The 57,671-nt window shown below is 73.1% G+C and carries 45 protein-coding genes and 2 tRNA genes; 22 read left to right on the forward strand and 25 right to left on the reverse strand.

What is annotated here, in order from left to right; all coding sequences use genetic code 11:
- Positions 1–147: 147 nt before the first annotated feature.
- The 3 genes from MUU72_RS27310 to MUU72_RS27320 form a co-directional block, all read right to left on the reverse strand.
- A complete protein-coding gene (locus MUU72_RS27310; protein WP_248016077.1) occupies positions 148–480 on the reverse strand; it encodes a DUF4233 domain-containing protein in 333 nt (110 codons plus the stop codon).
- A 2-nt stretch (positions 481–482) separates the two neighbouring features.
- The gene (gene folC / locus MUU72_RS27315) at positions 483–2,009 is read right to left on the reverse strand and encodes a bifunctional tetrahydrofolate synthase/dihydrofolate synthase (protein ID WP_248016078.1); all 1,527 of its coding nucleotides are present in this window, start codon (positions 2,007–2,009) and stop codon (positions 483–485) included.
- A 78-nt stretch (positions 2,010–2,087) separates the two neighbouring features.
- Positions 2,088–3,536, reverse strand: a complete 1,449-nt coding sequence (locus MUU72_RS27320; RefSeq protein WP_248016079.1) for a peptidoglycan D,D-transpeptidase FtsI family protein — start codon at positions 3,534–3,536, stop codon at positions 2,088–2,090.
- 264 nt (positions 3,537–3,800) lie between these two features.
- Between MUU72_RS27320 and MUU72_RS27325 the strand changes: the two genes are divergently transcribed.
- A complete protein-coding gene (locus tag MUU72_RS27325) occupies positions 3,801–5,000 on the forward strand; it encodes a hypothetical protein (protein WP_248016123.1) in 1,200 nt (399 codons plus the stop codon).
- Here the strand turns inward: MUU72_RS27325 and MUU72_RS27330 are convergent.
- Positions 4,966–7,614, reverse strand: a complete 2,649-nt coding sequence (locus MUU72_RS27330; protein WP_248016080.1) for a valine--tRNA ligase — start codon at positions 7,612–7,614, stop codon at positions 4,966–4,968. The genes MUU72_RS27325 and MUU72_RS27330 overlap by 35 nt on opposite strands.
- A 170-nt stretch (positions 7,615–7,784) precedes the next feature.
- Between MUU72_RS27330 and MUU72_RS27335 the strand changes: the two genes are divergently transcribed.
- Positions 7,785–8,762: a hypothetical protein gene (locus tag MUU72_RS27335; RefSeq protein ID WP_248016081.1), complete on the forward strand. Its 978-nt coding sequence runs from the start codon at positions 7,785–7,787 to the stop codon at positions 8,760–8,762.
- A gap of 114 nt (positions 8,763–8,876) precedes the next feature.
- Here MUU72_RS27335 and clpX read toward each other — a convergent pair whose 3' ends face one another.
- The 5 genes from clpX to MUU72_RS27360 form a co-directional block, all read right to left on the reverse strand.
- Complete coding sequence (clpX, locus tag MUU72_RS27340; protein WP_018538878.1) at positions 8,877–10,160, reverse strand: ATP-dependent Clp protease ATP-binding subunit ClpX; 1,284 nt, start codon at positions 10,158–10,160, stop codon at positions 8,877–8,879.
- A gap of 183 nt (positions 10,161–10,343) precedes the next feature.
- Positions 10,344–11,018, reverse strand: a complete 675-nt coding sequence (locus MUU72_RS27345) for an ATP-dependent Clp protease proteolytic subunit (RefSeq protein ID WP_282504743.1) — start codon at positions 11,016–11,018, stop codon at positions 10,344–10,346.
- Between the two features lie 65 nt (positions 11,019–11,083).
- The gene (locus MUU72_RS27350) at positions 11,084–11,686 is read right to left on the reverse strand and encodes an ATP-dependent Clp protease proteolytic subunit (protein ID WP_248016125.1); all 603 of its coding nucleotides are present in this window, start codon (positions 11,684–11,686) and stop codon (positions 11,084–11,086) included.
- Between the two features lie 286 nt (positions 11,687–11,972).
- Positions 11,973–13,358 carry a trigger factor gene (gene tig / locus MUU72_RS27355; protein ID WP_248016082.1) on the reverse strand — a complete coding sequence of 462 codons (1,386 nt, stop codon included), beginning with the start codon at positions 13,356–13,358 and terminating at the stop codon, positions 11,973–11,975.
- Between the two features lie 271 nt (positions 13,359–13,629).
- Positions 13,630–13,706 (reverse strand) — tRNA-Pro (locus MUU72_RS27360).
- A gap of 133 nt (positions 13,707–13,839) precedes the next feature.
- Between MUU72_RS27360 and MUU72_RS27365 the strand changes: the two genes are divergently transcribed.
- Positions 13,840–13,910 (forward strand) — tRNA-Gly (locus MUU72_RS27365).
- A gap of 267 nt (positions 13,911–14,177) precedes the next feature.
- Here the strand turns inward: MUU72_RS27365 and MUU72_RS27370 are convergent.
- The gene (locus tag MUU72_RS27370) at positions 14,178–14,372 is read right to left on the reverse strand and encodes a hypothetical protein (protein WP_066974875.1); all 195 of its coding nucleotides are present in this window, start codon (positions 14,370–14,372) and stop codon (positions 14,178–14,180) included.
- A 382-nt stretch (positions 14,373–14,754) separates the two neighbouring features.
- Here MUU72_RS27370 and MUU72_RS27375 point away from each other — a divergent pair, with 382 nt between their 5' ends.
- Positions 14,755–15,972 (forward strand): cation:proton antiporter, encoded by a 1,218-nt coding sequence (locus tag MUU72_RS27375; RefSeq protein ID WP_248016126.1) that lies wholly within the window; start codon positions 14,755–14,757, stop codon positions 15,970–15,972.
- Here the strand turns inward: MUU72_RS27375 and MUU72_RS27380 are convergent.
- Positions 15,929–17,035 carry a PP2C family protein-serine/threonine phosphatase gene (locus tag MUU72_RS27380; protein WP_248016083.1) on the reverse strand — a complete coding sequence of 369 codons (1,107 nt, stop codon included), beginning with the start codon at positions 17,033–17,035 and terminating at the stop codon, positions 15,929–15,931. The two genes, MUU72_RS27375 and MUU72_RS27380, sit on opposite strands and share 44 nt — an antisense overlap.
- A 165-nt stretch (positions 17,036–17,200) precedes the next feature.
- On the opposite strand from MUU72_RS27380, the gene MUU72_RS27385 reads away from it, so the two are divergent.
- A complete protein-coding gene (locus tag MUU72_RS27385; protein ID WP_248016084.1) occupies positions 17,201–18,430 on the forward strand; it encodes a GNAT family N-acetyltransferase in 1,230 nt (409 codons plus the stop codon).
- A 16-nt stretch (positions 18,431–18,446) separates the two neighbouring features.
- Here MUU72_RS27385 and MUU72_RS27390 read toward each other — a convergent pair whose 3' ends face one another.
- Together MUU72_RS27390 and MUU72_RS27395 are read right to left on the reverse strand one after the other, a co-directional pair.
- The gene (locus tag MUU72_RS27390) at positions 18,447–19,268 is read right to left on the reverse strand and encodes an Fpg/Nei family DNA glycosylase (protein WP_248016085.1); all 822 of its coding nucleotides are present in this window, start codon (positions 19,266–19,268) and stop codon (positions 18,447–18,449) included.
- Between the two features lie 106 nt (positions 19,269–19,374).
- Positions 19,375–19,863 (reverse strand): ribose-5-phosphate isomerase, encoded by a 489-nt coding sequence (locus MUU72_RS27395; RefSeq protein ID WP_248016086.1) that lies wholly within the window; start codon positions 19,861–19,863, stop codon positions 19,375–19,377.
- 187 nt (positions 19,864–20,050) lie between these two features.
- On the opposite strand from MUU72_RS27395, the gene MUU72_RS27400 reads away from it, so the two are divergent.
- Positions 20,051–21,514 (forward strand): amino acid permease, encoded by a 1,464-nt coding sequence (locus MUU72_RS27400; protein WP_248016087.1) that lies wholly within the window; start codon positions 20,051–20,053, stop codon positions 21,512–21,514.
- Positions 21,515–21,597: 83 nt separating this feature from the next.
- On the opposite strand, the gene MUU72_RS27405 is transcribed toward MUU72_RS27400, so the two are convergent.
- Positions 21,598–22,194, reverse strand: coding sequence for a biotin transporter BioY (locus MUU72_RS27405; protein ID WP_248016088.1), 597 nt, complete (start codon positions 22,192–22,194; stop codon positions 21,598–21,600).
- Between the two features lie 359 nt (positions 22,195–22,553).
- Between MUU72_RS27405 and MUU72_RS27410 the strand changes: the two genes are divergently transcribed.
- From MUU72_RS27410 to MUU72_RS27420, 3 genes are all read left to right on the forward strand, one after another.
- Positions 22,554–23,936: an amino acid permease gene (locus MUU72_RS27410; RefSeq protein WP_248016089.1), complete on the forward strand. Its 1,383-nt coding sequence runs from the start codon at positions 22,554–22,556 to the stop codon at positions 23,934–23,936.
- Between the two features lie 249 nt (positions 23,937–24,185).
- The gene (locus MUU72_RS27415; protein WP_248016090.1) at positions 24,186–25,607 is read left to right on the forward strand and encodes an amino acid permease; all 1,422 of its coding nucleotides are present in this window, start codon (positions 24,186–24,188) and stop codon (positions 25,605–25,607) included.
- A 181-nt stretch (positions 25,608–25,788) separates the two neighbouring features.
- Positions 25,789–26,430 carry a superoxide dismutase gene (locus MUU72_RS27420; protein ID WP_248016091.1) on the forward strand — a complete coding sequence of 214 codons (642 nt, stop codon included), beginning with the start codon at positions 25,789–25,791 and terminating at the stop codon, positions 26,428–26,430.
- A gap of 124 nt (positions 26,431–26,554) precedes the next feature.
- Here the strand turns inward: MUU72_RS27420 and MUU72_RS27425 are convergent, their stop codons facing one another.
- Positions 26,555–27,250: a mycothiol-dependent nitroreductase Rv2466c family protein gene (locus tag MUU72_RS27425; protein ID WP_248016092.1), complete on the reverse strand. Its 696-nt coding sequence runs from the start codon at positions 27,248–27,250 to the stop codon at positions 26,555–26,557.
- Positions 27,251–27,365: 115 nt separating this feature from the next.
- Here MUU72_RS27425 and pepN (MUU72_RS27430) point away from each other — a divergent pair, with 115 nt between their 5' ends.
- From pepN (MUU72_RS27430) to MUU72_RS27440, 3 genes are all read left to right on the forward strand, one after another.
- Positions 27,366–29,954 (forward strand): aminopeptidase N, encoded by a 2,589-nt coding sequence (gene pepN, locus MUU72_RS27430; RefSeq protein ID WP_248016093.1) that lies wholly within the window; start codon positions 27,366–27,368, stop codon positions 29,952–29,954.
- A gap of 124 nt (positions 29,955–30,078) precedes the next feature.
- Positions 30,079–31,104 carry an endonuclease domain-containing protein gene (locus MUU72_RS27435; RefSeq protein ID WP_248016094.1) on the forward strand — a complete coding sequence of 342 codons (1,026 nt, stop codon included), beginning with the start codon at positions 30,079–30,081 and terminating at the stop codon, positions 31,102–31,104.
- Positions 31,105–31,307: 203 nt separating this feature from the next.
- A complete protein-coding gene (locus MUU72_RS27440; RefSeq protein ID WP_248016095.1) occupies positions 31,308–32,339 on the forward strand; it encodes an aspartate-semialdehyde dehydrogenase in 1,032 nt (343 codons plus the stop codon).
- A gap of 263 nt (positions 32,340–32,602) precedes the next feature.
- On the opposite strand, the gene MUU72_RS27445 is transcribed toward MUU72_RS27440, so the two are convergent.
- Positions 32,603–33,124, reverse strand: a complete 522-nt coding sequence (locus MUU72_RS27445; RefSeq protein WP_248016096.1) for a DUF1203 domain-containing protein — start codon at positions 33,122–33,124, stop codon at positions 32,603–32,605.
- Between the two features lie 121 nt (positions 33,125–33,245).
- On the opposite strand from MUU72_RS27445, the gene pepN (MUU72_RS27450) reads away from it, so the two are divergent.
- A complete protein-coding gene (gene pepN / locus MUU72_RS27450) occupies positions 33,246–35,831 on the forward strand; it encodes an aminopeptidase N (protein WP_248016097.1) in 2,586 nt (861 codons plus the stop codon).
- Between the two features lie 219 nt (positions 35,832–36,050).
- Here the strand turns inward: pepN (MUU72_RS27450) and alc are convergent, their stop codons facing one another.
- The 7 genes from alc to MUU72_RS27485 all read right to left on the reverse strand — a co-directional run bounded on the left by alc (position 36,051) and on the right by MUU72_RS27485 (position 43,387).
- On the reverse strand, positions 36,051–37,196 hold the full coding sequence (gene alc, locus MUU72_RS27455; protein WP_248016098.1) for an allantoicase: 1,146 nt from the start codon (positions 37,194–37,196) through the stop codon (positions 36,051–36,053).
- A 97-nt stretch (positions 37,197–37,293) separates the two neighbouring features.
- A complete protein-coding gene (locus MUU72_RS27460) occupies positions 37,294–38,268 on the reverse strand; it encodes a LysR family transcriptional regulator (RefSeq protein ID WP_248016099.1) in 975 nt (324 codons plus the stop codon).
- Positions 38,269–38,303: 35 nt separating this feature from the next.
- Positions 38,304–39,242: a DMT family transporter gene (locus MUU72_RS27465; protein WP_248016100.1), complete on the reverse strand. Its 939-nt coding sequence runs from the start codon at positions 39,240–39,242 to the stop codon at positions 38,304–38,306.
- A gap of 119 nt (positions 39,243–39,361) precedes the next feature.
- Positions 39,362–40,336, reverse strand: coding sequence for an acyl-ACP desaturase (locus MUU72_RS27470; protein WP_248016101.1), 975 nt, complete (start codon positions 40,334–40,336; stop codon positions 39,362–39,364).
- Positions 40,337–40,584: 248 nt separating this feature from the next.
- A complete protein-coding gene (locus MUU72_RS27475) occupies positions 40,585–40,833 on the reverse strand; it encodes a hypothetical protein (protein WP_248016102.1) in 249 nt (82 codons plus the stop codon).
- A 121-nt stretch (positions 40,834–40,954) separates the two neighbouring features.
- Complete coding sequence (gene malQ, locus MUU72_RS27480; protein WP_248016103.1) at positions 40,955–43,120, reverse strand: 4-alpha-glucanotransferase; 2,166 nt, start codon at positions 43,118–43,120, stop codon at positions 40,955–40,957.
- A gap of 6 nt (positions 43,121–43,126) precedes the next feature.
- Positions 43,127–43,387 (reverse strand): hypothetical protein, encoded by a 261-nt coding sequence (locus tag MUU72_RS27485; RefSeq protein ID WP_248016104.1) that lies wholly within the window; start codon positions 43,385–43,387, stop codon positions 43,127–43,129.
- Positions 43,388–43,954: 567 nt separating this feature from the next.
- On the opposite strand from MUU72_RS27485, the gene MUU72_RS27490 reads away from it, so the two are divergent.
- Positions 43,955–47,122, forward strand: coding sequence for a beta-N-acetylglucosaminidase domain-containing protein (locus MUU72_RS27490; protein ID WP_248016105.1), 3,168 nt, complete (start codon positions 43,955–43,957; stop codon positions 47,120–47,122).
- On the opposite strand, the gene MUU72_RS27495 is transcribed toward MUU72_RS27490, so the two are convergent.
- Complete coding sequence (locus MUU72_RS27495; protein ID WP_018088296.1) at positions 47,025–47,561, reverse strand: HNH endonuclease; 537 nt, start codon at positions 47,559–47,561, stop codon at positions 47,025–47,027. The two genes, MUU72_RS27490 and MUU72_RS27495, sit on opposite strands and share 98 nt — an antisense overlap.
- Positions 47,562–47,852: 291 nt before the next feature.
- Between MUU72_RS27495 and MUU72_RS27500 the strand changes: the two genes are divergently transcribed.
- The 8 genes from MUU72_RS27500 to MUU72_RS27535 all read left to right on the forward strand — a co-directional run bounded on the left by MUU72_RS27500 (position 47,853) and on the right by MUU72_RS27535 (position 57,158).
- Entirely contained in the window at positions 47,853–48,935 is a 1,083-nt protein-coding gene (locus MUU72_RS27500) for a mechanosensitive ion channel family protein (RefSeq protein ID WP_248016106.1), read from the forward strand.
- Positions 48,936–49,072: 137 nt separating this feature from the next.
- A complete protein-coding gene (locus MUU72_RS27505; RefSeq protein WP_248016107.1) occupies positions 49,073–49,411 on the forward strand; it encodes a hypothetical protein in 339 nt (112 codons plus the stop codon).
- Positions 49,412–49,829: 418 nt separating this feature from the next.
- Positions 49,830–50,966 (forward strand): ROK family protein, encoded by a 1,137-nt coding sequence (locus MUU72_RS27510; protein WP_248016108.1) that lies wholly within the window; start codon positions 49,830–49,832, stop codon positions 50,964–50,966.
- Positions 50,967–51,268: 302 nt separating this feature from the next.
- A complete protein-coding gene (locus tag MUU72_RS27515; RefSeq protein WP_248016109.1) occupies positions 51,269–52,684 on the forward strand; it encodes an ABC transporter substrate-binding protein in 1,416 nt (471 codons plus the stop codon).
- 11 nt (positions 52,685–52,695) lie between these two features.
- A complete protein-coding gene (locus tag MUU72_RS27520) occupies positions 52,696–53,652 on the forward strand; it encodes a carbohydrate ABC transporter permease (protein ID WP_248016110.1) in 957 nt (318 codons plus the stop codon).
- 35 nt (positions 53,653–53,687) lie between these two features.
- Complete coding sequence (locus tag MUU72_RS27525) at positions 53,688–54,593, forward strand: carbohydrate ABC transporter permease (RefSeq protein WP_248016111.1); 906 nt, start codon at positions 53,688–53,690, stop codon at positions 54,591–54,593.
- Between the two features lie 7 nt (positions 54,594–54,600).
- The gene (locus tag MUU72_RS27530; RefSeq protein WP_248016112.1) at positions 54,601–56,175 is read left to right on the forward strand and encodes a family 4 glycosyl hydrolase; all 1,575 of its coding nucleotides are present in this window, start codon (positions 54,601–54,603) and stop codon (positions 56,173–56,175) included.
- Positions 56,166–57,158 carry an N-acetylglucosamine kinase gene (locus MUU72_RS27535; RefSeq protein ID WP_248016113.1) on the forward strand — a complete coding sequence of 331 codons (993 nt, stop codon included), beginning with the start codon at positions 56,166–56,168 and terminating at the stop codon, positions 57,156–57,158. The genes MUU72_RS27530 and MUU72_RS27535 overlap by 10 nt, the downstream gene beginning before the upstream one ends.
- A gap of 47 nt (positions 57,159–57,205) precedes the next feature.
- On the opposite strand, the gene MUU72_RS27540 is transcribed toward MUU72_RS27535, so the two are convergent.
- The gene (locus MUU72_RS27540) at positions 57,206–57,541 is read right to left on the reverse strand and encodes a hypothetical protein (protein WP_248016114.1); all 336 of its coding nucleotides are present in this window, start codon (positions 57,539–57,541) and stop codon (positions 57,206–57,208) included.
- Between the last annotated feature and the right edge of the window lie 130 nt (positions 57,542–57,671).

Consider the following 57,671-nt stretch of genomic DNA (forward strand, 5'->3'; position numbering starts at 1 on the left):
GGACGTAAAGCGAAGCAGTCCGGCACACCACCCCCGCAGGCCCGTCACCGCACCCCACAGCCCCGCGCAGCGGAAACGCAACGCGCCGCAGGCGCAACAGGAACGCACCCCGCGGCGGGAAAGCCGACAACGTGGGCGGCGCCGCCGTCAGGCGCCCGCGGCCACTCGGGCCCGCGCTTCGTCGACCTTGCGCCCGTAGTGGACCGACGCCCACCACAGGGCCGCGAACACCGCGCCGAGGAAGTACATCGTGGGGACGACCAGGCCGCTGGCGATCAGGGCGAGCTGGAGGGCCCAGCCCAGCTGGACGCCGCCGGGGCGGGTCAGCATGCCGCACAGGAGCAGGCTCAGCAGCATGGCGATGCCGCTGACGAGCCAGATGGTGGTGCGCGGGATGTCGGTGAGCTGCATGGCGACCAGGCCGGCGAAGCCGATCACGAAGAACTCGCCTATCAGGGTGGAGGCACACAGCGTCCGCATGGTCAGTTCCTTCCCAGGAGGAGGCGGGCCTCGCCGACCGTGATCACCGAGCCGGTCACCAGCACCCCGGCGCCGGCGTACTCGCCCTCTTCCTCGGCGAGGGTGATCGCCGCCTCCAGCGCGTCGTCCAGCCGCGGCTCGACCTGCACCCGCTCGGCGCCGAAGATCTCCACGGCGACGGCGGCCAGCTCGTCCGGATCCATCGCGCGGGCGCTGGAGTTCCGCGTCACCACGACCTCGGCGAAGATCGGCTCGAACGCCTCCAGGACCCCGCGGACGTCCTTGCCCTCGCTGGCGCCGACCACACCGATCAGGCGGCTGAAACCGAACGCCTCGGTGACCGTCTCGGCCGCCGCCCGGGCGCCGCCGGGGTTGTGCGCGGCGTCCAGCACCACCGTCGGGCTGCGCCGGACCACCTCCATCCGGCCGGGCGAGGTGACCGAGGCGAACGCGGTGCGAACGGTGTCCAGGTCGAGGGTGCGGGCGTGGCCGGCGCCGATGCCGAAGAACGCCTCCACGGCGGCGAGCGCGACCGCGGCGTTGTGCGCCTGGTGGGCGCCGTGCAGCGGGAGGAAGATCTCCGGGTACTCGCCGCCCAGGCCGCGCAGCGTCAGCATCTGGCCGCCGACCGCCACCTCGCGGGCGAGCACGCCGAACTCCATGCCCTCGCGGGCGACCGTGGCGTCCACCTCCACGGCGCGCTTGAGCATCACCGAGGCCGCCTCCACCGGCTGCTGGGCCAGCACGACCGTGGCGTCCTTCTTGATGATCCCGGACTTCTCGCCGGCGATCTGCTCGGGCGTCTCGCCGAGCCGGTCGGTGTGGTCGAGGGAGATCGGGGTGATCACGGCGACGTCGCCGTCGATGACGTTGGTGGCGTCCCAGGTGCCGCCCATGCCGACCTCGACGACCGCGACGTCCACCGGGGCGTCGGCGAACGCGGCGAACGCCATCGCGGTGAGGACCTCGAAGAAGGAGAGGCGGTGCTCCTGCTGGGCGTCGACCATCTCCACGTACGGGGCGATGTCGCGGTACGTCTCGATGAAGCGCTCGGCGGAGATGGGGCCGCCGTCCAGGCTGATCCGCTCGGTGACGGACTGGACGTGCGGGCTGGTGTAGCGGCCGGTGCGCAGCTCGAAGGCGCCGAGCAGCGCCTCGATCATGCGGGCCGTGCTGGTCTTGCCGTTCGTCCCCGTGATGTGGATCGAGGGGTAGGCCCGCTGCGGGGAGCCCAGGATGTCCAGGACCGCCTCGATGCGCTCGGTGGACGGGTCGAGCTTGGTCTCGCCCCAGCGGCCGCCCAGCTCCTCCTCGACGGCGCGCAGCGCGCGGTCGACCTCCGGGTCGGCGGGCCGGGCCGGGACCTGGTCCCCCTGCGGCGGGCCGGCCTGGGTGCGCAGGGTCCGGCTGCCGGCCTCGATCACCGCGAGGTCGGGGTCGCGGTGCGTCTCGGCCTCGACCAGCTCCTCGAAGGCGTCGTCCGGGCCGGGGGTCGGATCAGGGTCGTCGTTCTGGGGGCGCTCGCTCACGACGACAAGTCTACGAGCCGCCACCGACAACGGGCCCGCGCCGCCCCCGCGCCGCGACCGGCGCCGCCCCGGCCCCGGTCAGGCCAGCGCGGCCCGCATCATCGCCTTGGCGATCGGGGCGGCCAGCCCGTTGCCGGAGACCTCGTTGCGGGCCGCGTGCCCGTCCTCGACCATCACCGCCACCGCGACCCGGTGCCCCTTGCCGTCGTCGGCGTACGAGACGAACCACGCGTACGGGGTGCCGCTGTTGTCCACCCCGTGCTGCGCGGTGCCGGTCTTGCCGCCGACCGTCACCCCGTCGATCTTCGCGTTGGAGCCGGTGCCCTTGTCGACGACGGTCTGCATCGCCGACTTCAGCTGCTCGGCGGTCCGGGCCGACATCGCCTTGCGGTAGGTCTTCGGGCTGTTCTGCTGGACGGTGTTGCCGCCGCCGTCGGTGAGCTTGTCGACCAGCTGCGGGGTCTTCAGGTCGCCCCCGTCGGCGATCGCCGAGGCGACCATCGCCATCTGGAGCGGGGTGGCCTGGTCGTTGAACTGGCCGATACCGGACAGCGCGGTCTGCGCCCGGTCCATGTCCGAGGGGTAGACGCTCTTCGCGGCACGCACCGGGACGTCCAGCTCGGCGTCGTTGAAGCCGAACTTCTCGGCCTGCGCGGCCACCTTGTCCTTGCCCAGGTCGACCGCCATCTTCGCGAAGACGGTGTTGCAGGAGTACTGGAGCGCGGTGCGGATGGTGGCGTTCTCGCAGGGTGCCGAGGCGCTCTCGTTGGTGAGCCGGGTGCGGGTGTCCGGCAGGGTGTACGGGTCGGGGCTGTCGGTGGGCTGGTCCACCGAGGAGTACAGGCCGTTCTCCAGCGCGGCGGCGGCGACCACCAGCTTGAAGGTGGAGCCGGGCGGCAGCGGCTGGCGCAACGCCCGGTTGAGGTTGGGCTGCCCGCTGTCCTGGGTGAGCGCCTGCCACGCCTTCTGGTCGGCGGTGGACGACCCGGCGAACTTCCCCGGGTCGTACGACGGGGTGCTGACCATGCCCAGGATCCGGCCGGTCGCCGGGTCCAGCGCGAGGGCCGCGCCGGTCTTGCCGCCGAGCGCCTCGTAGCCGGCCTTCTGCACCTTGGGGTCGATGGTGGTGGCCACGTCGCCGCCCTTGGGGCGCTCGTGCAGCAGGGCGTCGGCGGGCGTCTGGAGCCGGCTGTCGGTGCCGCCCATCAGGTCCCCGTAGAGGCTCTCCAGCTGGGTGCTGCCGAAGATCTGCGAGGAGAAGCCGGTGACCGGGGCGTAGAGCGGCCCGTCCTGGTAGGTCCGCTTGTACTTGAGCGAGGCGGAGGTGGGCGCGGAGCCGGTGACCGGCTCGCCGTCCACCAGGATGTTCCCCAGCGGCGCGGAGTACTTGGCGATGTTCACCCGCGGGTTGTGCGGATCGTCCTGGTAGTCGCTGGCCTTGGCCCCCTGGATCCAGGTGGCCCAGCCCATCAGCGCCAGGACCAGCGCCAGGCAGAAGACCGAGACCCGTCGCAGGGGTTTGTTCATGGCGCGGCTCCTCGGGTGCTCAGGACGGGACCGGACAGATGTTTCCGCCGGAACTCCGGCATTCCGGTCCACCGTGCCTGGTGTTCATGAGAGCGTCATGAGAACCGCACCGCGGTGCGGTGTGAGCCATCCGTCCACCGGACCGGACAACCTTTCCGGCCCCTGGTGCCCTCTTCGACGGCGGGGTGTGGACGCCCCCGGACGGAAGACCCCACGAGTCGGGAAAGCAGGAGCTGATCAGGCGTGCCGGCAATCAGTCAGCGGATGCACTTGGTGCTGCTCACCGCCTGGACCGTGCTGTGGTTCGCGGTCGTCGAACCGCACGGCGGGTTCTCGTGGCACTACCTGCGCACCGGCGGCGAGCTGATCTACCAGGGCAGCTCGGGCGACGGCACCGGCGGCCTCAACCTCTACGCGCACCACCCCGAGCTCCAGATGGGGCCGGTCAGCTTCCTGACCGCCGGGCTGTTCAACCCCTTCCCCGAGGCCACCGGCCAGTTCCTCGCCGCGGCGCTGATGTCCGCGCTGGGCCTGGTCATCCTGGTGCTGGCCGGCCGCAGCGCGGCCCACCACTTCCTGGGCACCGGCACCAACCACCAGCGGCTGCGGCAGCGGGTGCTGATCGCCGGGCTCGCGTTCATCCCCATGTGGATCGAGGTCGCGGTCCGCTTCGGGCACCTCGACGACGTGCTGGCGCTGTTCTTCACCGCCCTCGCGGTCCGCGCCGTCACCCGCGGCAACGCCGCCCTGACCGGCGCCTTCCTGGCCCTGGCGATGGACTCCAAACCGACCGCGCTGGCCTTCGTCCCGCTGCTGCTGGCCCTCCCCCGGCACCAGTGGCTCAGGGCCGGCCTGTGGTGCGCGGGGCTGGTCGCCGCCGCCTGGCTGCCGTTCTTCCTCGGCGACGCGCAGACCTTCGCCGCGGCCAAGTTCGCCATCCCCAACCACCCCGCGTCCGCACTGCGCTGGCTGGGCATCGACGACCCCGAGACCCCCGGCTGGGACCGGCCCGCGCAGTTCGCCCTCGGCCTGCTGCTGGGCGGGATAGCCGTCTGGCGGGGCCGCTGGGCCGCGGTGGTGCTGCTCGGCGCCAACGCCCGGATCGTCCTGGACCCCAGCGTCTACACCTACTACACCGCGTCCGTGCTGCTCGGCACGCTCCTGTGGGACGTCATCGGCCAGCGCCGCCTGGTGCCCTGGTGGAGCTGGCTGGCGCTGCTGGTCCTCTACGGCAGCGTCTTCGCCGTCCCGGACGACTCCGCGCGCGGCCTGATCCGGCTGGCGTTCGTGGCGGTCTCCACCGCGTACGTGCTGCTGTGGCCGGTCCGCGAGCGCGGCGACCGCGGCGGCCGGCGCGGACGCCGCAGGCCCCCCGCCCGTACGGACGAGGGGCCTGCGGTGGAGGCCGGCGCCCGGCCGGAGCCGCCGGCTACGCCGTGGGCAGGGCCGCCAGCTGCGCGCTGATCCGCTCGATGTCGGCCTCGGCGGCCGCCTTGCGGGTCCGGATCTTCTCCTTGACCTGCTCGGGGGCCTTCGCGAGGAACGCCTCGTTGCCGAGCTTGGCGGTGGTCTGCGCCAGCTCCTTCTCGGCCGCCGCCAGATCCTTCGTCAGCCGCTTCCGCTCCGCCGCCACGTCGATCGCGCCGGACAGGTCCAGGGCGACGGTGGCGCCCGCGACCGGCAGCGACGCGGTGGCGGTGAAGCCCTCACCGGCCGGCGTCAGGCGCAGCAGCGACCGCATCGCGGCCTCGTGCGGCGCCAGGGCCGTACCGGCCAGGTCCAGCCGCGCCGGGACCTTCTGGCCGGGCTGGAGGCCCTGGTCGGAGCGGAACCGGCGGACCTCGGTGACGACCTGCTGGACGGTCTCGATCTCCCGCTCGGCCGCCGCGTCCCGGAAGCCGCCCGGGGCGTCCGCGCCGGGGACCTGCACGGCCGTCGGCCACGCGGCGACGACGACGGACTCGCCGCCGGTCAGCGCCGTCCACAGCGCCTCGGTGACGAACGGGACGACCGGGTGCAGCAGCCGCAGCGTGACGTCGAGGACCTCGCCCAGCACCCGCCGCGAGGCGTCCGCGGCCGGGCCGCCGGCGGCGAAGGTGGTCTTGGACAGCTCCACGTACCAGTCGAAGACCTCGTCCCAGGCGAAGTGGAAGAGGGTGTCCGACAGCTTGGCGAACTGGTAGTCCTCGTAGTACGCGTCGACCTCGGCGACGACCGCGTTCAGCCGGGAGAGGATCCAGCGGTCGGCCGCCGACAGCTGGTCGGCCGCCGGGAGGCCGCCCTCCACCGTCGCGCCGTTCATCAGCGCGAAGCGGGTGGCGTTCCAGATCTTGTTGGCGAAGTTGCGGGAGCCCTGGACCCAGTCCTCGCCGATCGGGACGTCCACGCCCGGGTTGGCGCCGCGGGCCAGGGTGAAGCGGACCGCGTCGGAGCCGTAGGTGTCCATCCAGTCCAGCGGGTTGACCGCGTTGCCGAAGGACTTCGACATCTTCTTGCCGAACTGGTCGCGGACCATGCCGTGCAGCGCGATGGTGTGGAACGGCGGGGTGCCGTCCATCGCGTACAGGCCGAACATCATCATCCGGGCGACCCAGAAGAAGAGGATGTCGTAGCCGGTGACCAGGACGGAGTTCGGGTAGAACTTCGCCACGCTCGGGGTCTGCTCGGGCCAGCCCAGCGTGGAGAACGGCCACAGGCCGGACGAGAACCACGTGTCGAGGACGTCGGTGTCCTGGTGCCAGCCCTCGCCGGTGGGCGCCTCGTCGTCGGGACCGACGCAGACGACCTCGCCGTTCGGGCCGTACCAGACCGGGATGCGGTGGCCCCACCACAGCTGGCGCGAGATGCACCAGTCGTGGAGGTTGTCGACCCAGCCGAAGTAGCGGGACTCCATCTCCTTGGGGTGGATGGCGACCTTGCCGTCGCGGACCGCGTCACCGGCGGCCTTCGCCAGCGGGCCGACCTTGACCCACCACTGCATCGACAGCCGCGGCTCGATGGTGGTCTTGCAGCGCGAGCAGTGCCCCACGGAGTGGGTGTACGGGCGCTTCTCGGCGACGATCCGGCCGTCGGCGCGCAGCGCGCCGACGATCGCCGACCGGGCCTCGAAGCGGTCCAGGCCCTGGAACGGGCCGTGCGCCGTGATGACCCCGCGCTCGTCGAGGACGGCCAGGCTGGGCAGGTCGTGCCGGCGGCCGATCTCGAAGTCGTTGGGGTCGTGGGCGGGCGTGACCTTCACCGCGCCGGTGCCGAACTCCGGGTCGACGTGCTCGTCGGCGACGACCGGGATCCGGCGGCCGGTCAGCGGCAGCTCGATCTCGGTGCCGACCAGGTGCGCGTACCGCTCGTCCTCGGGGTGGACCGCGACGGCGGTGTCGCCGAGCATCGTCTCCGCGCGGGTGGTGGCGACGACGATGGACGCCTCGCCCTCGCCGTAGCGGATCGAGACCAGCTCGCCGTCGTCGTCCTGGTACTCCACCTCGATGTCGGAGATGGCGGTCAGGCAGCGCGGGCACCAGTTGATGATGCGCTCGGCGCGGTAGATCAGCTCGTCGTCGTAGAGCCGCTTGAAGATCGTCTGGACGGCCTTGGAGAGGCCCTCGTCCATCGTGAACCGCTCACGGGACCAGGCGACGCCGTCGCCCAGCCGCCGCATCTGCCCGGAGATCTGGCCGCCGGACTCGTTCTTCCACTGCCAGACCCGCTCGACGAACTTCTCGCGGCCGAGATCGTGCCGGGAGACGCCCTCCTTGGCGAGCTCGCGCTCGACCACGTTCTGGGTGGCGATGCCGGCGTGGTCCATGCCGGGCTGCCACAGCGTCTCGTAGCCCTGCATCCGCTTGCGGCGGGTCAGGGCGTCGATCAGCGTGTGCTCGAAGGCGTGGCCCAGGTGGAGGCTGCCGGTGACGTTCGGCGGGGGGATGACGACGGTGTACGGCGGCTTGTCGCTCTTCTCGTCCGCCTCGAAGTAGCCCCGCTCTACCCAGCGCTCGTACAGCGGCCCCTCTACATCGGCCGGCGTGTACTGAGTCGGCAGTTCGGGGGCGCTGTGCTTGGGCTGCTGAGTGTTCTCGGTCACGACCGACAGTGTACGGGCGCGGATGTAGCGGCTTCGAATCGGTTTCGCCCCCGGGGCTCCGGCCGCCGGCGGCGTCGTACAGGATGGCGGCAGCGCATCAACTTCACGCCCGGCGCCCGGGTGCCGCCCGGCACGTGGGCGCCACCAGCAGTCACGAGGGGAACCGCTCCATGAGCTTCAACCAGCCGCCGCCGGGCCCGTACGGGCAGCAGCCCCCGCAGCCGGGCCCCTACGGCCAGCCGCAGCCGCCCGCGCCCCAGCCCGGCTACGGCTATCCGCCGCAGGGCGGCCAGGTCCCTCCCCCGCAGGGCTACGGCTACCCCCAGCAGGGCGGCCAGGCCCCTCCGCCGCAGGGCTACGGCTACCCCCAGCAGGCCCCGCAGCAGCAGCCCTACGGCCAGCCGGCGCAGTCCCCCTACGGCCAGCAGGCCCCGTACGGCGGCCAGCAGACGCCCTACGGGACGATCCCGCAGGAGCCGGAGGGCGGCGGCAACGGCAAGAAGATCGGCCTGATCATCGGCGCCGTCGTGGTGGTCGCGGCCATCGGCGTCGGCGCGTACTTCGCCTTCGGCTCGGGCGGCCAGGTCAAGCCGTACACCATGGTGATGCCGGACAAGCTGCTGAACGGGCAGTTCAGCAAGGACACGACCGGCTCCCCCATGGGGGGCACCTCGGACTTCAGCAACGACAAGGACGCCAAGAAGTTCGGCATCACCAACGGCAAGGGCGTCGGCGGCAAGTACAAGGACCAGTCCGGACTGGGCATGTCCGTGAGCGGCGTGTACGGGCAGGTGGCCGATCCCCAGGGGACCGTGACCCAGGCGTTCGCCCAGCTCAACGAGGGCCTCAAGAACGGCGCCAACAGCCCGAAGGTGGAGGACGTCACCCCGCCCACGGAGTACTCGCCCAGCGATTTCGACGGCACCGTCATGAAGTGCGAGACGAAGAAGCTGACCTACTCGGCGAGCGGTATGAGCGTGCCCGTCACCGCGTCCGTGTGCATGTGGGGCGACAACAGCGCCCTCGGGGTGGTCACCATGATGGCCGCGCCCAACCCCAACGGCGGCGGCTCGGCCACCACCCCCAGCGCCGAGCAGCTCGCGGAGAAGACCGCCAAGATCCGCAACGAGGTCCGCAAGGAGAAGTAGCCCCGGCCGCGTACGCGAACGCCCGGCAGCAACGGTGCTGCCGGGCGGTTCTGTCCGGGCGGTTCTGTCCGGGCGCTTCCGCCGAGCCGTTCGGCCGGGCGGCCGGGGCCGCGGTCAGGCGCTCTTCTCGTGCGGTTCGCCGGAGTCGCCGCGGGTGCGCGGGACCAGCGTCGGGTTGACGTTGGAGTGGACCACGTCGGCGGTGATGACGACGCGCGCGACGTCCTTGCGGGACGGGATCTCGTACATCACCGCCTGGAGGACCTCCTCCATGATGGCGCGCAGGCCGCGGGCGCCGGTGCCGCGGAGGATCGCCTGGTCGGCGATGGCCTCCAGGGCCGGGCGGTCGAAGTCCAGCTCCACGCCGTCCAGTTCGAAGAGCCGCTGGTACTGCTTGACCAGGGCGTTGCGCGGCTCGACGAGGATCTGGAGCAGCGCCTCGCGGTCGAGGTTGTGGACCGAGGTGAGGACGGGGAGGCGGCCGATGAACTCCGGGATCATCCCGAACTTCACCAGGTCCTCCGGCATCACGTCCTGGAGCTGGTCCTTGGACTCGATCTCGCGCTTGGAGCGGATGGTGGCGCCGAAGCCGATGCCCTTGGCGCCCGACCGGGCCTCGATGATCTTCTCCAGGCCGGCGAAGGCACCGCCGACGATGAAGAGGACGTTGGTGGTGTCGATCTGGATGAACTCCTGGTGGGGGTGCTTGCGGCCCCCCTGGGGCGGCACCGAGGCGGTGGTGCCCTCCAGGATCTTCAGCAGCGCCTGCTGGACGCCCTCGCCCGAGACGTCCCGGGTGATCGACGGATTTTCGCTCTTCCGGGCGACCTTGTCGATCTCGTCGATGTAGATGATGCCGGTCTCGGCCTTCTTGATGTCGAAGTCCGCGGCCTGGATCAGCTTCAGCAGGATGTTCTCGACGTCCTCGCCGACGTAGCCGGCCTCGGTCAGCGCGGTGGCGTCCGCGAAGGCGAAGGGGACGTTGAGCATCCGGGCGAGGGTCTGGGCGAGCAGCGTCTTGCCGGAGCCGGTGGGGCCGAGCAGCAGGATGTTGGACTTGGCCAGCTCGATGCCCTCGTCGCCGCGGCCCGGGCCGTTCTCGCCCGCCTGGACGCGCTTGTAGTGGTTGTAGACGGCCACCGAGAGCGCCTTCTTGGCGGGCTCCTGGCCGACGACGTAGCCGTTGAGGAACTCGTAGATCTCCCGGGGCTTGGGGAGTTCCTCCCAGCGCACCTCGGAGGTTTCGGCCAGCTCTTCCTCGATGATCTCGTTGCAGAGGTCGATGCACTCGTCGCAGATGTACACACCAGGTCCCGCGATGAGCTTCTTCACCTGCTTCTGGCTCTTTCCGCAGAACGAGCACTTGAGCAGGTCGCCGCCGTCACCGATGCGTGCCACGAGGTGAATCCCCTTCGCCTGGGATCCGCATTGCTCCGCGGACCCGGGTGCTTGCCTATCGACGGTACCTTGCCGGGCCCCCCGTACGGGCCCCCCTTGGACCGACTCGGTTCACTCGGTCCAAGGGGGCAACACTCCGGCGCATTTCGCGAAGATCGCGAGAAGTTCGCGAGAAGAACGCGATCAGACGGAGACGGAGGACTTCCGGGTGGACACGATCTGGTCGACCAGACCGTACGCCAGGGACTCCTCGGCGGTCAGGATCTTGTCCCGCTCGATGTCCTCGCGGATCTTCTCGATCGGCGTGGACGAGTGCTTGGCCAGCATCTCCTCCAGCTGCTGGCGCATCCGCTGGATCTCGCGGGCGGCGATCTCCAGGTCGGAGACCTGGCCGCGGCCGGTCTCGCTGAACGGCTGGTGGATCAGGACCCGGGCGTTGGGCAGCGCCATGCGCTTGCCCGGGGTGCCGGCCGCCAGCAGCACGGCCGCGGCGGAGGCCGCCTGGCCCATGCAGACCGTCTGGATGTCGGGCTTGACGAACTGCATCGTGTCGTAGATCGCCGTCAGGGCCGTGAAGGAGCCACCGGGGCTGTTGATGTAGACCGAGATGTCGCGGTCCGGGTCCATCGACTCCAGGCACAGCAGCTGCGCCATGACGTCGTTGGCCGACGCGTCGTCGATCTGCACCCCGAGGAAGATCACCCGCTCCTCGAAGAGCTTCGCGTACGGGTCGTACTCGCGCACGCCCTGCGAGGTGCGCTCGACGAAGCGCGGAACGATGTAGCGGGACTCGGCGGGCATGCCGGAGAACTCGGCCTTCGTGCGCTCGTAGAGACCGCTTCCGGGGAAGTTGTTCATCTGGAGGTTCACCGTCCTGGTGGCGGAAAGGGGCTGGGGGTCGGCTGCGGGGCGTGTCCGGGAGCTCAGGCCCCGGTGCCGCCCCCGCCCGGAACGCCGGCGGCGGAGGGCATGACGTCGTCGATGAGACCGTATGCCTTGGCTTCCTCGGCGCTGAACCAGCGGTCGCGGTCGGCGTCCCTGGTCCACTGCTCCAGCGTCTGGCCGGTGTGCAGGGCGGAGAGCTCACCCAGGCGCTTCTTCGTCCGGAGCAGCTGCTCGGCGTGGATCTTGATGTCCGAGGCCGAGCCGGCCAGGCCCGCCGAGGGCTGGTGGATGAGGATCTCCGCGTTGGGCAGCGCGAAGCGCTTGCCCGGGGTGCCGGCGCTCAGCAGGAACTGGCCCATCGAGGCGGCGAGGCCCATGGCGATGGTCACCACGTCGTTCTTGATGTACTGCATGGTGTCGTAGATCGCCATGCCGGCCGTGACCGAGCCGCCCGGGGAGTTGATGTAGAGGTAGATGTCCTTGTCCGGCTCGGCGGCCAGGAGCAGCAGCTGCGCCGTGATCTTGTTGGCGATGTCGTCGTCGACCGGCTGGCCGAGGAAGATGATCCGCTCGCCGAGCAGCCGGTTGTAGACCTGGTCGCCGAGGCCACCGGAGGTCGGCTCAGCGGCGGCGGAAGGCATCGGGATCGTCACGTGTCCACCTGCTCGTTGTCGGACGGCTCGGGGCCGTCTTCAGCGTCGTCTTCTGGGGCCGGGGACCGGTGCCGCGTCGTGCGCCCGGCGTACTTTCCGGAACTCCCCTGCCCTCGTATCTACGGACCCTAACGCGCTGGTCGGCGGGCGCCATCCCGGAGCGAGAACTGTTCGCTGTGAGCGCAGGCTCACGGACCGGGACGAGACACGGGCCCGAACACGCGGACGTGCGCGTTCGGGCCCGTGATCAGTCGGCCTGCGGAGCCTGCGGGGCTCAGCCCTCGGACTTCTCCGCCTGCTCGGCGCCCTCGGTCTCGGCGGCGGCGGCCTCGGCGGCCTCCGTCTCCTCCTCGTCGTCCAGGTCGACGACCTCGCCGTTGGTGTCCTTCACGGTCGCGGCCTCGACGACCACCGCGAGGGCCTTGCCGCGGGCGACCTCGCCCACCAGCATCGGCACCTGGCCGCCCTCGACGACGGCCTGGGCGAACTGGTCGGGGGACATGCCGGAGGACTGGGCACGCCGCATGAGGTGCTCGGTGAGCTCCTCCTGGCTGACGTTCAGCTTCTCCTTGTTGACCAGCTCGTCCAGGACGAACTGGGTCTTGATGCCCTTCTCCGCCTGCTCCTTGGTCTCGGCGTCGAACTCTTCCTCGGTCTTGCCCTGGATCTCCAGGTACTTCGCGAGGTCGAGGCCCATCTGGCCGAGCTGGTGGTGCTCGAGGTTGTGCTTGCGGGTGCGGATCTCGTCCTCGAGGAGCTTCTCGGGGATCGGGACCTCGATGAGGCCGAGCAGCGCCTCCAGGACCTTCTCCTGGGCCTGGGTGGCCTGGTCGAACTTCTTCATCCGCTCCAGGCGCTTGCGGCTGTCCGCCTTGAGCTCGTCGAGGGTGTCGAACTCGCTGGCCATCTGGGCGAACTCGTCGTCCAGCTCGGGGAGTTCGCGGACCTTGACCTCGGTGACGTCCACCTTGACCTCGGCCTCCTTGCCCTGGGCGGAGCCGCCCTTGAGCTCGGAGGTGAAGGTGGCGCTGCCGCCGGCCTCCAGGCCCTTGACGGCGTCGTCGATGCCGTCGAGCAGCTCACCGGAGCCGATGGTGTAGCTGACACCCTTGGCGATGCCGTCCGCCAGCACCTCGCCGTCGACCTTGGCCTCCAGGTCCACGGTGACCACGTCGCCGTCCTGGGCGGCGCGCTCGACCGGGCTGGTGGAGGCGAAGCGCTCACGCAGCTGCTCGACGGACTTCTCGACGTCCTCGTCGGACACCTCGACGGCGTCGACCTCGACCTCGATGCCGGAGTAGTCCGGGATCTCCAGGGCGGGGCGGACGTCGACCTCGGCGGTGAACGCGAGCAGCTCGTTGTCCTTGAGCTCGGTGATGTCGACCTCGGGCTGGCCGAGGACGTTCAGCTCAGCCTCGTTGACCGCCTCGGTGTAGAACTTCGGGAGCGCGTCGTTGACGGCCTCCTCCAGCACGGCGCCGCGGCCGAACCGCTGGTCGATGACGCGCGCCGGGATCTTGCCGCGGCGGAAGCCCTTCACCGTGACCTGCTGGTTGATCTTCTTGTACGCCGCGTCGAGGCTGTCCTTGAGCTCCTCGAAGGGCACCTCGACAGTGAGCCGAACCCGGGTCGGGTTCAGGGTCTCCACGGCGCTCTTCACGGTTCGGTCTCCTTGGGCTGACTTTGGGGTTTTGCCTTAAGATCCGCCGGCTCCGTCATGTCCCGGACCGGCCGATCGCGCCCGGTGCGAAGACATACGGGCACGCAGCTTGCATAGTAACCGCAAGGAGGAGGGCACCGACAACGCGACCTTGAAGGGCCCCTTATACCGGCTTCCGCCGACATATACCGGCTTCCGCCGACGTATACCGGCTTCCGCCGGCGTATGCCCGCTTTCTGCCGTACGGCGTCCCGCGGGTCGGGCTTCTGACTGGTCGGGGTGGCCGGATTCGAACCGACGACCTTCCGCTCCCAAAGCGGACGCGCTACCAAGCTGCGCCACACCCCGTCGGTGCGACACGTAGGGTACATGGCCGCGGACGGTACGGCTGCCTGTTATCGGGAGTGCGATGCGGTGTGCGGCGGACCGCCTCCACCCGCTACGATGCTCTGCGTGCCGGGTCCCACCGACCGTGGCGCTCGCGGGCGTAGCTCAATGGTAGAGCCCCAGTCTTCCAAACTGGCTACGCGGGTTCGATTCCCGTCGCCCGCTCGTGAAAGGGGAAAGCCCCGGACCGCCGGTCCGGGGCTTTCGCCGTTCCGGAGCGGTCCGGCGGTGCGCCAACTCCCGCGCCGCGCCGGGCGATTCCGGATACCGAGGGCGCGCGGTGCACCGCGCGGAAGGATGAGGCGGAGGCGCCGGAGCCGTGGCGTGGGGGCGTGGCGGCACCGGGCGGGAGCGGTGGAGCGGGGCGCCTGAACCGCGCCGGCGCGGACCGGGGGTGGACGGACCCCCTCAGTCCGGCCCGCGGACCCGGACCTAGAAGGTGATGTGGTTGATGGTCTGGGCGATGGAGTTCAGGAAGCGGTTGATCGCCGGGGCCATGCCCGTCGAGGCGAGGAAGAAGCCGAAGAGTATGGCGACCAGCGCCGGGCCGGCCTTGATCGCCTTCTGTCTGATCAGAACGATCAGGATGATGCCCAACATCAGGACAACGGACAGCGACAGAGCCACAACTGATCACACCCTCGGTCGGAACGCCTCACCGGCCCTGGGGCATGCCGCGCACACCCCCGGCACCCATCGTGCCATCAACTCCCTGCCCACCGCAGGCGGGTGACGAATCATCGGCCAACGCTTTGCTCGTTTGCAGACGCACGCATCGCACCCCTTCCGGACGGCCCGGCGGACCCGCGGGGCACCGGGGGCCGGTCCGCAAAACCTCCCGCACCGCCCCACAACGGTCACCGGATAATGATTCGGCAATCTAAGTATTGACCATTTCTTGACGCTGTCTTGACCGGGGCCGGCCGGGGCGGAAGCCCGGTCCCCCCGCGGCGGCGCACCGACGACCTGGAGGAACGGGCCCATCGGACACGCAGACACCCTGATCGCCCTGGGCGGGGCCTTCCTCGCCGCCGCCGTCCTGGCCCGCCTCGGCGGGCGGATCGGCCTCCCCACCATCCCGCTGTTCATCCTGGCCGGAATCCTGCTCGGCCCGCACACCCCCGGCCTCGTGCTGGTCGCCGACCCGCACGACCTGGAGATGCTCTCCCTGCTCGGCCTGGTCCTGCTCCTCTTCTCCCTGGGGCTGGAGTTCCCCGTGGACGACCTGAAGGCGGGCGGCCGCCGGATGGCGCTGGCCGGCGGGGCGTACCTGACCCTGAACGTCGGCGCCGGGCTCGGCTTCGGCTTCGCGCTCGGCTGGGGGACCTCCGAGGCGCTGGTGCTCGCCGGGGTGCTGGGCATCTCCTCGTCCGCGATCGTCACCAAGGTGCTGGTCGACACCGGGCGGCTGGGCAATCCCGAGACCAAGCCGATCCTCGGCATCATCGTCGTCGAGGACGTCTTCCTGGCGCTGTACCTGGCCGCGCTCCAGCCGGTGCTCTCCGGCGCGGACTCGCTCGCCGCGGCGGCACCGGCGGCCGGGAAGGCGTTCGGCTTCCTGCTGCTGCTCGCCGCGGCGGCCCGCTGGGGCACCCGGATCACCGGCCGGCTGATCGCCACCCGGGACAGCGAACTGCTGGTGATCTCCTTCCTGGGCGCGGCCGTTCTGGTCGCCGGTATCTCCGAGTGGTTCGGGGTGGCGGACGCCATCGGGGCCTTCATGGTGGGGCTGATGCTGGGCGGGACGAGTTCCGGAGGGCGGATCCGGAAGCTGGTGCACCCGCTGCGGGACGCGTTCGGGGCGCTCTTCTTCTTCGCGTTCGGACTCTCCATCGACCCCGGGGACCTGCCGGGCGTGGTGGGGCCGGTGCTGCTCGCGGTCGCGCTGACGCTGGTGATGAACGTCCTGGCGGGGCTGGTCGCGGCGCGGATCCACGGCTTCGGGCCGGAACCGGCCGCCAACATCGCCACCGCGCTGCTGGCCCGCGGCGAGTTCGCGCTGATCCTGGCGACCATGGCGGCGGGCGCCGGACTGGACGAGCGGCTGCCGCCGTTCATCGCCGGCTACGTGCTGATCCTGGCGGTGCTGGGGCCGCTGGCGGCCGGCCGCGCCGGGCTGCCGGCCCGCCTCCTGCCGGGCGGCGGGGCGCGGCCGGGCGGCGGGGGGCCGGCGCCCGCGGCGGTCAGCCCTCCCGCGAGATCAGCAGCAGCGCCCGGTCGTCGTTGACGTCCTTGGCGACGGCCTCGATCAGATGCCAGGCGGCGCCGGCGAAGCCGTTGTGCACATGGCGCTCGGCCTCGCCGGTCAGCCGGTCGATGCCCTCGGCGATATCGCGGTCGGCGGCCTCCACCAGGCCGTCGGTGAACAGCATCAACACGTCGCCGGGGCGCAGGGTGCCCTTGACCGGGTCGAACTGCGCGCCGTCGTAGACCCCGAGCAGCGGCCCCTCCCCCGCCTTCTCCTCCCAGCGGCCGGTGCCGGCGCTCAGCTGGAGGGCCGGCAGGTGGCCGGCGGAGAACAGCTCGTAGTCGCCGGACTCCAGGTCCAGGACGAGGTGGACGGAGGTGGCGAAGCCCTCGTCCCAGTCCTGGCGCAGCAGGTAGCCGTTGGCGGCGGGCAGGAAGCCGTGCGGCGGCAGCGAGCCGAGCAGGCCGCCGAAGGCGCCGGAGAGGAGCAGGGCGCGGGAGCCGGCGTCCATGCCCTTGCCGGAGACGTCGGTCAGCACGACCTCCAGGACGTTGCCGCCCTGGGTGCGGGAGGCCACCACGAAGTCGCCGGAGAAGGACTGGCCGCCGGCCGGGCGGAGCGCCATCTCGTGGTGCCAGCCCGCCGGGAGTTTGGGCAGCTTGCTCTGCACCCGGATGCGTTCGCGCAGGTCGAAGAGCATGGTGCCGCCGCGCCGCCAGGGCACGCCGACCCGGCTGCGGAACTGCGCGACCAGCAGCCCGGAGAGGCCGACCGCGGCGACCACCAGGACCGTGCCCGGGGTGATCCGGTCCCGGCCCTCGTCGTACGGGCCGAACAGCGCGGCCTCGACGATCAGGGCGGCGGCGGAGGCCGCGTACAGGACCAGGAGGTTGGCCGGGCGCAGCAGCAGGCCGCCGGCGATGACCGGGAGGACCAGCGCGGTCGGCGCGATCCACTCGGGGTGCCAGAGGGTGCCGCCGGCGATGGCGGGGACGGCGGCGAGCAGCGCGGCCAGCGCGAGCCAGTCGGAGCCGTCGCCGCGGAAGGAGTCGACCCCGGCCTTGCGCATGCCGATGCGGACCCGGTGCAGACGTTTGTGCATCCGGGCCCTGAAGGTCTCCGCTCCCGCGCCGCGTGTCATTGCTCTGGGACCTTATCCACCCGTTCGGCGGCGCGTCGATTCATTGCACGTCAACCCGTGGATTTCCGGGAATTGGCGTTCGAAATGCGGTCGCGCGGCCGGAGCGGGTGCTGCTAGGGATGACGTATGACAGCAGAGGTGCGGCAGGTGCGGGAGACCGATCTGACGGCGTGGTTCCACACCGTGGACGTGGCGTTCGGCGGGCTGCCGGACGCCGCGGACCGGGCCGCGTGGTGGCGGGCGGTCACCGAGCCGGAGCGGGCGCTCGCGGCCGTGGCCGGCGGTGCGCTCGTCGGGACGGCCGGCTCGTTCTCGTTCTCACTGACGGTGCCGGGCGGCGCCGCGGTGCCGGCCGCCGGGGTGACGCTGGTCGGTGTGGTGCCCACCCACCGCCGGCGCGGGGTGCTCCGGTCGCTGATGCGGCACCAGCTGGACGGCGTACGGGAGCGCGGGGAGCCGCTGGCGGTGCTGACCGCGAGCGAGCCGGCGATCTACGGGCGGTTCGGGTACGGCCCGGCCACCTGGGAGCTGCGGATGGCGGTGGACACGGTGCGGCTGGCCGCCCCGGAGCTGCCGGGCGCGGACGGGGTGCGGCTGCGGCTGGCGGACCCGGTGGCCGCGCTCCCGGAGTGCGAGCGGGTCTACGCCGCCCTGGTGCCGGGCCGGCCGGGGATGCTGGCGCGGCGGCCCGGCTGGGAGCGGCGGGGGGTGCTCGACCCGGAGGGCGAACGGGACGGCGCCGGGCGCCTTCAGTGCGTGCTGGCCGAGGTGGACGGCGAGGTGCGGGGGTACGCCCGGTATGCCGTCAAGGGTGACTGGGACCACACCGGGCCGTGCGGCACGGTCCGGCTGCGGCACCTGGACGCGCTGGACCCGGTGGTCCACGCGGCGCTGTGGCGCTATCTGTTCGGGATCGACCTGACCTCGTCGGTGGTGGTGCGCGACCGGCCGGTGGACGATCCGCTGCCGCACCTGGTGGCCGACCAGCGGCGCTGCGGCCTCGGGATCCGGGAGGCGCTGTTCGTCCGCCCGGTGGAGGTGGGGGCGGCGCTGGCGGCCCGGACGTACCGGGCGCCGGTGGACGTGGTGCTGGAGGTCGCCGACGACTTCTGCCCGTGGAACGCCGGGCGCTGGCGGCTGTCCGGGGACGCGCACGGGGCGCGCTGCGAGCGGACCACCGATCCGGCGGAACTGGCGCTGTCGGTGCGGGAGCTGGGCTCGGCCTATCTGGGCGGATGCGCGCTGACCGCGCTGGCCGGTGCCGGGCGGGTGCGGGAGCTGCGGCCGGGGGCGCTGGCGGCGGCGTCGATGGCGTTCGGGTCCGACGTGGCGCCCTGGCTGCCGCACGGCTTCTGACCGGGCGGGGCGGCGGTCAGGGCCGGGCGGCGGCGGGCTGGCAGGTGGGGCACCAGAAGAGGTTGCGGGCCGCGAGGCCGGCGGTGCGCACCTCGGTGCCGCAGAGGTGGCAGGGGTCGCCGGTGCGCCGGTAGACGTAGACCTCACCGCCGTGGTCGTCGACCCGGGGCGGGCGGCCCATGGCCTCGGGGGTGTGCTCGGGGCGGACGGTGTCGATCCGGTTGTTCCGCACCCCCTCCCGCATCAGGGCGACCAGGTCGGCCCAGATCGCGTCCCACTGCTCCCGGCGCAGGTCGCGGCCGGGGAGGTAGGGGTCGATGCCGTGCCGGAAGAGGACCTCGGCGCGGTAGACGTTGCCGACGCCGGCGATCACCTTCTGGTCGAGCAGCAGCGCGGCGACGGTGGTGCGGCTGCGGGAGATCCGCCGCCAGGCGCGGTCGCCGTCCTCGCCGGGGCGCAGCGGGTCGGGACCGAGCCGGTCGTGTATCGCCTGCTTCTCGGCGCCGGTGATCAGCGCGCAGGTGGTGGGGCCGCGCAGGTCGGCGTGGTGGCCGCCGCCGGTCAGCCGCAGCCGGACGGTGTCGGTGGGCGGCGGGGGCGGGGCGGTGCCGAAGCCGAGCTTGCCGAAGAGGCCGAGGTGGATGTGGACCCAGTGGTCCGGTCCGAAGCCGAGGAAGAGGTGCTTGCCGTGGGCCTCGGCGGTCTCCAGGGTCCGGCCGTCGATGAGGGCGGCGCCGTCGGCGAATTTCCCCTGCGGGCTGGTGGCGCGGAGTGCGGTGCCCTCGAAGCGGGCGCGGTGGTCCAGCGCGAGGCGGTGGATGGTGTGCCCTTCGGGCATCGGGTGCTGGCCTCCGGCGGGTGCGTCCTCTGGTGCGGCCCGGGGGCCGGCTCGTGTCACCCGTTCCGCCCCGGCGGAACGCGCCCCCACGAACCGGCCGGCGGCGTCAGTCCTGCTGGGGGTGGTGGGCCGGGATGGGGGGCAGCTCACCGGTGGTCTCGTACGCGGAGAGCATCTCGATGCGGCGGGTGTGCCGCTCCTCGCCGGAGTACGGGGTGGTGAGGAAGACCTCGACGAAGCGGGTGGCCTCCTGCTCCGTGTGCATCCGGCCGCCGACCGAGATGACGTTGGCGTTGTTGTGCTCGCGGCCGAGCCTGGCGGTCTCCTCGCTCCACGCCAGCGCGGCGCGGACGCCCTTGACCTTGTTGGCGGCGATCTGCTCGCCGTTGCCGGAGCCGCCGATCACGATGCCGAGGCTGTCCGGGTCCGCGGCGGTCCGCTCCGCGGCGCGCAGGCAGAACGGGGGGTAGTCGTCCTGGGCGTCGTAGAGGTGCGGGCCGCAGTCGACGGGCTCGTGGCCGTTGGCCTTGAGCCAGTCGACGAGGTGGTTCTTGAGGTCGAAGCCGGCATGGTCGGAGCCGATGTACACGCGCATGGCCATGAGTGTGGCATGCCGCCGGGCGGGCCGGGCGCACCGGGGCTCGGAGCCGCCCGGCCGCCGCGGCCTGCGCCTTCGGCAACCCACCGGTACGGCAACGATCCGGGTCCGGCTCTTCCAAACGGGCCGTTGACAAGGTTGTAATGCCTGGGTTCGACACCGAGAACCACGAAGGACGGTGCACATGGGCGCGCACCCGCCTACCTCCCACGCGGTCCCCGCCGCCGGTGAACCCGGCAGCGGCTCCGCAGACCGGTCGACGGACGGGCTTCAGGCCGGTCTGAAGAACCGCCATCTGTCCATGATCGCGATCGGCGGGGTCATCGGCGCCGGCCTGTTCGTCGGGTCCGGGGCCGGCATCAAGGCTGCGGGCCCGGGGATCCTGCTCTCCTACGCGCTGACCGGGCTGCTGGTCGTGCTGGTGATGCGGATGCTGGGCGAGATGGCCGCGGCTTCGCCCGCCTCCGGGTCGTTCTCCGCGTACGCGGACCGGGCGCTGGGGCGGTGGGCCGGTTTCACCATCGGCTGGCTGTACTGGTTCTTCTGGTCGGTCGTGCTGGCGGTCGAGGCGACCGCGGCGGCGGCGATCCTGACCGGCTGGATACCGGACGTGCCGCAGTGGGCCTGGGCGCTGCTGGTGATGATCGTGCTGACCGGGACGAACCTGGTGTCGGTGGGGTCGTTCGGCGAGTTCGAGTTCTGGTTCGCCGGGATCAAGGTCGTGGCGATCGTGATCTTCATCGTGGTGGGCGCGCTGGCGATCTTCGGGCTGCCGCCGGGGCACCACGCGGTGGGCACCGCCAACCTCCTCGGGCACGGCGGGTTCCTGCCGAAGGGGCCGGGGGCGATCCTCTCCGGGATGCTGCTGGTGGTCTTCTCGTTCATGGGCAGCGAGATCGTCACGCTGGCGGCGAGCGAGTCGCCGAACCCGGTGGCGGCCGTCCGCAAGGCCGTCAACAGCGTGATCTGGCGGATCGCGCTGTTCTACATCGGGTCGATCGCGGTGATCGTGACGCTGCTGCCGTGGGACGACCCGGAGGTGGCCAAGAGCCCGTACGTGGCGGTGCTGAAGTCGCTGAACATCCCGGGCGTGGACGTGGTGATGGACGTGGTCGTGCTGACCGCGGTGCTGTCCTGTCTGAACTCCGGGCTCTACACCGCGTCCCGGATGGCGTTCTCACTCGGTGAGCGCGGCGACGCGCCGAAGTCGTTCGCGACCGTCAACAAGGGCGGCGTCCCGGCGGTGGCGATCTGGGCGTCGGTGGCCTTCGGCTTCATCGCGACGATCTTCAGCTACACCTCGAAGGACACCATCTTCCAGTTCCTGCTGAACTCCTCGGGCGCGGTGGCGCTCTTCGTGTGGCTGGTGATCTGCTTCTCGCAGCTGCGGATGCGCCGGACCATCGAGCGGGAGATGCCGGAGCGGCTGACGGTGCGGATGTGGCTGTACCCGTGGCTGACGTACGCCACCATCGCGCTGATCGTCTTCGTGGTGGGCTACATGTTCTACGACAAGGACGGCCGGGAGCAGATGGTGCTGTCGGTGGTGGCCGCCGTGGTGGTGCTGGCGGCCGGGCTGGTGCTCCAGCGGCGGCGGCCCCGGGAGGCGGCGGCGGGCCGGGCGGCGCAGGCGGCGGACACGCCGTAGCGCCGGCCCGTTCCACACGACGCGGCGGGGCCCGCACCCCTGGTGGGTGCGGGCCCCGCCGCCGTTGCGGCCGCGGCCGCGGGTCAGTCGCGGCCGGCGAGCTTCCAGGCGGCCGGCAGCGCGCCCATCGCCAGGGCGGTCTTCAGGGCGTCGCCGATCAGGAACGGCACCATGCCCACCGCGACCGCCTGGCCCAGGGACATGCCGGTGGCGAACGCCAGGTAGGGCACGCCGATCGCGTAGATCAGGGCGTTGCCGGCGGCCATGGTGGCGGCGGTGCGCAGCACCCCGCGGTCGCCGCCGCGGCGGGCCAGGGCGCCCACGGCGGTGGCGGCGACCAGCATGCCCAGGACGTAGCCGAAGGTGGCGCCGCCGGCACCGGAGGCACCGCCCGCGAACCACGGCAGGCCGGCGATGCCCGCCAGGGCGTAGAGGGCCAGCGACAGCAGCCCGCGGCGGGCGCCGAGCGAGGCGCCGACCAGGAGGGCGGCGAAGGTCTGGCCGGTGACCGGGACCGGGGAGCCGGGGACCGGGACGGCGATCTGGGCCGCTATCCCGGTGAGGACGGCGCCGCCGGCGACCAGCGCGGCGTCGCGGACGCGGGCGCGGGTGGCGGTGGCGGCGGGCAGCAGGTCGGCGAGGACGGCTCCGGGCCGGAGGGCGGGGGCGGCTGTACTCATCAAGGACTCCGCGGGTGTGAGGGGACCGGTCCGACAGGGGCCGGTCCGGCGGGACGAGATGACGTTAGTTCAGGCGGACGGCGGCGCACATGGTGTGGCGGTGACAAAGCCGTACCGGCCCGCTCGGTGACTTCCGGACAACGGTCAGCATGCCCGAAGATCGCCCCGCAGCGGGGCGTCTTCGCAGGTCACGTGATGCTCGTCACGGCCGGGGCGGTGGCCGGGGGCCGGTTTTGCGGTAGCGCGGACCGGGCGGTGACACTGGGACGGCTCCGCGGCCACCTGTGGAGTTCCCCCAAAGCGGGCGGGGTCCTTCCGCGGGCCCGGCCCTTTGCGCACCTTGCGAAAGTGACGAACCGATGCACGACGCACCGCCCCCGGTCGGGAAAGAGCCGCTGTCCGCGGGGCTCAAGCAGCGCCATCTGACGATGCTGGGCCTGGGCGGGGTGATCGGCGCGGGGCTCTTCGTGGGCTCCGGGGCGGGGATCGCGGTGGCCGGGCCGGGGATCGTGCTGTCGTACCTGATCGCCGGGGCGCTGGCGATGCTGATCATGCGGATGCTCGGGGAGATGTCGGCGGCGATGCCGGCGTCGGGGGCGTTCTCGGTGCACGCGGAGCGGGCGCTGGGGCGCTGGGCCGGCTTCAGCGTGGGCTGGCTGTACTGGTTCCTGCTGGTGGTGGTGCTGGCGGTGGAGGCCACCGGGGCGGCGCAGATCGCGCACGGCTGGGTGCCGGCGGTGCCGCAGTGGGGCTGGGTGCTGGTCTTCATGGTGTTCTTCACCGCCGCCAACCTGGCCGCGGTGAAGAACTTCGGGGAGTTCGAGTTCTGGTTCGCCGCCCTGAAGGTGACCGCGATCGTGCTGTTCCTGGTGCTGGCCCTGCTGGCGGTCTTCGGCGTGCTGCCGGACACCGCGCCGGTCGGGCTGGCCAACCTCACCGGGCAGGGCGGGTTCCTGCCGCACGGCTGGGGCGGGGTGGTCTCCGGTGTGCTGGCGGTGGTGTTCGCGTTCGGCGGGCTGGAGGTGGTCACCATCGCGGCCGCCGAGTCCGACGATCCGGCGCGCGCGGTGGGCCGGGCGGTGCGCAGCGCGGTGTGGCGGATCCTCTTCTTCTACGTGGGTTCGATGCTGGTCATCGTCACCGTGCTGCCGTGGTCGTCGATGCGGCCGGGCAAGAGCCCGTACGTGATGGTGCTGGACCACATCGGGGTGCCGGGCGCCGGGCAGATCATGAACATCGTGGTGTTCGTGGCGCTGCTGTCGGCGCTGAACGCCAATCTCTACGGCTCCTCGCGGATGGTGTTCTCGCTGGCCGAGCGCGGGGAGGCGCCGCGCGGGCTGCTGACGGTGTCCCGGGGCGGGGTGCCGGTGCGGGCGGTGCTGGCGTCGGTGGCGTTCGGCTTCGCCTCGGTGCTGCTCAATCTGGAGTGGCCGGATTCGGTGTTCCTGTACTTGCTCAACGCGGTCGGAGCGGTGCTGCTGTTCGTCTGGGGGCTGATCGCCGTCTCCCAGCTGCGGCTGCGGCCGCGGATCGAGCGCGAGGCGCCGGAGCGGCTGGCGCTGCGGATGTGGGCGTTCCCGTATCTGACGTGGGTGGCGCTGGCGGCGATGGGCGCGGTGATCGTGCTGATGCTGACCGATGACACCGCCCGCCCGCAGCTGCTGTGGTCGGCCGGGGCGACCGCCGCGGTGCTGGTCGTGGCGGGGATACGGGAACTGACGGCGCGTCGGGCGCGGCGCTGAGGCGCGCGGGGACGTCTGCGGCGGTTCCGAGACGTACGTCACAGGACATCGCATTCGACGACGTATCAGACACTCTCGGTCACGATCGCGTCTGAATACCGAACAATCGCTGCACGACTGTTGCCCTGAGCGGACAGGGACGCTCAGACTGAGCCAGCTTTGCCGAGGACCCCGGAGTTGAGCCGTCCGCGGCCCCGGGAGAACGCAGTATCGCCCCGCCCGCATCTCACCTACTGGGACAGGTACGACATGAATCGGACACCTCCGTCCGCCGCGTCCGCCGGTGCGCGGCCCGCCGCGGCCCCGGGCGCCGGCCAGGACGGCGGCGCACTGTCGCACGGCCTGAAGCAGCGCCACCTCTCGATGATCGCCCTCGGCGGGGTGATCGGCGCCGGGCTGTTCGTCGGCTCGCGCGAGGGCATCGCGGCGGCCGGCCCCTCCATCGTGCTGGCCTACGCCGTCTCCGGCGCGCTGGTCATGCTGATCATGCGGATGCTCGGGGAGATGTCCGCGGCCCACCCGGCCTCCGGCTCCTTCTCGGTGCACGCCGAGCGGTCCATCGGCTCATGGGCCGGCTTCACCGCGGGCTGGATGTTCACCGCGCTGCTGTGCGTGGCGGTGGCGGCCGAGGCGCTGGGCGCCGCGGACGTGCTGCACCAGTGGTTCCCCGCCACCGAGCCGTGGATGTGGGTCCTGCTCATCATGATCGTGTTCACCGCGACCAACCTGACCGCGGTCGGCAACTTCGGTGAGTTCGAGTTCTGGTTCGCCGCCCTGAAGGTCGCCGCGATCGCGATCTTCCTGATCCTGGGCGTGCTGGCCATCCTCGGCCTGCTGCCCGGCACCTCGGCGCCCGGCACCGCGCACCTGACCGGCGACGGCGGCTTTCTGCCCAAGGGCGTCGACGGACTGATGGTCGGCCTGCTGGCGTCGGTGTTCGCGTACGGCGGCCTGGAGACGGTGACCATCGCGGCCGCCGAGTCCCAGGACCCGGTCCGCGGCGTGGCCCGCGCGGTGCGCACCGCGATGTGGCGGATCGCCCTGTTCTACGTCGGCTCGATGGCGATCATCGTCACCGTCATCCCCTGGAGCGCGCCCTCCATCGCCAAGAGCGGCCCGTACGTGGCGGTGCTGGACTACCTCAAGATCCCGGCGGCCGGCCAGATCATGAACGTGGTCATCCTGATCGCCCTGCTCTCCGCGGTGAACGCCAACATCTACGGCTCCTCCCGGATGGCCTACTCGCTGATCACCCGCGGCCAGGGCCCGGCGTTCCTGGGCAAGGTGAGCGGCGGGGTGCCGCGCCGCGCGGTGCTGCTGTGCGCCGCCTTCGGCTTCCTCGCGGTGCTGTTCAGCTTCTGGTGGCCGACCACGGTCTTCCAGTGGCTGCTGAACATGGTCGGCGCCGCCGTCCTGGTGGTCTGGGGCTTCATCGCCGCCGCCCAGCTGCGCACCCGGCGGCAGCTGGAGCGCGAGGCGCCGGAGCGGCTCGTGGTCAAGATGTGGGCCTTCCCGTTCCTGACCTGGGTGGCGCTGGCCGGGATCGTCGCGGTGCTGGTGCTGATGCTGCGCGACGACAGCCAGCGGATCCAGCTGCTCTTCACCGGCGGCTTCGGCCTGGTGCTGACGGTCATCGGGCTCGTCCGGCAGCGGGCGCTGGGCCGGCGGTAGGCGCGCGGCAGCCCCCGTACCCCGAAGGCGGGGCGGGACCTCCTTCCGAGGTCCCGCCCCGCCTTCGGTCTTTGGGACCAGGACCGCCGCCGCACCGCCCCCGTGATCACTCCTGCTGATAGCGTGCTCTTGCACATCGATTGCAACTACGGCGACTACGCAGCTTGGAGGCGGGGTCGGTATGGCGACCTACACACTTCCGGAACTCCCCTACGACTACTCGGCGCTGGCGCCGGTCATCAGCCCCGAGATCATCGAGCTGCACCACGACAAGCACCACGCGGCCTATGTGAAGGGCGCCAACGACACCCTGGAGCAGCTCGCCGAGGCGCGCGACAAGGACCAGTGGGGCAGCATCAACGGCCTGGAGAAGAACCTCGCGTTCCACCTCTCCGGCCACATCCTGCACAGCATCTACTGGCACAACATGACCGGCGACGGCGGCGGCGAGCCGCTGGAGAAGGACGGGGTGGGCGAGCTGGCCGACGCCCTCGCCGAGAACTTCGGCTCGTTCGCCAAGTTCAAGGCACAGCTGTCCAAGGCCGCCGCCACCACGCAGGGCTCCGGCTGGGGCGTCCTGGCCTACGAGCCGGTGACCGGCCGCCTCATCGTCGAGCAGGTCTACGACCACCAGGGCAACGTCGGCCAGGGCTCGGTGCCGATCCTGGTCTTCGACGCGTGGGAGCACGCCTTCTACCTCCAGTACAAGAACCAGAAGGTGGACTTCATCGAGGCGATGTGGCGGGTCGTCAACTGGCAGGACGTGGCCAAGCGGTACGCGGCCGCGAAGGAGCGGGCCCACAACCTGCTGCTGGCGCCGTGAGGCGGTAGCCCCCGGGACGTCCTGCCTCGTGATCGTCTTCTCACCTTTCACCGGGCAGGCGGAAAGAAGCGGAGCCCCCGCGAGGACGTGACTCGCGGGGGCTCCGTCCGTACTCCGGCGGGTGTCAGTCGAAGAGCGGAGGCTGGGTCCGCGTCCGCTTGATCTCGTAGAAGCCGGGGATGGAGGCGACGGCCAGGGTGCCGTCCCACAGCCGGGCGGCCTGCTCGCCCTTGGGAGCGGGCGTGACGACCGGCCCGAAGAAGGCGATCTTCCCGCCCGTCGCCCCACCCCCGCCCCCGGAAGAGCTCGCTTCGCTCGCACTGCCGTAATCCGGTCCGGGCACCGCGATCACCGGCGTGCCGACCTCCTGGCCGACCAGGTCGATGCCCGCCTTGTGGGAGGCGCGCAGCTCGGCGTCGTAGGTGTCCTTGTCGGCGTACTCGATCAGCTCGGCGGGCAGACCGGCGTCGGCCAGGGCGCCGGCGATGGACTCGCGGGTGATGCCCTCGCCGCGGTGGTGGAAGCGGGTGCCGAGCGCGGTGTAGAGCCTGCCGACGACCTCGTCGCCGTACTGCTCCCGGGCGGCGATCACCACGCGGACCGGGCCCCACGCCTTGCCGCCGGGGCGCATGTTGGCGGCGTACTCCTCGGGGAGTTCGTCGAGCCTGTTCTCGTTCAGCACCGCCAGGCTCATCACGTGCCAGCGCACCTGCACCGGGCGGACCTTCTCCACCTCCAGCATCCAGCGGGAGGTCAGCCACGCCCAGGGGCACAGCGGGTCGAACCAGAAGTCGGCCGGGATCTTCGCGGTCTCGGACACGGGATCTCCTCGTGAGTGCGTCGGCTGCGGTGGTTCCGTGCAGGCTTCAACCCGCGGGGCGCGTGCCATGATTCCCCGTGTTCGATATCCGAGACGAGGGTGAGGGAGGCACACCGTGCCAGGCGAGAATCTGTCCCGGGAAGAGGCACGTGAGCGGGGCCGGCTGCTGACGGTCGACGGCTACGACGTGGCGCTCGACGTCCGCTCAGCGGTCGCCCGGGGCCCCGAGGCGGAGACCTTCCGGTCCCGCACGACGATCCGCTTCCGCTGCGCCGAGCCGGGCGCGGCCAGCTTCGCGGACCTCCTGGCGCCCTCGGTCACCTCGGTCACCCTCAACGGCCGCACGCTGGATGCGGCCGCGGTCTTCGACGGCACCCGGATCGCCCTGGACGACCTGGCCGCCGAGAACACCCTGGTCGTGGACGCGCGGTGCGCCTACAGCCGGACCGGGGAGGGCCTGCACCGCTTCGTCGACCCCGAGGACGGCGAGGTCTACCTCTACACCCAGTACGAGCCCGCCGACTCCCGCCGGGTCTTCGCGAACTTCGAACAGCCCGACCTCAAGGCGCCGTTCACCTTCGAGGTCACCGCGCCCGAGGGCTGGCTGGTGCTCAGCAACGGCGTCCAGGAGGGCCCCGCCGAGGCCGGCACCCGCCGCTTCGCGACCACCGAGCCGATCTCCACGTACATCACCGCCGTGGTCGCCGGGCCGTACCACTACGTCACCGACACCTACCGCCGCACCTTCGAGGACGGCACCGAGCTGACCGTCCCGCTCGGCGCGCTGTGCCGCAAGGGCCTGGCCCGGCACTTCGACGCGGACGACATCTTCACCGTCACCAAGCAGGGCCTGGACTTCTTCCACGACCACTTCGACTTCCCGTACCCGTTCGGCAAGTACGACCAGGCGTTCGTGCCGGAGTACAACCTCGGCGCGATGGAGAACCCGGGCTGCGTCACCTTCCGCGAGGAGTTCGTCTTCCGCGGCAAGGTCACCGAGGCGTCGTACGAGCGGCGGGCCAACGTCATCCTGCACGAGATGGCGCACATGTGGTTCGGCGACCTGGTCACCATGCACTGGTGGGACGACCTGTGGCTGAAGGAGTCCTACGCGGACTTCATGGGCAGCTTCGCGCAGGTGGGCGCGACCCGCTTCACCGACGGCTGGATCACCTTCGCCAACCGCCGCAAGTCCTGGGCGTACCGGGCCGACCAGCTGCCCTCCACCCACCCGGTCACCGCGGACATCCGCGACCTGGAGGACGCCAAGCTCAACTTCGACGGCATCACCTACGCCAAGGGCGCCAGCGTCCTCAAGCAGCTGGTGGCCTACGTCGGCCAGGACGCCTTCCTGGAGGGCGCCCGGCGCTACTTCAAGCGGCACGCCTACGGCAACACCCGGCTGGCCGACCTGCTGGCGGTCCTGGAGGAGACCTCGGGCCGGGACCTGGCGGCCTGGTCGCGGTCCTGGCTGGAGACGGCCGGCGTCAACTCCCTGACGCCGCAGGTGACCTACGACGCGCAGGGCCGGATCACCGAGCTGAGCATCCTCCAGGAGGCGTCGCCCGACCACCCGGAACTGCGGCCGCACCGGGTCGCGGTGGGCCTCTACCGCCGCCTCGACGCCGACTCCGCACTGGTGCGCTACGCCCGCGCCGAGGTGGACGTCACCGGCCCGCGGACCGCGGTGCCGGAGCTGGCCGGCGCCGAGCGGCCGGAGCTGGTGCTGGTGAACGACGAGGACCTGACGTACTGCAAGACCCGCTTCGACGAGGGGTCGCTGGCCACCCTGCGGGCCCGGCTCGGCGATCTGCGCGACCCGCTGGCCCGGGCACTGTGCTGGGCGGCGCTGTGGGGGCTGACCCGGGACGGGCTGATGCCGGCCCGGGACTTCCTGGAGCTGGTGCGGCGGTTCGCCGGCGCGGAGACCGTGATCGGCGTGCTCCAGTCGGTGCTGGGGCAGGCGGAGGCCGCGCTGGAGCACTACGTGGCGCCGGAGTACCACGAGCGGGCGGCCCGGGAGCTGTCGGAGGCCGCGGTGCGGGAGCTGCGGGTGGCCGAGCCGGGCAGCGGGCACCAGCTCAGCTGGGCCCGCCACTTCGCCGCGGTGGCCACCACCCCGGCCGACCTCCAGCTGCTCCAGGGGCTGCTGGACGGCACCGCGAAGATCGACGGGCTGGTGGTCGACCAGGAGCTCCGCTGGGCGTTCCTGCTGCCGCTGGCGGCCCACGGGGCGGCCGGCGAGGAGCGGCTCGCCGCCGAACTGGCCCGGGACAACACCGCGTCCGGCAAGCGCCACCAGGTCCGCTGCCTGGCCGCCCGCCCCTCGGCCGAGGTCAAGGCGGCCGCCTGGGCGGACGTGGTGGAGTCCGACGCGCTCTCCAACGCCCTGGTGGAGGCGACGCTCTCCGGTTTCGCCCGGCCGGCCCAGCGGGAGCTGCTGGCCCCGTACGCGCCGCGCTACTTCGCGGTGATCGAGCGGATCTGGCGGGAGCGGTCCATCGAGATCGGGATGTCGGTGGTGCGCGGGCTGTTCCCGTCCTGGCAGGTGGACCGGGCCGCGCTGGACGCCGCGGACGACTGGCTGGCCGGGCACGGGCAGGCGGCGCCCGCGCTGCGCCGGCTGGTGCTGGAGGAGCGGGACGACCTGGCGCGGGCGCTGCGCGCACAGGCTTGTGACGCGGCGGCCGGGCCCCGGCCGTAACCCCTCCCCCGACCTGCCCCCCTCGGCCGTCGAACGCCCGTCCTTGAGGGCAGGATTGTCCCGCTTGTGCCACAGGCGGGTAACAGCGGTTAGGGGGCGGAGCGGGGCCGGGAATCGACCCGGCATGAACCACGACACCCCGCTCTCCCCCCTCCCGCTGCACCACCTCGCCGACGGCAGCTGCCCGGTCCTCACGACGCAGGAGCTCCGGGCGCACGGGGTGCCGCCGGCCGAGGTCGCCGACCGCTGCCGCCCCGGCGGGCCCTGGCAGCAGCTGCTGCCCGGCGTCCACCTGCTGCACCAGGGGCCGCCCACCAGCCAGGAGCGGCTGCACGCCGCGCTGCGGTACGCCCGCCACCGCGGCCCGTCGGTGCCGGTCCAGCCGCGCGCCCCGGAGGCCGTCCGGGATCCGATGATCACCGGACTGGCGGCACTGGCCCTGCACGGTTTCGCGGCCGCTCCCCCGCTGCTGTCCCTGGAGCGCATCGAGGTGCTGGTGGCGCGGTCCCGGCGGCTGCGCTCGGCCGGTTTCGCGCGGATCGTCCGGGGCGCGGACCTGCCGGCCCCGCAGCAGGTCACCGGGGTGCCCACCGCGCCGGTGCCGCGGGCGCTGGCGGACGCGGTGGCCGGGCTCGCGGACGGGGCGGTGGTGCGCCGGCTGCTGACCGAGGCGGTGCGCGGCGGGCACTGCGAGGCCGCCGCGGTGGTGCGGGAGCTGACCCGGGCCCGGCTGCTGGCCCGGCCGCACGTGGTGGACGCGGTGGACGCCCTGCTGGCCGAGGGCCGCGCGCTGGCCGAGCAGCGGCTCTACGACGCGGTGCGCGCCCACGGGCTGCCGGACCCGGTGTGGAACGTGGACCTGCGGCTGCCGGGCGGCCCGTACCTGGGCGGGGTGGACGCGTACTGGCCGGAGTACGCGGTGGCCGTGGAGATCGACACCCGCCCGGCCCGCCCGGCCGCCGGGGAGCCCGCGGAGCCCGCCGAAGACGAGCACCGGGACGCCCTGGAGCGGCTCGGCATCACCGTCGTGCGCTGCCGGCCGCGCACCCTGCGGGAGGCCCCCGAGCAGCAGGCGACGGTGATCCGCACGGCGCTGATGGCGGCCGCCGGCCGGGAGCCGGCGGCGTACGTGGCGGTCCTCCCGCGCTGACCGGGCCGCCCGGCGCGCGCCCCCGCACGGACCGTCACGCCCGCGCACGCTCCGTTGCCGTCCGCCCGTCGCGATCTCCACCCACTGGAACGGATTGGACAAGGCGACGGGTCTCACACACATGATGGGAGCGCCACTGAGCAGGTGTTCCCATCAGACACCCGGAGCCCGGCCGGCGGGCCGGGGCGGAAAGAAGGAGTCCCATGAGGATCGGAATCGTCGGAGCCACCGGTCAGGTCGGCGGTGTGATGCGGCGGATTCTCGCCGAGCGCAACTTCCCCGTCGAGCAGCTGCGGCTGTTCGCCTCGGCCCGGTCCGCGGGACGGACGCTGCCCTGGCAGGACACCGAGATCACCGTCGAGGACGCGGCCACCGCCGACTACTCCGGCCTGGACATCGTGCTCTTCTCGGCCGGCGGCGCGACCTCGAAGGCGCTGGCGGAGAAGGTCGCCGACGCCGGCCCGGTCGTGATCGACAACTCCTCGGCCTGGCGCCGCGACCCGCAGGTCCCGCTGGTGGTCTCCGAGGTCAACCCGCAGGCGGTCACCGACCGGCCCAAGGGCATCATCGCCAACCCGAACTGCACCACCATGGCCGCCATGCCGGTGCTGCGCCCGCTGCACGAGGAGGCCGGACTGGTCTCCCTCGTCGTCGCCACCTACCAGGCGGTCTCCGGCAGCGGCCTGTCCGGCGTCGCCGAGCTGGACGGGCAGGCCCGCAAGGCCATCGAGCAGGACGCCACCAAGCTGACCCACGACGGCGCGGCCGTGGAGTTCCCGGCCCCCGACACCTACGTCCGCCCGATCGCCTTCAACGTCCTGCCGCTGGCCGGCTCGATCGTCGACGACGGGCTGAACGAGACCGACGAGGAGCAGAAGCTCCGCCACGAGAGCCGGAAGATCCTGGGCATCCCGGAGCTGAAGGTGTCCGGCACCTGCGTCCGCGTCCCGGTCTTCACCGGCCACTCCCTCCAGATCAACGCGCGCTTCGCCCGCCCGCTCGCCCCCGAGCGCGCCCAGGAGCTGCTGGCCGCCGCGCCCGGCGTGGCGCTCTCCGACGTCCCCACCCCGCTCCAGGCCGCCGGCCAGGACGCGTCCTTCGTGGGCCGGATCCGCCGCGACGAGACCGCCGAGAACGGCCTGGCGCTGTTCGTCTCCAACGACAACCTCCGCAAGGGCGCCGCGCTCAACGCCGTCCAGATCGCCGAGCTGGTCGCCGCCGAACTCCGCGGCTGATCTTCTGCGCACACCGGCCGGGGCCCGCACGGAACACACCGTGCGGGCCCCGGCCGGGTGCGGGGCGCTCGGAAGCGCCAGGTGCCGCCGCAGGGCGGCGTCGACTTCTTTCATGCGCTGCCGGGGGACGGAGCCGAGGAAGCGGAGCAGGCGTTCCGGGGCGAGCGAGCGCACCTCGTTGGCGCCGTCGTGGGAGACGATGACGGCCGGGCGCGCCCTGTGGGCCCCGCTGCCGCGCGCCGGCTCGTGGTCGGCCGGGCCGCTCAGGGCCGCCGCACCTCGAACTGGAAGCAGCCGTACTCCACGGCGCGGACGTGGACGAGGGCCACCTCCGGGTCGGCGAACGCCTCGGTGAGGGCCGCGTCGAAGCCGGCCGCGGAGTCCTGCGGGATCTCGAAGAGGCGGCCGCCGGCGATCCGGCCCCGGCGGTCGTAGCGGCGCAGGGTCCGCAGCGCGCCGGGCCGGGCGAAGGGGTAGCCGGTGGCCGACGGGTCGGGACCCGGGCACTCCCGGGCGTGCACGAACACCGGCCCCGCCTCGTCGTAGGCCCCCGGCGCGGCGCCGGTGGCGGCCGCCCAGCGGCGCAGCGGCGCGTACGACACCAGGGCCACCTCCTCCCCCGCCCCGGCGGCCCGCAGGCAGCAGCGCAGCGGACTGCCCACGCAGTCCACCGGCGCCCCGTGCTCCCGGGCGGTGAACGGTTCCAGGGGCCGCCCGGAGTCGTCGGTGCGGCGCAGTTCGGCGAGGACGGCGGCCGGGATGGCCAGCGGTGTGTAGGTCGTCATGCGGCCAGCCTCCGCGTTCCGGGGCCGCCCCGCTGGCGGGAAGCGGACGTCGTCCTGGCCGGGGCGGTGCCGTGGAAGGATGGCCGGACGATGCGATGACGATCGGTAAGGAGAGGGACGCGTGCCTGGTACGAATCTGACCCGGGAAGAGGCGCGGGAGCGGGCGCGGCTGCTGACTGTGGACGCGTACGAGATCGAGCTGGACCTGAGCGGGGCGCAGGAGGGGGGCACGTTCCGGTCGGTGACGACGGTGCGGTTCGACGTCGCCGGCGAGGAGGGCGGGGACGGCGCCTCCTCGTTCATCGACCTGGTGGCGCCGGCCGTGCACGAGGTGGTGCTCAACGGCACCGCGCTGGACGCGGCGGCGGTCTTCCAGGACTCGCGGATCGCGCTGCCGGGGCTGCGCGCCGGCCGCAACGAGCTGCGGGTGGTGGCGGACTGCGCGTACACCAACAGCGGTGAGGGGCTGCACCGGTTCGTCGACCCGGTGGACCAGCAGGCGTACCTCTACACGCAGTTCGAGGTGCCGGACGCCCGGCGGGTGTTCGCCAGCTTCGAGCAGCCGGACCTCAAGGCCACCTTCGCCTTCACGGTGACGGCCCCCGAGGGCTGGACGGTGATCTCGAACTCGCCGACGCCCGAACCGGCGGACAACGTCTGGCGGTTCGCGCCGACACCGCGGATCTCCACCTACATCACCGCCCTGATCGCCGGCCCGTACCACAGCGTGCACAGCACGTGGGAGGGCGCCGACGGCCGGTCGGTGCCGCTGGGGATCTACTGCCGGCCGTCGCTGGCCGAGCACCTGGACGCCGACGAGATCTTCGCGGTGACCCGGCAGGGCTTCGACTGGTTCCAGGAGAAGTTCGACTACCCCTACCCGTTCGCCAAGTACGACCAGCTCTTCGTGCCGGAGTTCAACGCCGGCGCGATGGAGAACGCCGGCGCGGTCACCATCCGCGACCAGTACGTCTTCCGGTCGAAGGTGACCGACGCGGCGTACGAGGTGCGTGCCGAGACGATCCTGCACGAGCTGGCCCACATGTGGTTCGGCGACCTGGTCACCATGGAGTGGTGGAACGACCTGTGGCTGAACGAGTCGTTCGCCACCTACACCTCCATCGCCTGCCAGGCGTACGCGCCGGGCAGCAAGTGGCCGCACTCGTGGACCACGTTCGCAAACTCCATGAAGACCTGGGCCTACCGGCAGGACCAGCTGCCCTCCACCCACCCGATCATGGCCGAGATCCGCGACCTGGACGACGTCCTGGTCAACTTCGACGGGATCACCTACGCCAAGGGCGCCAGCGTCCTCAAGCAGCTGGTCGCCTACGTCGGGATGGACGAGTTCTTCCAGGGCGTGCAGGCGTACTTCAAGGCGCACGCGTTCGGCAACACCCGCCTGGCCGACCTGCTCGGGGCGCTGGAGAAGACCAGCGGCCGGGACCTGGCGACCTGGTCGAAGAAGTGGCTGGAGACCGCCGGGATCAACATCCTGCGGCCGGAGATCACGGTCGCCGGCGACGGCACCGTCACGTCCTTCGCGGTCCTCCAGGGGGCCCCGGCGCTGCCGACCGGCGCGACCGGCGAGCCGGTGCTGCGCCCGCACCGGATCGGCATCGGCTACTACGACCTGGTGGACGGCAAGCTCGTCCGCACCGGCGGCGTCGAGCTGGACGTGGACGGCGAGCGCACCGAGGTGCCCTTCCCGGCCGGCTTCCGCCGCCCGGACGTCATCCTGCTCAACGACGGCGACCTGTCCTACGCCAAGGTGCGGCTGGACGAGCAGTCGCTGAAGGTCGTCACCGAGCACCTCGGCGACTTCGCCGAGTCGCTGCCGCGCGCCCTGTCGTGGGCGTCCTCCTGGGACATGACCCGGGACGCCGAACTCCCCACCCGGGACTACCTCTCGCTGGTGCTCTCCGGCATCGGCAAGGAGAGCGACATCGGCGTGGTGCAGTCCCTGCACCGCCAGGTGAAGCTGGCCCTGGACCTCTACGCGGCGCCCGGGCGGCGCGCGGCGGCCCTGGCCACCTGGACCGACGCGGCGCTGGACCACCTGCGGGCGGCCGCGCCGGGCAGCGACCACCAGCTGGCCTGGGCCCGCGCGCTGGCCGCCGCGGCCCGCACCGACGCGCACCTGGACCTGCTCCAGGGGCTGCTGGACGGCACCGCGGAGATCCCGGGCCTGGTGGTGGACACCGAGCTGCGCTGGTCGCTGCTGGAGCGGCTGGCGGCCACCGGCCGGGCCGGTGAGGCGGAGATCGCCGCGGAGCTGGAGCGGGACCGGACCTCGGCGGGCGAGCGGCACGCGGCGACCGCCCGCGCCGCGCGGCCCACCCCGGAGGCCAAGGCCGCGGCCTGGGCCTCGGTCGTGGAGTCCGACACCCTGCCCAACGCGGTGCAGGAGGCGGTCATCGCCGGCTTCGTCCAGCCCGACCAGCGGGAGCTGCTGGCGCCGTACGCGGCGAAGTACTTCGAGGTGGTCAAGGACGTCTGGGAGTCCCGCAGCCACGAGATGGCGCAGCAGATCGTGATCGGCCTCTACCCGGCCCTCCAGATCTCCCGGGAGACCCTGGACGCCACCGACGCCTGGCTGGCCTCGGCCGCGCCGAGCCCGGCGCTGCGCCGCCTGGTGACGGAGTCCCGGGCGGGCGTCGAGCGGGCGCTGCGCGCGCAGGCGGCGGACGAGGCCGCCGGGGCCTGACCGGACGCGGTACGGCAGCGGGCGTGGCCCCGGACCAATGGGGTGCCCCGGGACCTGTGGAGGTCCCGGGGCACGCCCGTTCCCGCTGGGGTGGAAGCGCCCGGCGGACGGGCGTCAGGTGCGTGGCCGTCCGCCGGGCGGGCCGGTGTCCCCGCCGCGCGGTGCGGGGGGATGGCCGCCGGGCCCCGTCCCCCTCCTACGGGGCCCGGCGGGCGGTGCTCAGCCGCTCAGTTCGTCGAAGCGGCGGACCAGTTCGGCCCGGCCGGCCTCGGTGAGGTCGCCGTGGACCCGCATGCGGGCCAGACCGCCGTCGGGGTAGACGTCGAGGCGGACGTGGGTGGCGGTGACCCGGCGGGGCAGCACGAAGCGGTGCGGGGTGTCGGGCTGGAGCCGGGTCTTGGGCAGGATCTCGAACCACGAGCCCTCGTCGTCCGGGGTGCCGTCGCAGCCCGACAGCCGGGCCCAGCCGGCCGAGTTGCCCTTGAGGTAGGCGGTGTCGATCTCCACCGCACGGATCTCGCCCTGCGCGGCGAGCTTGAACCGCACCCAGTCGTTGGTGCCGCGGACCCGGCGGCGGCGGTTCTCCCAGCCGTCGTCCATCTTGCGGGACAGGTCGGGCTGGATGATCTGGGTGGGCGAGGAGTAGAAGCGGTCGGAGGCGTCCTCGACGGTGCCGCCGTGCATGACCGAGGCCAGGTCGAGGGTGCCCAGCACGTCCAGCCACTCCGGGTCCGGTACCACCTCGCCGTAGACCCGGAGGCGGGCTATGCCGCCGTCGGGGTGCTGCTTGAGGCGGAGGTGGGTGAAGCGGCGCTCGGCGGTGACCTCGAAGCCGTTGGCGGCGTGGCCGCGGACGGGGGTGCGCGGGACGATCTCCTCCCACTTCACGTCGTCGGCGAGCAGGTCCTCGGGGCTGGGGCTGCCGGGCAGCGCGGTGGCCTCGACGGTGACCTGCTGGGGGTAGTTGCCGCGGAAGTGGGCGGTGTCGACGATGACGCCGCGGATCACGCCGGGGGCGGCGAGGCGGATCAGCGCCCAGTCGTGCTCGTCCTCGGTCGGGAAGGGGTGGTCGCCGTCGGCACCGCGCCGGCGCCGGGTCTCCCAGCCGTCCATGATCTTGCCCTTGTGGCCGAAGTGCTCGGGGTCGAAGACCGCCGGCTCCGGCTTCAGCAGATTCTCCCGCTCGGCGAAGAACTCGTCGTTGGCGGCGATCACGCCGGCGCCGAAGCGGCGGTCGGCGAGGTCCACGAGCGAGGTGAAGGCGAAGTCCCCGCCGCGGTAGTCGGCGTAGGGGTCGCCGCCTCCGTAGGGGTTGGCGTCGTTGGCGTGCGGATCGGTGGAATCGGCGGCCGGGGTGGCGGACATGCGGTTCCCTTCTGCGCTGGGCGGGCGGTGCCGGTGACCGCTCCACGGTCGCAGCGGGGGACCACACAGGTCCATCGAAAGTTTGTGGAGAATATCTTCAGCCGGACTGAAAGGTTGCCGGTCCGCCGTCGCCGCCGGTCCGGCCGCCGGCCGCCTGGGCCGCGGCGGCCTGGCGCAGCGCGGCCAGCACCCGGGCCAGGCCCGGCGCCCCTTCGGAGCCGCGCCGGGCGGCGGCGATCACGTGGCGGCGCGGCTGGTCGGCGTGGAGCACCCGCAGCGCGACCCCGCTGCCGTGGCCGGGCGCCCGCAGGCCGCCCGCGGTCGCCATCCGGGGCACCAGCGCCACCCCCATCCCGGCCGCCACCATCGCCCAGATCGCGCTCCAGTCGGCGGCCGCGTGCGCCTGCTCCGGGACGAAGCCGGCGTTCTCGCAGGCGGTGGTGGTGATCTGCGACCAGGGACCGCTGCTGCCGAAGATCCACGGCTCGCCGGCCAGGTCGGCCAGCCGCAGCCCCGGCTCGGCGGCCAGCGGGTGGCCGGCCGGCAGCGCCACGTCCAGCGGGTCGGCGAGCAGCGAGACCCGGCTGAACTTGGGGTCGCGCGCGGTCGGCGCGTGCGCGGCCAGCGACAGCGCCAGATCGACGCTGCCCTCGGCCAGCAGCTCGTACGCGGCCTCCGCCTCGGCCTCCCGGACGGCCACCGCCAGGCCCGGGTGGGTGCGGCGCAGCTCCTGCACGGCGGGCACCACGAGCGCCGGGATGGCGGTGGAGAAGGCCCCGACCCGCACCTGGCCGGCCTCGCCCTGGAGGTAGCCCAGCAGGTCGGCGTCGGCCCGTTCCAGCTGCGCGAAGACCGCCTCGGCGTGCCGCAGCACCAGCTGGGCGGCGCCGGTCAGCCGGACCCGCCGGCCGTGCGCCTCCAGCAGCGTGACCCCCAGGGACCTGGCGAGCCCGGTCAGCTGCTGCGAGACCGCCGAGGGCGTCATGTGCAGCGCCTCGGCGGTCGCGGTGACCGTGCCCAGTTCCTGGAGGGTGCGCAGGATCCGCAGCTTCTTGATGTCCCAGTCGGCCATGCGGGCAGCGTACGCACCCGGTGCGGCCGGTCCGGTCACCGCGGGCGGCCCGCCGCCCCCAGGGCGACCCCGGCGACGATCAGCGCCATGCACAGCACCTGGACCGCGCCGACGCCCTCGCCCAGCAGGGCCAGCGAGAGCAGCGCCACGCACACCGGCTGGAGGTAGTAGACCGCCCCGGCGCGGGCCGCGCCGACCAGCGCGATGGCCTTGTTCCAGGTGAAGAAGGCGATCGCGGAGGAGCACACGCCGATGTAGAGCAGCGGGCCGGCCGTCCCGGCGGTGAGCGGGAAGCCGCCCTCGACGGCCAGGCTGACCCCGTAGGCGGGCAGCAGCATCGCCGCTCCCAGGGCGAAGGTCATGAACAGGAACGCCAGGCCGCCGATGCCCTCGGGGCGGCGGCGCAGCAGCGCGCTGTAGCCGGCGAAGGTGGCGGTGGCGGCCACCATCCACAGGTCGCCGGTGGCGAAGTCCAGGTGCAGTACGGCGGTGGGCGAGCCCTTGCCGACCAGGGTGACCACGCCCAGCAGCGCCAGGACCATGCCCGCGGTGCGACGGGCACCGAGCGGTTCGCGTCCGCCGCGCCGGCCGCCCGCGAGGTCGAACAGCGCGATCATCATGGGCGAAGCGGCCGCGATCATCGCCATGTTGGTGGCCGAGGTGGACCGGCCGGCCGTGTAGATCAGGGTGTTGAAGAGGGTGACGCCCAACAGGGCGGCCAGCGTGAGGAATCCGAGGTGCCGGCGGATCACCGGCCACTCCCGGCGGACCGGCCCCAGGGCGAACGGGGCGACCGCCAGCAGCGCGATGATCCAGCGCCAGAAGGCGGTCTGGACCGGCGGCACGGTCGCGTGCAGGGCGCGGGCGATGACGAAGTTGCCGGACCAGACGACGGTCGCCGTCAGGGCCAGCCCCAGGCCGACGGCCTGGGTGGACGGTATGCGGTGGACACGGGCCCGCTCCAGGACTGCCACGGTTTCCTCTCCCTCGATGGTGGATACGGATCCACCGTGGCAGTCAGCCACCCATCAGGTCCATCGAATACTTCGGACGATTCCTTTCAGGGAAACTGAAAGGAATCGCCGCGGGCCCGTCAGCGGCGGGCCGCCCGCCGGGCCAGGATCGCGGCCTGCCGCTCGTCGAAGCGGCGCGCCTGCCCGTCCAGGCCGTCCAGGTACACCCCCAGCTCCTCCTGTGCGGCGAGCCCCTCGGGGCCCAGCCCGCCGCGCTCCAGCACCTTCAGGAAGCGCAGCACCGGCTGGAGCACCTCGTCGTGGTGGATGCGGAGGTTGTAGATCCCGCCCAGCGCCATCCGGGCCGCGGCCCGCTCGAAGCCGGGCATGCCGTGACCCGGCATCCGGAAGCCGGTGACCACGTCCCGCACCGCGCACATCGTGCGGTCCGGGGCCAGCTCGAAGGCGGCGCCCAGGAGGTTGCGGTAGAAGACCATGTGGAGGTTCTCGTCGGTGGCTATCCGGGCCAGCATCCGGTCGCACACCGGGTCGCCGGAGTGCCGGCCGGTGTTGCGGTGCGAGATCCGGGTGGCCAGCTCCTGGAAGGCGACGTACGCGACCGAGTGCAGCATGCTGTGGGCGTTGTCGGACTCGAAGCCGGCGGACATGTGGGCCATCCGGAACCGCTCCAGCTCGACCGGGTCCACCGCGCGGCTGGTGAGGAGGTAGTCGCGCATCACGATGCCGTGCCGGCCCTCCTCGGCCGTCCAGCGGTGCACCCAGGTGCCCCAGGCGCCGTCCCGGCCGAAGAGGGTGGCGATCTCGTGGTGGTAGCTGGGGAGGTTGTCCTCGGTGAGGAGGTTGACCACCAGGGCGGTGCGGCCGATGTCGGTGACCTTGGACTGCTCCGGCGCCCAGGGCTCGCCCTCCATCACACCGTCGAAGTTCCGCCCGTCGCTCCAGGGCACGTACTCGTGCGGCATCCACTCCTTGGCGGCCACCAGGTGGCGGTTCAGCTCCTTCTCGACGACCTCCTCAAGGGCGTACAGCAGCCGGGTGTCGCTCCAGGCGGCCTGGCCGCGCGCTCCGTCGAGGCGGTCGGGGGCGATGGTCACGGGGGAACTCCTGGGGACGAGGGACCTACGGATCCGTAGGTTGCACTTACGGCCCCGTAGGTTACGGCATCGTAGGTACGGCCCGGTTAAACACCGTCCCCGGATCGGCCCGCCCCGCCCGGAACGTGCGGAAACGCGAAAAGGGGCGCCCACCGGTCCGGGAAGGAACCGGCGGGCGCCCCTGTCGGAGGCGTCCGGTGGCGCGGGGGCGGACCCGCGCGGGACTGCACGTCAGCCCTGGAGCTGCGTCAGCCCTCGGACTTGGCCTGCTTGCGGGACTTGTCGGTCAGCACGACCAGCCCGGCGATGATCAGGAAGAGCACGATAGGCGTCGCGACGTAGAGGCCGAGCGTCTGCGCCACGTTCAGGCCCGGACCCGGGTCGTCACCGTCGTCGCGGGTGAGCGCGAACGCGGGGGACGACATCAGCAGCATCAGCGCGGTGCCGGCGGTGATCGTTCCGGCGCGCAGGGCGGTGTTCTTGACCTTGTTGCTCACCCGTTCAACGTAGCGGACGGTGCCGGGCCCCGCGCGCCCGGGGTGGGGCTACCGGCATCGCGGCAGGCCGCGGGCCCCGCGGCGGACCCGGCACCGGACCCGTCCGCGCGGTGCGCCGCGGTCAGGGCCGGGCCGCCACCGGCTCCCCGGCGCCCTCGGGGACCTCCGGGGAGAACTCGCGCATCAGGGCGTGCAGCCGGGGCGAGGCGGCGAGCTCTTCGAGGGTGGTGGGGCGGCCGTCGGGGCCGGCGATCGGCAGCCGCCAGTTCGGGTACTCCTGCCAGGTGCCGGGGACGTTCTGCGGGCGGCGGTCGCCCACCGCGTCCGGGAGCCAGACCCCGATCATCCGGGCCGGGGTGCGCAGCAGGAAGCGGTGCACGGCCCGGACCACCGCCTCCTCGTCGCCGGCCCCCGCCGCGAGCAGGCCCTGCCGGACCAACTCCGCCCGCCACACGCGCAGTTCGCCGGCGGCCCGGCGGCGCTCCCGTTCCGGGGAGCCGGCCAGCAGGCCGAGCCGGGCGCGCAGGGCGACGTCCTCGCCGGTGAGCCGGGCGGCGGTGGGCGGCAGGTCGTGGGTGGTGACGGTGGCCAGGCAGCCGGCCCGCCACTCACCGGGGGCGAGGATGCGCGGTTCGGCGCCGGTGCCGCCGTCGTCCGCGGCCTCCGCGGCGGCCGCAGCGCCCGCATAGTCTCGTTCGAACCACAGCACGGAGGTGCCCAGGACACCGCGTTCGGCGAGGGCCTCGCGGACGCCGGGCTCGACGGTGCCGAGGTCCTCGCCGATCACCGCGGCGCCGGCCCGGTGCGCCTCCAGGGCGAGCGCCGAGAGCATCGCCTCGCCGTCGTAGCGGACGTAGGCGCCCTCGGTGGGCGGGCGGCCCTCGGGCACCCACCAGAGCCGGAACAGGCCCATGACGTGGTCGACGCGGAGCGCGCCGGCGTGCCGGAGCAGGCCCCGCAGCAGCGCGCGGTAGGGGGCGTAGCCGGTCGCGGCCAGGGCGTGAGGGCGCCAGGGCGGCAGGCCCCAGTCCTGGCCGTGCGGGTTGAAGGCGTCCGGGGGCGCGCCGACCGACATCCCGGTGGCGTAGGTGTCCTGCTGGGCCCAGGTGTCGGCGCCGGAGGGGTGGACGCCGACGGCGAGGTCGTGGACCAGGCCGAGGGCCATACCGGCCTCGCGGGCGGCCCGCTGGGCGGCGGCGAGCTGCTGGTCGGTGTACCAGGCGAGCCGGCAGTGGAAGTCGACGCGGTCCAGCAGCCGGTGGCGGGCCCGGGCGGTCTCCGCGGAGCGGGGGTCGCGCAGGCCGGCGGGCCAGGTGCGCCAGTCGGGGCCGTGGACCTCGGCGAGGGCGCACCAGGTGGCGTGGTCGTCCAGCGCGCGGCCCTGTTCGGCCAGGAAGTCACAGTAGGCGGCGCGGCGGCCGGGGCTGAGCGGGACCGGGCAGAGGAGTTCCAGCGCCTCGCGCTTGAGGGCCCACACGGCGTCCCGGTCGATCAGCGCGCCGCGCTCCAGGACGCCCTCGCGCAGCTCCCGGGCGCGCGCGGCGAGGTCGTCGGCGCGGGCCCGGGCGGCGCCGGTGAGCTGGGCGTACTCGGGGATCTCGGCGATCCGCAGGTGCACCGGGTCGGGGAAGCGGCGGGAGGAGGGGCGGTAGGGCGAGGGGTCGGTGGGGGGACCGGGGACGGCCGCGTGCAGCGGGTTGAGCTGGAGGAAGCCGGTACCCAGGGCGCGTCCGGACCAGGCGGCGAGGTCGGCGAGGTCGCCCAGGTCGCCCATGCCCCAGGACTGCCCGGAGAGCAGCGAGTAGAGCTGGACGAGGAAGCCGTGGCTGCGGCCGGGCGGGGCGGGCACGGCGGCGGGGGCGACCAGCAGGCGGGCGCGGGCGGTGCGGCCGTCGGGGGCGTCGGCGGTGAGCTCGTGCGCGCCGAGGGGCAGGGCGCCGAGCGGGGCCGGCTCGTGGGGACCGCCGCATGCGGCGCCGTCCCGTACTTCCGCGCCGAGGAGCGCGCCGTCCTCGGTGCGGACGCCGAGGACCGTGCCCTCGGGGAGGTCCGGCAGCCGGGGCGGGTGGCCGGCGCGGGCGGTGACGGTGGGCGGCAGCAGGGCGCGGCCGGCGGTCTCCTCGTGGGCGGCCAGGGCGGCGCGGACGGCCTCGGGGGTGGAGGCGTCGACCCCCAGGGCGGCGAGCACGGCGACGACGGTGTCCGCGGAGACGTGGACGGTGCGGCCGGGCGCGGGTTCGTAGGACGTGGCGATGCCGTGGAGCCGGGCGAGCCGGGCGCGGCCCATGGCTGCTCAGACCTCCATCGACTCCGTGCCGAACCCGGCGGCGGTGGGTTCGCTGGTCAGCGGCAGCTCGGCGGTGATGGGGACCTCGCTGGTGAGCGGGGCGCTGTCGGCGAGCGGCGGCTCGCTGGTCAGCGGCGGCTCGGTGAAGCAGAAGGAGCCGGAGCCGTCCAGCACGGAGTCCGGGCCGGAGATGCCGTCGAACAGCCGGGGCTCACCGCCCGGTTTGGCCGCCAGGGCGTCGAGGAGGAGTTGAGCGGATGCGGCCACGAGGGGCCTCCCGTTCATCGGTAGTGGGACACGTCTGCCCTACCCAGTCGACACGGCCGCAGACGTATCCATCCAGCAAACGTGTCTCACGTCACATTAAAGCGCCGCCAGGCGATTTCGCGGCCAGGAGCGCCGTGCGGCGCACAGAACTGACGAACGAGGGGCGCCGGGACGCAATTCCTGCGGGCCCGTGTCCTGTCATGTCCCGGCCATCAGGGGGACGAAACGGACGAGCCGCCCCGTGCTCCGCGGTGCCGCCCGGGCCCGGTTGACACCCTCACCGGCGCAATGGTGGGCTCACCGCCGAAGCCGACGCGTGAACGGGCGGCGGCGGACGGCGACCCCCCGGTTCCGCACCGCCGCGCCCCGGCCGGCCCACCCGCACCGCGGCTCCCGTCCACCGGGCGGACGCGGACCCGCGCAGCCGGGGCGGCGGCCGGACGGCGGGGCACGAGGGGAGCCGGCGGACGCCGGTGAGCAGGAGTGACGGGACGAGGAGCGACCGTGCGAGTCCGGGGCGGATGGGGCGGCAGGGCCGGAGGGCGCAGGAGCGGCGGCCGGGCGCGGGTGGCCGGGACCACCGCGCTGGCCGCGGCGGTGATCGGCGGACTGCTCGGCGGCGCGCCGGCCGCCTCGGGGGCACCGGCCGCACCCGCCGCCGGCACCCCCGACGGCCCCGGCCGCCCCGCGGACGCCGGCCCCCCGCCCGCCGTCTGGCCGCGCCCCCAGTCGCTGCGGCAGCTCGGCCCGCCGGTCCGGCTCGGCCCGGCGGCGCTCCTGGTGGCGCCCCCGGACGCCGACCCGTACGCCCTGGACGTGCTGCGCGGGCTGCTGCGGGACGCCGGGGTGCGCACCGTCCGGCAGACCGCGCCCGGCGGCCGGCTGCCCGCGGACGGGCCGGTGCTGCTGGCCGGCGGCGCGCCCGCGGACGAGGCGCTGCGGGCGCTGCGGGTGCCGCCCCGCGGCGACCTGCCGTCCGGCGGCTACCGCCTCGCGGTCGGGCAGGTCTCCGGCCGGGACACCGTCGCCCTGGACGGCACCGGCCCGGACGGCCTCTTCCACGCCGCGCAGACCCTGCGCCAGCTGGTGGCCGGCGGCCCGGACGGCACCCGGCAGCTGGCGTCGGTGGCCGTCCGGGACTGGCCCGCGACCGCCGTCCGCGGCACCGCCGAGGGCTTCTACGGGCAGCCCTGGTCCCCGGCGCAGCGCCTGGCCCAGCTGGACTTCATGGGCCGCACCAAGCAGAACCAGTACCTCTACGCCCCGGGCGACGACCCCTACCGGCAGGCGCGGTGGCGCGACCCCTATCCGGCCGCGCGGCGGGCGGAGTTCCGGGCGCTGGCCGAGCGGGCCCGCGCCAACCACGTCACACCGGCCTGGGCGGTCGCCCCCGGCCAGACGATGTGCCTGTCCTCCCAGGACGACCTGCGGGCGCTGCGCCGCAAGGTGGACGCGATGTGGGCGCTGGGGATGCGCGCCTTCCAGCTCCAGTTCCAGGACGTCAGCTACAGCGAGTGGCACTGCGCCGCCGACGAGGAGACGTTCGGGTCGGGTCCGCAGGCCGCCGCGAAGGCGCAGGCCGGCGTCGCCAACGCGCTGGCCCGGCACCTCGCCGAACGGCACCCGGGCGCCGCCCCGCTGACCCTGATGCCGACCGAGTTCTACCAGGACGGCGCGACCGCCTACCGGACGGCGCTGGCGGCGGCGCTGGACGACCGGGTCGAGGTGGCCTGGACGGGCGTCGGGGTGGTGCCGCGGACCATCACCGGCGGCGAACTGTCCGCCGCCCGCGAGGCGTTCGGCCACCCGCTGGTCACCATGGACAACTACCCGGTCAACGACTACGCCCAGGACCGGATCTTCCTCGGCCCCGCCACCGGCCGCGAACCGGCCGTCGCCACCGGCTCGGCGGCGGTGCTCGCCAACGCCATGGAGCAGCCGCTGGCGTCCCGGATCCCGCTGTTCACCGCCGCCGACTACGCCTGGAATCCGCGCGACTACCACCCCGCGCAGTCCTGGGAGGCGGCCCTCGACGACCTGGCCGGCGGCGACCCCACCGCCCGCACGGCGCTCCGCACGCTGGCCGGGAACACCGCCTCGTCCGTGCTCGGCCAGGAGGAGTCCGGCTACCTCCAGCCGCTGATCGACCGCTTCTGGGCGGCCCGCGCGGCCGCCGTCGACCGGGGCCGGCCCGGGGACGACCCCGGCTTCGCCCGGGCCGCCGCGGCGCTGCGCGCGGCGTTCTGCACCATGAGTGCCGCGCCGCGGGGCCTGCCCTCCGACCTGCGGGCGGAAGTGGGGCCGTGGGCCGAGCAGTTGGCCCGTTACGGCACCGCCGGGCAGCGGGCGGTGGACACCCTGCTGGCGCAGGCCCGGGACGACGGCGACGCGGCCTGGGCGGCGCAGCGCGAGGTGCTGCGGCTGCGGGCGGAGGCGAAGCGGAGCCCGGCGACGGTGGGCAAGGGCGTGCTGGCGCCGTTCCTGGACCGGGCGATGACCGAGGCCGACGCGTGGACCGGCGCCCGCGGCGGTGCCCCGGCCCCCTCCCCCGGCGACGGCCGGGCCTCGCTGACCGTGCCGTTCCCCCGGGTGCGGCCGCTGACCGCGGTCACCGCGCTCACCGAACCGGGCCCGGACGCCGGCGCGGCGTCCCTGGAGGCCCATGTGCCCGGCGCCGGCTGGCAGCGCCTGACCGCACTGTCGGCGACCGGCTGGACGGAGGCCGGCACCGGCGGGCTGCGCGCCGACGCGGTGCGGGTGGCCTGGGACGCCGGCGGCCGGGCGCCGTCCGTGCGGGCGCTGACGCCGTGGTTCGGCGACACCCCGCGGGCCGGTCTGGAGCTGTCCCGCACCGAGGCCGACGCCCGGACCGGCGGCCGGACCGCCGTGCAGGCGCGGATCTCCGCCCTCCGCCCCGGCCCGGTCCGCGACCGGCTGGAGATCACCGCGCCCGAGGGCTTCACCGTGCGGGCGCCGGGCGAGCTGGCCGTGCCGCGCGGCGGCACCGCCGTCGTCCCGCTGACCGTGGAGGTCCCCGAGGACGCCCGTTCCGGGACGTACCGGATCGCCGTCGCCTTCGCCGGGCAGCGGCGGGAGCTGGCCGTGCGGGTCTTCCCGCCCACCGGCGGGCCCGACCTGGCGCGCGGCGCCGAGGCCGTCTCCTCCGGCGACGAGACCGGGGACTTCCCCGCCTCGGCGGCCACCGACGGCGACGGATCCACCCGCTGGTCCTCGCCCGCCGACGACCACGCCTGGCTGCGGTTCACGCTGCCCCGCCCGACCCGGCTCGGCCTGGTCGTCCTCCACTGGCAGGACGCCTACGCCGCCGCCTACCGCGTGCAGGTCTCGTCGGACGGCCGGACCTGGCGCACCGCCGCCACCGTCCGCGACGGCAGGGGCGGCCGGGAAGCGGTCCGGACGGACGCCCCGGACACCCGCTACGTCCGCATCCAGGGCGACCGCCGCGCGACGGACTTCGGCTACTCGCTGTGGGGGGTGGAGGCGTACGCGGTGACGGAAGAGCCGTGGGGGGGCGCCGGCCGGGCGGCCGGCGCCCCCTCACCGCACCGGCGTGCGGCCGCGGGCCGTGGGAGCACGCCCCGCGGCCCCGGGAGGCCACCTACGCAAAAGCCCGGAACTATGCCGATACGGCATCGATCCGGGCCAACGCGTCGTCCGCGCCGTACGGCTGCAAGTAGGGCAGCCAGCGCGGGTCCCTATGCCCCGTGCCGATGATCCGCCAGGCCAGTCCGGACGGCGGGGCGGGCTGGTGGCGCAGCCGCCAGCCGATCTCGGCGACATGGCGGTCGGCCTTGACGTGATTGCAGCGGCGGCAGGCGGCGACGACGTTCTCCCAGGTGTGCTGGCCGCCGCGGCTGCGGGGGATGACGTGGTCGACGCTGGTTGCGACACCACCGCAGTACATGCAGCGCCCGCCGTCCCGGGCGAACAGCGCCCGGCGGGTCAGCGGGACGGGGCCCCGAAAGGGCACTCTCACAAACCGCTTCAAGCGGACCACGCTCGGAGCCGGTATGACACGGGTCGCGCTGTGCATCAGGGCGCCGGATTCCTCAAGGCTGACGGCCTTCTCATTGAGGACGAGGATGAGCGCGCGGCGGAGCGGTACGACGCCGAGCGGCTCGTACGACGCGTTGAGGACCAGGACATGCGGCACGGGTGCCTCCTTGTACGCCGGCGGCGCGTGGCTCGCGCCGGGACGATCTCCCCACAGTGTCCCCCGGTGCCTGGTCAGAGCGCCACCATGACCAGGTAACGGGCCGGAGGTGTTTTCCACCACAGCCGCCCATACCGCTCCGGAACCGGCTCTTTCCGGCCGTCCCGGACCGTCCATGATCGAACACAGGGGCGGTCCGCCCCCGTTGCCCCGTTAGTGTGGTACGTCTGCCCGGCCCGTCGGGGTCCCGCGAACGGCCCGGGCCTGCTGTCCCTCACGGAAGGTTCCGCTGTGTACTGGTCCGCCCCGCCGGCCGCCGTGCCGCTGCGCACCGCCGCGTCCGGCTCAACCGGTCCTACCTCCCTCGACGAGGCAACCCAGAAGGCCACCAACGCCGCCGACTGGATCCAGGCGAACTGGGGGACGTGGCTCACGTCCGGCCTACAGATCATCCTGATCATCGTGATCGCGGTGGTCCTGCGGCACGTCATACGCCGCACCATCACCAAGCTCATCGAGCGGATGAACCGCACCGCGGCCGCGGCCCAGAACACCGCGCTGGGCGGTCTGCTGGTCAACGCCGAGCGGCGGCGGCAGCGCTCCGAGGCGATCGGTTCGGTGCTGCGCAGCGTCGCCTCGTTCGTGATCATGGGGACGGCGGCGCTGACCGTGCTCTCGGTCCTCCAGATCAACCTGGCGCCGCTGCTGGCCAGCGCGGGTGTGGCCGGTGTCGCGATCGGTTTCGGCGCCCGGAACCTCGTCACCGACTTCCTCTCCGGCGTCTTCATGATCCTGGAGGACCAGTACGGCGTCGGCGACGAGATCGACGCGGGCGTGGCCACCGGCACGGTCATCGAGGTCGGCCTGCGGGTCACCAAGCTGCGCGGCGCCAACGGGGCGATCTGGTACATCCGCAACGGCGAGGTGAAGCGGATCGGCAACCTCAGCCAGGGCTGGTCCACCGCCTCCGTGGACGTACTGGTCGCCGCGGACCAGGACCTGGCGCGGGCCCGTGCGGTGATCACCGAGGCGGGCGAGGCGATGTCCAAGGCCGAGCCGTGGAACGAGCTGCTGTGGGAGCCGGTGGAGGTGCTGGGCCTGAGCGAGGTCTCGGTGGACACCGTCACCATCGGCGTCTCGGCCAAGACCATGCCGGGCAGGGCCGCCGGCGTCGAGCGCGAGCTGCGCTGGCGCATCAAGCACGCCCTGGACGCGGCCGGCATACCGCTCGCGCCGCGCCCGGCCCCCGGCGAGGAGGAGGCGGCGCCGATCGACCCGGCGGCCACGATGGCCGCCCCCTCGGCGCTCGGCAACCCGGCCTCCCCGCAGTCCGAGGCCACGACCCCGATCCCGCCGCCGCAGCTGGGCAAGTAGCGGCCCGCCGCGGCGACCACCCACGGAGGGGTGTGTGATGCAGATCACACACCCCTCTGTCATACGTACCCGTCACGCGCTTCGTGTGGGAGGTGTCGGCACCGACCGACACCAACGACGGAGAAGGAGACTTCGCCATGAAGATCCGCAATCGCGTGGCCACGGGGGCCGTCGCTTCGGTCCTGATGCTCGGCAGCGCGGCGGCCCTGACCGCCGCCGCCCCCGCCACCGCGGCGGCCCGCCCCCAGATCAAGAACGACCTCTCCTGCACCACCACCACCGACGGCCGCCGCGGCACCGCCGACTGCACCAACAACACCAACCGCACCATCGCCTTCCGGGTGACCGTGGTCTGCGGCTGGTGGCCCGACCAGGTCGGCCCGTGGCGCACCCTCAACCCGGGCGCCCGCGACCACTCCGAGGCCACCTGCGACGGCGGCACCGGCGTCGGCAGCGTCAACTGGGAAGAGGGCTGACCCACCCGGAAGACGGCGGCCGCCGCTGCTGACGGGGGGAGCGGCGGCCACCGCCGGTGACGGGGGCGGGACGGCCCCGAGGGGGCACGCGGAGCCGCACCCGAGGGGGGCACGGGGGGGACGAGAGGGGCGCACCGGCGGGGGCCGGGGCGCCCCTCTTTCCTGCGCGCGCCCGCCTCCGCGGCGCACCCTCGACCCCACCGGCCGCCAACGCCACGCCGCACCCCGGCCGTCCGCGCACCCGAACCCCTCCCGCCCATTGACGGTTGGCCCGGCCGCGGCCTACCTTCCTTGGCAGTAATTGGAAAGTTTCCTAACAGACCTCTTCCGGGCGGTTTCCGGACGGATCGCGGGGTGGGCAGCAGGCATGGCCGCAGCAGGACAGGGAACGCCGGGCACACCGCGGGTGCTGCGAGCCATGAACGACCGGGCCGCGCTGGACCTGCTGGTGTCCCAGGGCCCGTTGACGCGGACCCAGATCGGGGAGCTGACCGGGCTGTCCAAGCCGACCGCGTCCCAGCTGCTGGCGCGGCTGGCCGCGGCCGGGCTCGTCCGGACCACCGGCAGCGTCACCGGCCGGCCCGGCCCCAGCGCCCAGCTCTACGAGATCAACCCGGCGGCCGGGTACGTCGCCGCGCTCGCCGTGGACCAGGGGGGCATCACGGCGGCCGTCGCCGACATCACCGGCCGGGTGCTCGGCGAGGAGCGGGTCGGCGCCGACACGGTCCCCGCGGACGCGCCCGACCTGACCGCCCGGCTGGTCACCGCCGCTGTGGACGGGGCGCTGGCCGAGGCCGGGCTGGACCGCGGCCGGCTGCACCGCGCGGTGATCGGCACGCCCGGCGCACTGGACCCGCAGACCGGTCTGCTGCGCTACGCGCCCCACCTGCCCGGCTGGCAGTCGCGGGGGCTGAAGGAGGAGCTGGCCGAGGTCCTGGGGATCCCGCTGGACATCGAGAACGACGTCAACCTGGCCGCGGTGGCCGAGCAACACGACGGCGCCGCCCAGGACTTCGACGACTTCGTCCTGGTCTGGGCGGACGAGGGGGTGGGCGCGGCGATCGTCCTGGACGGCCGGCTGCTGCGCGGCGCCACCGGGGGCGCGGGCGAGATCGGCTACATGCCGCTGCCCGGCGCCCCGCTGGCCCGGGACGGCGACCGCAGCGCCGCCCGGCCGGACGCCGGCGGCGGGTTCCAGCGGCTGGTCGGCGCGCCCAGCGTCATCGAGCTGGCCCACGCGTACGGCGCCCCGAAGGTCCGTACCGTCGCCGGGGCGCTGGCCCGCGACGACGTCCGGGCCGAGGTGGCGCGGCGGCTGGCGACCGGGCTCGCCGCGGTGGTCGCGGTGGTCGACCCCCGGCTGGTGGTGCTCTCCGGGGAGGTGGCGCAGGCCGGCGGGGAGGCGCTGCGGGCCCTGGTGGAGGACGGGTTCACCGGGCTCGCGCTGCCCCGGCCGGAACTGCGGATCAGCGATATCGACGGCAATCCCATCCTCACCGGGGCGCTGCGGATGGCGCTCGCCCAGACCCGCGACGCGGTCTTCGACACCGCGTGAACCGCGCCGCTGCGGGTCACTCACCCGCCCTCGGGCACCTGGCGCCCCGCGGGTCTCCGGAGACCTGCGGACACCTCGTGCCCCGCAGGGCTCCGGATACCCCGCAGGGCTCCGGTGCCCCGCGGGACTCCGGTCCCCCGCACGACTCCGGTCCCCCGCAGGAGCCTTGACACCCCATCGGTGCTCTACGCCCCCGCAAGCGCCGCCTGCACCACAGATGCCACCCGCCCCACAGATGCCACAAGCCCCTCAGGCGCCTCGTACCCCGCAGGTGCCCTCCGCCGCCAGGCGAGGAGGTCCGCATGCAGCTGTCGCTCCCCGGGACCCGGGCCCGTACCCCGCACCGTGCGCGGGACCCGCACACCCGGCACCGCAGGCGGGGCCGGGCCGGCGGCCGTCCGCGGGCGGCGGCGGTACTCGCCGCGGCCGGACTGCTGGCCGCCGGCTGCGCGAACCCCGGCGTCGGCAGCGACCGCGACGACCCCACCCGGCCCGTCACCCTCACCTTCTGGCACGGCTGGTCCACGCCCGGCGAGGTCAAGGCCCTCGACGACAGCCTCGCGCGCTTCCGGAAGAGCCACCCGAACATCACGGTGAAAGCGGTCGGCAATGTCTCCGACGACACCATGAACCAGGCCCTGCGGGCCGGCGGCGACGACGCACCCGACGTCGTGTCGTCGTTCACCACCAACAACGTCGGGCAGTACTGCTCGTCCGGAATGTGGGCGGACCTCGACCCGTTCATGAAGAAAACCGGGGTGGTGAAGGAGAAAGTCTTCCCGAAAACCCTGCTCGACTACACGCAGTACCGCGGCCGGCAGTGCGCCCTGCCGCTGCTCGCCGACGCCTACGGGCTGTACTACAACAAGGACGCGTTCCGGAAAGCCGGTATCCGCCGCCCGCCGCACACCATGTCCGAACTGAAACGGGACGCGGTGAAGCTCACCCGGCGCACCGCCGACGGGTCCTACCGGCAACTCGGCTTCATGCCCAACTTCCGGCTCTACCAGAACAGTCCGGACCGGCTCTTCGCCCAGTGGGGACCGGCCTATTTCGACCGGCACGGAAAGGCCCGGCTGGCCGACGACCCGGCGACCCGGGATTTCTTCACCACCCAGCGGGCGCTCATCGACGCCCAGGGCGGATACCGGCAGACGGAGAAGTTCCGCACCACTTTCGGCGACGAGATGTCGTCGCAGAACGCCTTCCTGACGCAGAAGCTGGCCATGCACATGGACGGCGAATGGCGCGGCCTGCTGCTCAGCGAGGCCAAGGCGCCGTTCGACTGGGACGTGGCGCCGGTGCCGGTGCCCGACGACCGCGCGGACACCTACGGCCGGGGATACCTCACCGGCACCGTCGCCGGTATCGCCCACAGCAGCAGACACCAGAACGCGGCCTGGGAACTGGTGAAATTCCTGACCACCGACACCGAACAGGTCGTGGCATTCGCCAACGCCATCCACAACATCCCGTCCACGAACGCCGCGCTCAACTCCCCCGCGCTCGACGCCGATCCGCGCTTCCGCACATTCCTCGACATCGCCCGCAATCCGCACTCCACCGCCCTGCCGCCGTCCAACAACGGCGCCATGTACATCACCGCACTCCAGGACTTCTCCTATGCCGTGGAGGCCGGAAAGGTCCCCGATCTCGACGCCGGACTGCGCCGGCTCGACGCAAGGATCGACGCCGACAACCTCCAGTCCGAGAACTGACGGAGCCCGCCATGGCAGCCACCACCTCCCCCGCCCCGGCGCTGCGCCGCAAACACCGCCGGGAACGCCTGCGCATCCTGGGATTCCTCTCCCCCTGGCTGGTCGGTTTCTCCGTCTTCTTCGGCTATCCGCTGATCGCCACCGGCTATTTCTCCTTCCTGCACTACAACCAGATCGAACGGCCCACCTTCGTCGGCCTGCGGAACTGGACCTACGTCCTGACCCAGATGCCGCTGTTCGGACCGGCGCTGTGGAACACCCTCTGGCTGGTCGTGGTGATGGTGGCGCTGCGGGTGGTCTTCGGGCTCGGCATCGGCCTGCTCGTCACGAAGGTCAGAACGGGGGCCGGCTTCTTCCGCACCGCGTTCTACCTGCCGTACCTGGCGCCCCCGGTGGCCGCCACCGTCGCGTTCGTCTTCCTGCTCAACCCGGCCACCGGCCCCGTCAACGGCATCCTCGGCTCGCTCGGCCTCCCGGCCCCGGAGTGGTTCAACGACCCGGCCTGGGCCAAACCGTCGCTGGTCCTGCTCTCCCTGTGGGGCATCGGCGACCTGATGGTGATCTTCATGGCGGCGCTGCTGGACGTCCCCAAGGAGCAGTACGAGGCCGCGGAACTGGACGGCGCCGGCGCCTGGGCGAAGTTCCGCTACGTCACCTGGCCGTCGATCACCCCGATCGTGCTGTTCGCGGTGGTCACCGGCGTGGTGCAGACCATGCAGTACTACACCCAGGCGCTGGTCGCCGGAAAGCTCGCCTCCGGCGTCTCCATCGGCCCCGGCTCCGTCATCCAGCCCGGCTACCCGGACCACTCCACCCTGACCGTGCCGCAGCTCATCTACTCGCTGGGCTTCCAGAACTTCAACACCGGCGCGGCGTGCGCGCTTTCGCTGGTGCTGTTCGTCCTGGCGATGGGCGTCACCACCCTGCTGATGCGCAACCGCGCCGGACTGCTCCCGGCGGAGGACTGAGCCATGACCACGGCCCCACCACGGACGGAGGCGATGTGACCGCCACCACGCTCCCCCGGCGCCCGGCCCGGGCCCGTACGCCCGGCACCACCGGCGCCCCCGCCGCCCGCGGCCGCCGCACCCGGCTGCTGCACTGGGTCGCGGTGCACGCGGTCGCGGTCGCCGCCGCGCTGTTCTTCCTGCTCCCGTTCGTCTTCCTCTTCCTGACCTCGGTGATGACCGACGACCAGGCGATGAGCGGCGACCTGTGGCCGCACGCCTGGCACTGGTCCAACTACGCCACCGTGTTCACCACCCCCGGCTTCCTCGACTGGTGGCGGAACTCCCTGCTCTACGCGGGCGTGGGCACCCTCTTCACGGTCTGCTCGGCGGTCCCCGTCGCCTACGCGCTGGCCCGCTTCCGCTTCCGCGGCCGCCGCACCGCGATGATGCTGGTCATCGCGACGATGATGCTGCCGCCGCAGGTCGTCGTCATCCCCATGTACCTGGTGTGGGCGCAGCAGCTGCACCTCACCGGCTCGCTGTGGCCGCTGATCGTCCCGATGGCGTTCGGCGACGCCTATTCGATCTTCCTGCTGCGGCAGTTCCTGCTGACGATCCCGCCGGAGTACGTCGAATCGGCGAAGGTGGACGGCTGCGGCGAACTCCGCACCCTGCTGCGGATCATCGTCCCGATGGCCCGCCCCGGCATCGCCGCGATCGCCCTCTTCCAGTTCTTCTTCTGCTGGAACGACTACTTCGGCCCGCAGATCTACGCCGCGCAGAACCCTGCCGCCTGGACGCTCTCCTACGGCCTGGAGTCCTTCAAGAGCGCGCACAGCGTCAACTGGAACCTCACCATGGCCGCGACGGTGCTGGTCATGGCCCCCGTCATCCTCGTCTTCTTCTTCGCGCAGAAAGCCTTCGTCGAAGGCGTCACACTCACCGGAGTGAAGGGCTGAAACGGACATGCTGCCAACTCCCGGGGACCGCTCCCCGTCCTCCGTCAAGATCGCGGTGGTCGGCGGCGGCTCGACCTACACCCCCGAACTCATCGACGGCTTCGCGCGGTTGCGGGACGCCCTGCCGGTCGGCGAACTCGTCCTCATCGACCCGGCCACCGAGCGGCTGGCGCTGGTCGGCGCCCTGGCCCGCCGGATCTTCGCCGCCCAGGGCCACCCCGGCCGGATCACCTGGACCGACGACCTCGACGCCGGACTCGACGGGGCACACGCCGTCCTCCTCCAGCTACGGGTCGGCGGGCAGGCGGCCCGCAACCAGGACGAGACCTGGCCGCTGGAGTGCGGCTGCGTCGGCCAGGAGACCACCGGGGCGGGCGGGCTCGCCAAGGCGCTGCGCACCGTCCCGGTCGTCCTGGACATCGCCGAACGGGTCCGCCGCCGCTGCCCGGACGCCTGGATCGTGGACTTCACCAACCCGGTGGGCATCGTGACCCGGGCGCTGCTCACCCACGGCCACAAGGCCGTCGGACTGTGCAACGTGGCGATCGGCTTCCAGCGGAAGTTCGCGAAACTGCTGGGGGTGGCGCCCGAGCGCGTCGAGCTGGAGCACGTCGGCCTCAACCACCTGACCTGGGAACGCGCGGTCCGCGTCGACGGCACCGACGTCCTCCCCCGGCTCCTGGCCGAGCACGGCGACGCCATCGCCGCCGACCTGCGGATGCCGCGCGCGCTCCTGGACCACCTGGGCGTCGTGCCGTCCTATTACCTGCGCTACTACTACCAGCACGACGCGGTGGTGCGGGAACTGCGCACCAAGCCCTCCCGCGCCGCCGAGGTCGCCGCCCTCGAACGCCGCCTCCTCGACCTCTACGCCGACCCCTCCCTCACCGAAAAACCCGCCCTCCTCTCCCAACGCGGCGGCGCCTACTACTCAGAAGCCGCCGTGGCCCTGACCTCGGCCCTCCTGAGCGGGGGCGACCCCGGGGGCGGCGGCGACGGCAGGGCGGGGAGCGCCGGGAGTGGCGGCGACGGCACGGCGGGGGGTGCCAGGAGTGGTGGCGACGGCACGGCGGGGGGTGCCAGGAGTGGTGGCGACGGTACGGCGGGGAGCGCCGGGGGCGGTGGCCCTGCGGGTGGGGCTGTGGGTACGGGGGGCGGCTCGGTGAGCGGCCGGGGTGCGGGCGGTGTGGCGGGGGCGGCCGGTGCGGTCGGGGCGGCCACCGCTTCCGGTCTGTTCAGCGCAGGCGGTGCGGCCGGTGCGGGGGGCGTGCAGGTGATGAATACGTTCAACGCGGGGACGTTGCCGTTCCTGCCGGATGATGCGGTGGTGGAGGTGCCGGCGGGGGTGGGGCCCGGGGGGCCCTCCCCCCTCCCCCTCCGCCCCCTCCCGCCCCTGTTCGCCGGACTGGTCGCCAACGTCACGGCCTATGAGCACCTGGCCCTGGAAGCCGCGCTCAAGGGCGGCCGCGACCGGGTCTTCTCCGCGCTCCTCGCCCACCCCCTGATCGGCCAGATCGACTACGCGGACCGGCTCGCCGACGAGCTGATCGCACACAACCGGGAGCACCTCACGTGGGCCTGACCGGCACGGCGCTCGCCATCGACGCGGGCAACAGCAAGACCGACGTGGCCCTGGTGGCCGCGGACGGCCGGGTCCTCGGCCGGGCCCGCGGCGGCGGCTTCCAGCCCCCGGCCGTCGGCCCGGCCCGCGCCGTGGACGTCCTGGCGCCGCTGGTCGCCGCGGTCCGGGCCCAGGCCGGCCCGGCCGGCGACGGTCCGGCCGCCCACCTCTCCGCCTTCCTCGCCAATGCCGACCTCCCCGTCGAAGTCACCCGCCTGACCGCCGAGATCGCCTCCCGCGGCTGGGCGGACACCGTCACCGTCCGCAACGACACCTTCGCCCTGCTCCGCGCCGGGCTCGCCGACGACGCCGAGCAGCTGGGCGTCGCGGTGGTCTGCGGCGCCGGCATCAACTGCGTCGGCCTCGGCCGCGGCGGTGCCACCGCCCGCTTCCCCGCCATCGGACGGATCTCCGGTGACTGGGGCGGCGGCTCCTTCCTCGCCGACGAGGCCCTGTGGCACGCGGCCCGCGCCGAGGACGGCCGCGGCGCACCCAGCGACCTCGCCCGCGCGCTCCCCGCCCACTTCGGCCTGACCACCATGCCGGAGCTGATCGAGGCCCTGCACCTGGGCCGGATCCCCGAGGCCCGGCGGCACGAACTCGCCCCGCTGCTGTTCGCCGTCGCGGCGGCCGGCGACGACGTGGCCCGCGCGCTCGTGGTCCGTCAGGCGGAGGAGATCGCCCTGCTGGCCGCCGTCGCCCTACGGCGCCTCGGCCTCCTCTCCGAGCCCGTCCCGGTCATCCTGGGCGGCGGCGTGCTCTCCGCCCGGCATCCGCTCCTCCACGACCACCTCCTCCGCCTCCTCACCGAGCGGGCCCCGAAGGCCGTTCCACGCCTCCTCACCGCGCCCCCGGTCCTCGGCGCCGCCCTCGACGCCCTGGACCACCTCAGCCCGCGCCCGCCACGGGAGTCGTACGAGCGGCTGCGGGAGGGGTGGGCGTAGGCGGCGCCGGGCGGCCGGGAGCCGGGCGCGGCCCGGGCGGTGGACGTTCAGCGCGGTGGGCGGTCAGCGAGGGGCGTGCCCACGTGGACCCAGTCGCCTCTTCGCGTCTCGGTGCGTTCGCCGGGGGCCAGGACGAGGTCGGCGGGGGGCGGGGAGTGGTCGCGTTCCGTGACGATGGTGAGGGGGTGGTCGGTGTCGTTGATGACGGGGGTGGGGGATCCGTCGGGGGTGTGGAAGAGGGGGTAGGCGCCGGCTGGATTGATGTAGGTGGTGCGGCCGATGGTGAGGAAGCCGCTGGCCGGGGCGGGGACTTCGGGGTGGGTGGGCGGCGGGTCGGGGAGGGAGCGGGTGAGGGGGGCGAGGAGTCGGGTGAGGTGGCGCATGACGTGCCTCCGGTGCTCGGGGGTTGGCGGGAGGCCAACCTTTCGTCACTCAGAGTAGTTTGCGGGGGGAGGGTTCGTCAGCGGCGCGCGGAAGTGGAGCGGGGGCGTGGGATGCATCGATGCGCGCCCC

It is taken from the genome of Streptomyces rhizoryzae (assembly GCF_023155275.1).
Taxonomy (GTDB): domain Bacteria; phylum Actinomycetota; class Actinomycetes; order Streptomycetales; family Streptomycetaceae; genus Streptomyces; species Streptomyces rhizoryzae.

What these genes read in the sequence shown, in the direction of transcription:
- MUU72_RS27310 (WP_248016077.1), bottom strand. Translation starts at nt 480, where the DNA reads ATGCGGACGCTGTGTGCCTCCACCCTGATAGGCGAGTTCTTCGTGATC.
- MUU72_RS27320 (WP_248016079.1), bottom strand. Translation starts at nt 3,536, where the DNA reads ATGAACAAACCCCTGCGACGGGTCTCGGTCTTCTGCCTGGCGCTGGTC.
- MUU72_RS27325 (WP_248016123.1), top strand. Translation starts at nt 3,801, where the DNA reads ATGCACTTGGTGCTGCTCACCGCCTGGACCGTGCTGTGGTTCGCGGTC.
- MUU72_RS27335 (WP_248016081.1), top strand. Translation starts at nt 7,785, where the DNA reads ATGAGCTTCAACCAGCCGCCGCCGGGCCCGTACGGGCAGCAGCCCCCG.
- MUU72_RS27345 (WP_282504743.1), bottom strand. Translation starts at nt 11,018, where the DNA reads ATGAACAACTTCCCCGGAAGCGGTCTCTACGAGCGCACGAAGGCCGAG.
- MUU72_RS27350 (WP_248016125.1), bottom strand. Translation starts at nt 11,686, where the DNA reads ATGCCTTCCGCCGCCGCTGAGCCGACCTCCGGTGGCCTCGGCGACCAG.
- MUU72_RS27380 (WP_248016083.1), bottom strand. Translation starts at nt 17,035, where the DNA reads ATGCACAAACGTCTGCACCGGGTCCGCATCGGCATGCGCAAGGCCGGG.
- MUU72_RS27385 (WP_248016084.1), top strand. Translation starts at nt 17,201, where the DNA reads ATGACAGCAGAGGTGCGGCAGGTGCGGGAGACCGATCTGACGGCGTGG.
- MUU72_RS27390 (WP_248016085.1), bottom strand. Translation starts at nt 19,268, where the DNA reads ATGCCCGAAGGGCACACCATCCACCGCCTCGCGCTGGACCACCGCGCC.
- MUU72_RS27395 (WP_248016086.1), bottom strand. Translation starts at nt 19,863, where the DNA reads ATGCGCGTGTACATCGGCTCCGACCATGCCGGCTTCGACCTCAAGAAC.
- MUU72_RS27400 (WP_248016087.1), top strand. Translation starts at nt 20,051, where the DNA reads ATGGGCGCGCACCCGCCTACCTCCCACGCGGTCCCCGCCGCCGGTGAA.
- MUU72_RS27405 (WP_248016088.1), bottom strand. Translation starts at nt 22,194, where the DNA reads ATGAGTACAGCCGCCCCCGCCCTCCGGCCCGGAGCCGTCCTCGCCGAC.
- MUU72_RS27410 (WP_248016089.1), top strand. Translation starts at nt 22,554, where the DNA reads ATGCACGACGCACCGCCCCCGGTCGGGAAAGAGCCGCTGTCCGCGGGG.
- MUU72_RS27415 (WP_248016090.1), top strand. Translation starts at nt 24,186, where the DNA reads ATGAATCGGACACCTCCGTCCGCCGCGTCCGCCGGTGCGCGGCCCGCC.
- MUU72_RS27420 (WP_248016091.1), top strand. Translation starts at nt 25,789, where the DNA reads ATGGCGACCTACACACTTCCGGAACTCCCCTACGACTACTCGGCGCTG.
- MUU72_RS27435 (WP_248016094.1), top strand. Translation starts at nt 30,079, where the DNA reads ATGAACCACGACACCCCGCTCTCCCCCCTCCCGCTGCACCACCTCGCC.
- MUU72_RS27440 (WP_248016095.1), top strand. Translation starts at nt 31,308, where the DNA reads ATGAGGATCGGAATCGTCGGAGCCACCGGTCAGGTCGGCGGTGTGATG.
- MUU72_RS27445 (WP_248016096.1), bottom strand. Translation starts at nt 33,124, where the DNA reads ATGACGACCTACACACCGCTGGCCATCCCGGCCGCCGTCCTCGCCGAA.
- alc (WP_248016098.1), bottom strand. Translation starts at nt 37,196, where the DNA reads ATGTCCGCCACCCCGGCCGCCGATTCCACCGATCCGCACGCCAACGAC.
- MUU72_RS27460 (WP_248016099.1), bottom strand. Translation starts at nt 38,268, where the DNA reads ATGGCCGACTGGGACATCAAGAAGCTGCGGATCCTGCGCACCCTCCAG.
- malQ (WP_248016103.1), bottom strand. Translation starts at nt 43,120, where the DNA reads ATGGGCCGCGCCCGGCTCGCCCGGCTCCACGGCATCGCCACGTCCTAC.
- MUU72_RS27505 (WP_248016107.1), top strand. Translation starts at nt 49,073, where the DNA reads ATGAAGATCCGCAATCGCGTGGCCACGGGGGCCGTCGCTTCGGTCCTG.
- MUU72_RS27510 (WP_248016108.1), top strand. Translation starts at nt 49,830, where the DNA reads ATGAACGACCGGGCCGCGCTGGACCTGCTGGTGTCCCAGGGCCCGTTG.
- MUU72_RS27515 (WP_248016109.1), top strand. Translation starts at nt 51,269, where the DNA reads ATGCAGCTGTCGCTCCCCGGGACCCGGGCCCGTACCCCGCACCGTGCG.
- MUU72_RS27520 (WP_248016110.1), top strand. Translation starts at nt 52,696, where the DNA reads ATGGCAGCCACCACCTCCCCCGCCCCGGCGCTGCGCCGCAAACACCGC.
- MUU72_RS27530 (WP_248016112.1), top strand. Translation starts at nt 54,601, where the DNA reads ATGCTGCCAACTCCCGGGGACCGCTCCCCGTCCTCCGTCAAGATCGCG.
- MUU72_RS27540 (WP_248016114.1), bottom strand. Translation starts at nt 57,541, where the DNA reads ATGCGCCACCTCACCCGACTCCTCGCCCCCCTCACCCGCTCCCTCCCC.